This window comes from Granulicella sp. L46 (assembly GCF_009765785.1).
Taxonomy (GTDB): Bacteria; Acidobacteriota; Terriglobia; order Terriglobales; family Acidobacteriaceae; genus Granulicella.
Genome location: NZ_LMUT01000016.1, coordinates 284,357 through 340,014 on the forward strand (window position 1 = coordinate 284,357; position 55,658 = coordinate 340,014).

The following is a 55,658-nucleotide window of genomic DNA, read 5'->3' on the forward strand; positions in this document are numbered from 1 at the left end:
CTGCGGCGCGAGGCTCTTCGAGACCATGTCGAAGATGCCGGAGTTGGCGAGGTCGGAGTAGAGGACGGTGTCGAAGGTGTTCTTGTAGGCATCGCCGTTGGCGGACGAGGCTTTGAAGTTGGCTGCGGCGAGGCGGATGCTGGTGGCGCCGGAACTGGTCTCGAGGTGGAAGGTGTCTTGTGCGTTGAGGGCAGAGGCGGAGAGCAAGATGGGGAGAGTGGCGAGCAGTGATAGGGCGGCTCGTGCTGACCAGCGTCGTACGGAAAGATTCACTAGCGTTTCTCCAATAGGTGTGATGCCGGAAGTGAGGGTGCACGCATAGAAATCTGCGTGGAAAAATATTCGGGCGTAGGAGAAAAGTACTGCAAATTCAAGCAGGTGCGAAGGGGTGAGGTACCGTTACTGATGCTTGTAATCAAACTTGTCCTCGATGGTGATGTGATCGCCTTCGGGAAGTGGCCCGAAGGAGTCGATACGTTGCAGCGCGCGCATGGCCGCGGTGTCGAGCGTGGGTGAGCCGCTGCGGTTCTCGATGCGGACGTTGGCGATGGAACCGTCGCGCTCGATGTCGAAGGCGATGATGACACTTTTACCTTCGGAGCTGCGCGGGTCGACTTCCTGGGTGAAGTAGTTTTGCGCGATGACGCGACCGACGGCCTCCACGTAATAAGCATAGCGTGCGCCGAAGGTGCGGCTCTGCACTGTGAGCGTGGCGGAGCCGTTTTTCAGTTGCGTCATGGATTGCGGGAGCTGGGTTGCGCTCTCGCCGGTCTGGGCTTTGGCGCTGGGAGGCGTGGGTTGCGGATGCTTGGGCGGAGCGGGCGTGGGGACAGGGCCTAGCTTCTTGGGCTGGTCCTTGGCCTTGACCAGGATGTCAGTTTCGCGGGGCGGAGGTGCAGCGGCTTCCTTGGGTGGAGGAAGGGGCGCGGGGCTGACGGTTTCGGGCGTGAGAACGGATTTGTCTACGGGCTTGGCTTTCTCGGGTAGAGGGATGGCCGAGACCATGGAGGCCTGGATGGAGCCGGCCTCGGAGGCGTTTTCGCCCCAGTGGTTGCTGGTGTGGTTGAGATAGATGCCGACGCCGATGAAGACTAAGACGATGAGGATGTGGAGCGCGATCGCGCCGATGACGCCGCGGCGGAATTGATCGTCCGGAGAGAGTGGCGAGATGGCTTGGGTGGTCATGTTCGTTCAGTACAGAAAGAGCAAAAGCCTTGACGCAAAGGGCGCGAAGTTGGCCACGTTTCGCGAAGTAGAACAAGCAACAGAAGAAGCAGATTCCCAAAGGGAATGACAGAAAGAAAAACAAGTGCAACAGCAGATCCCTGCGGGATGACAGCCGGAAAAACAAAGGCAACGACAACAACTGAGAACGAAGAACTGATAACCGACAACTATCTTTGCAGCGGTTGGGTGACGATGCTGATGTTGCTGATGCCGGCTCGTTTGACGGCATCCATTACGGAAGCGAAGGCGCCGAAGGGGACTGCTTCGTCGGCGCGGACGTAGATTACTTTCTTTTCGTTTGCGGGATTCTGGGCTAGGACCGCGGAGAGGTTGTGGATGTTGACGGGCTTGTCCTGCAGGAAGACGTTCTGGTCCTTGTCGATGGTGACGACGAGGTGGACTTCGCTGAGTTGCGAGACGAGGCGGGTGTGGGGGACGGCGACCTGGATGCCGCTCTGCAGAACAGGGGCGGTGAGCATGAAGATGAGGAGCAGAACCAAGACCACGTCGACCAGCGGCGTGATGTTGATGTCGGACATGGCGGTGGTGGTTTTGCCGTTGGTGCTGAAGGCCATGGTTAGGAACTCCGGCGATCGTTGGGGAATGGCGGCAGCTGGGTGCCGGGCTGCGGGGGCCGGCGACGATCTTCACCGTAGGGCGGCGGGTTGCCGGGCTGTTGGGGCTGGAAGAGTGCGGCGTTCTGGATGGCGTTGAGGAGCTCGCGGCCGAAGTCGTCCATGCGCGCGGCGAACTCGCGGAGGCGGGCGGTGAGCTGGTTGTAGCCCATGACGGCGGGGACGGCGACGACGAGGCCGGCGGCTGTGGTGATGAGGGCTTCCGAGATACCGGGGGCGACGGCGCGGAGGGTGGCGGCGCCTTCGGCACCGAGGCCGTGGAAGGCGTCGATGATGCCCATGACGGTGCCGAAGAGGCCGACGAACGGGCCGACCTGGGCGATGGTGGCGAGCCAGGTCATGCGGCGTTCCATCGAGCTGAGGGCTTCGCTGGCGGCAGTCTGGGCGGCGCGCTCGAGGCCCTGGGGGTTGGGGGGTATGCCGCGGCCGCCGCTTTGGCGCTGGTACTCGTCGTTGATTTCGTTGAAGACAGCGACGAGCGGGCTGGGCTTGAACTGGTCGGCGATGGCGGCGATTTCCGAGAGGCGGCCGGACTTGCGGAAGGCTCGGATGAAGCGGCGGTTCTGGGTGTCGGCTGCCTTGAAGGAGCGCCACTTGGAGATCATGACGGACCAGGAGAGGACGCTCATGATGACGAGGAGGCCGAGCACGGCGAGCGCGGTGGGGCCGCTGTTGTGCAGCATCTCCACGAGAGCGCTGGAGGATTGTCCGGCAGGAGGGGGGCCGAGCGAGACGTCGGTTGGGGCTTGCGTGGCGGCGTCTTGCAGGAAAAGAGCGAAAGCTAACAGGGTCATAGGCGTCGGATTAAGTGTAACTGGGTATGAGGGTGGGAGTGAGAACCCAGGTAGATGCTCGGCGTGATGGTTTTTGGACAAAGTGCAGGAGTTTTGGGCTGTCGATGCGTTGAGATGCAAAAGTTGCGGGCAGGAGAGGCTGTGGATCGTGTGGCCTGCTATGCTCTTGCGTGAAAGAGACCAAGAGATGCTGCTGGAGCTGCGCGCAGAGAACTATGCCGTGATTGACCACGCGGTCGCCGAGTTTGGGCCGGGGTTGAACTTGTTGACCGGGGAGACGGGTGCGGGCAAGTCGATCTTGATTGACGCGCTGGCGCTGCTGCTGGGTGGGAAAGCGTCGAGTGACGTGGTGCGGTTTGGGGCGGAGAAGGCCGTGCTGGGGTGCGTGTTTGAGACCACGCCGGGGGCTGAAGAGATTCTGGAGGAGAATGGGATCGATCCGGAAGGGGATGAGATCCTGCTGCGGCGCGAGATTGCGGGGTCGGGTAAGGGACGGGTGTTCGTGAACAATCAGCCCGCTACCGTTGGGGTGCTTCGGCTGCTGGCGCCGGAGTTGGCGCTGGTGCATGCGCAGTCGGAGACGCTGGTGGCGTTTGACGCAGCGCAGCAGAGGATGCTGCTCGATCGGTTTGGCGATGTCAGCAGCGAAGAGGTTGGCGCGGCGTTTGGGCGGTGGAAGGAGCTCGAGGCGAAGATCCGGGAGCTGCAGAGCGTGGAGCAGGATCGGCTGCGGTTGATGGACTTGTGGAGCTTTCAGGCCAAAGAGATTGAATCGGCGGGGATTACTGACGCGGAAGAGGATGTGCGGCTGGAGACGGAGAAACGGGTCCTGGCGAACTCTGAGCGGCTGTTTGCCGGAGCTACCGCGGCGCAGGAGTTGCTGTATGAGGCGGAAGTTTCGGCGGAGACGCTGCTGGGTGGGGCGCTTCGGCACGTCGAGGATTTGGCGAAGTTTGATGAGCAGTTCAAGGAGACTGCAGGGCAACTGGCGGCGGCGAAGGCTAGCGTCGAGGATGCGGCTGCTACGTTGAGGGATTTTGCGGGAAAGGTGACGGCGTCGCCTGAGAGGTTGGGGGAGATTGAGGACCGGTTGGCCGCGCTGGATCGGCTGAAGCGGAAGTATGGGAGCAGCCTGGGTGAGGTGATTGCGTTTGGGGCGGACGTGGCCTCGAAGCTGGCGGATTTGGAGAATCGGGATGCTCGGCTGGCGGAGTTGGAGAAGGACCTGACGATTGCCGCGGCGAAGTACATGGTGGTTGCGAGGAAGCTGTCGGCGGAGAGAATCGCGGCGGCGAAGAAGCTAGCCAAGACGGCGGAGCGGCAGATTAATGAGCTGGCGATGAACGCCAAGTTTGAGGTGGGGGTGACGCCGCGCGAGGATGTCGAGGCGTGGACGGCGCACGGATGGGATCGGGTGGAGTGCCGGATCGCGACTAATCCGGGAGAACCGCTGAAGTCGCTGACGGAGATCGCGTCGGGGGGTGAGATGAGCCGGGTGATGTTGGCGCTGAAGGTGAGTGTGGAAGAGGGTGCGAATGCTGCGGCGAAGCGGCGGAAGATGGCGTTGCCGCGGACGCTGGTTTTCGATGAGATCGATATTGGCATTGGGGGACGGGCGGCGGAGGCTGTGGGGCAGAAGCTGAAGACGCTGTCTGAGGCGCAACAGGTGATCTGCATTACGCATCTGCCGCAGATTGCGGCGTTTGCGGATCAGCATTTCCTGATTGAGAAGGGTGAGAGCGGGGGACGGACGCATACGGGGGTGCGTCGGATGAAGCGGGAGGAGCGCGTGGAGGAGATTGCGCGGATGCTGTCGGGCGCGAATTTGACGGAGAGCAGCCGGAGGCATGCTGAGCAGATGCTGTCGTCCGCAGGTCGTCCTGCGCGGACGGCGGGAGTTTAGAGCGGCGGGTCCTGCGCGGACGGCGAGCGAGGGAGCGGTGATGAGTCAGAGCGTGGGACAACCTGATTGGGTTGGGAGGCTTCTCAAGAGGCAACGCCCAAGGAGGGTTTAATTATGGCTGAACCGAAGAAATGCGCGCACACGGCTTGTACCTGTGTCTGTTCGGATGGCAAAAAGTATTGTTCGCAGATTTGCGAGGACAGCAAGAGCATGATGTCGATCAAGTGCGACTGCAAGCATGAGGGGTGTTCGGGCAGATGATTTGCCAAGAGCGGGTCTAGAGCGTGGGCCACTCGTGGGGGAAGAGTTTGCCGGCTGCCGTGGGGTCGAGCGTTCCGCCTGCCAGCTGAACTGCGCGGGCGAGGGCTGGATCTTTGCCGTCTGCCAAGTCCTGAGCTGTTGGAATCACCTGCTCGTCGGGGGTTACACCTGTGTTTTCGAGACTCTTGCCGTCTTTCATGATGAGATTGGCGGAGGTGATGGAGAAGCCGTAGTAGATTCTTGAGTCCGTGCCCAGAAACTCATCGGAGTCATGAGCTTCCATGACCGCGCCGGCAGACTGATCGCCGATGACCTGACCTCGCTTCTCAAGTTGGATGACGCGTGCGAAGAGCTCGGCGGCCGATGCTGACTGGCTGTTTACGAGGACGATCAGCTTACCCGCAAATGCGGCGTGGCCCCAGGTCTTCGAAACGATTGGTTTGGTGTCCTTTCGCGAAACGCGGTCTGCAATTGTCACATCGTGGTCGAAGACCTGGCCCACCATGTACTTGAGCGAGTCCTCGAAACCACCGGGATTGTCGCGGAGGTCGAGCACCAAGGTTTGGTGCTTTCGGACCTTCGAAGACATTTTTTCCAAGTCGGTGACATCGACCTCGAAGCTGGGCATCTTCCAAACGATCAGGTCGCCGCTTTCGTAATAGCGTTCGCGGTTGAGATGGTCCATCTCCTCATCGGCTCGCACTAGCTGCCAGAAATTTGCCGAGCCTTCTTCCGTTAAGTCGACGATCTTCGCGCCACGTTGAATGAGAGCCTGGATGGTCACCTGACGCCGTTCCCCGGTGGGACTTAGAAGATTCAGGTTTTCGTAGGGAGCGGGGGAGAGGGTTTGAAAGAAATAGCGCATGTTGATGAAGTCCGCGCGCTTCACGGCAAATCCGTTGAGGGCCAGGACCTGATCACCGACGTGCAGCTTGGTGGCCGCGTCGGTGCCCGGGCGAACGTGCGTGATAAAACATTTGTCGCCCACCATTTCCATCTCGTAGCCAAACGTGGAATGGTTGGTCCGGACGGGCGGCTGGAAAAAGGTGTGGGAGTCGTGGAGTTGGAGGAGGAAGGCGGCGATCACGCGGAAGGTGTCATTGATCGTCTGGGCGGAGTCCATGCGCGTGTCGAGCGATTTGTAGGAGGCATCGAGATCCACGCCATGGTAGGTGGGATCGTAATAATTCTTCTTCACCTCGGTGTAGGCCTGGCGGAGGATGGCGTGGGCGCGGCCAAGTTCGTTGCTGTCCATCGGGCGGGGAGGCGTGGTCTGCTGGGAGCGGAGAATTGTCGCGGAAAACAGAAGGGGGCAGAGGGTGAGGGGCAGAATGAGGCGAAGCTGCACTAAGTTTCTCTCCGAAGCAGATTTAGGGTTGCCGAAGTATAGCGGAATGGTTGCCAGCAGGGTGATTTTGAGGGGGGCGCGGTCCAGGAAGATTTGCACCGTTTGTGGTTCACACCAGGGGGTGTACTCCGGTGCTATCAAGGGCCGGAGAGGGTATACTTAACCTGTGAGTAACCTTACCGCCTCTCCCGCAAACGCCCATAAGAACCCCGGCGAAACCACCACCAAAAAAGTTCTCCTGCTAAAGCCGAGAGGCTTCTGTGCGGGGGTGGTGCGCGCGATCGATATCGTGCAGATTGCCCTGGACACGTTTGGGGCGCCGATTTACGTGCGTAAAGAGATTGTGCACAACAGCTACGTGGTGAATGATCTGGCGCAAAAGGGCGCGATCTTTGTCAACGAGCTGGACGAGGTGCCGGCGGGCGCGCGGGTGATTTACTCGGCCCATGGAGTGAGCCCGGCGGTGCGGCAGGGGGCGAAAGAGCGCGGCCTGAAGGTGATTGACGCGACATGCCCGCTGGTTACCAAAGTACATATTGAGGCTATCAAGTTTGCCAAGCAGGGATATTCGCTGGTGCTAGTGGGGCATCGGGACCATGAAGAGGTCCAGGGAACGCAGGGTGAGGCGCCGGATGTGACGCAGGTGGTGTCGACAGTGGAAGAGGTTGAGGCGCTGGTGGTGCCGGATCCCAATAAGGTGGCGTATCTGACGCAGACTACGCTCTCGCTGGATGAGGCGCGGTACATGATTGAGGCCTTGCGCAAGAAGTTTCCGAACATCGCCGGGCCGCATGCGCAGGATATTTGTTATGCGACGGAGAATCGCCAGACGGCGGTCAAGAATGTTGCGCACGGTGCCGATTTGGTGCTGGTAGTCGGGTCGCGCAATAGCTCGAATTCGAATCGGCTGGTCGAGGTGTCGCACAATATCGGGACACATTCGTATTTGATTGACAAGGCAGAAGATATCAAGCCGGAGTGGCTTGAGGGCGTGGCTACGGTGGCGATCACCGCGGGCGCGTCGGCACCGGAGATCCTGGTTCAGGAGGTAGTGGCATACCTGCAGGGCAAGGGATATGGATCGGTTGAAGAGGTTGAAGTGATGCCGGAGAATGTGCGTTTTGGATTGCCGCCGGAGATCGTTTCGGCGATCGCGGCAGCGCCAGCGCGGCCGGCAAGCTATTAGTTTCGAGAGCGGTTGGTGATTCATTGGGAAGCGGCTTTTGAAAGCGGCTGTTGATGGATAGAACCACTGGGACTTGAGGCCTGGCAGTGATGTGTTGCATCTGAAATTTATGAGTATAGAGACAGTTAACCCGCAGAGAAAAACGAAACAGACGACGCAGCCTCGGTTCGGGCGGCTCGACCTTGCGATGGAGCGGGTGAGCGAGGGTATCGGCAAAGCGGCGGCGTGGCTGATGGGTCAGCAGCATGAGGACGGGTATTGGTGTGGGGAGCTCGAGGCTGATTCGATGCTCGAGGCTGATTACATCTACATGCACACGCTGCTCGGAACGGGCGATAAGGGCAGGATGGAGCGCGCGGTTAACGAGATTCTGCGCCACCAGAATGATGATGGTGGATGGAGTCTTTATCCGGGTGGCCCGAGCAATGTGAACTACGGGGTGAAGTGCTACCTGGCGCTGAAGCTGATGGGCTGGACTGCGGAACATCCGGTGATGGTGAAGGCTCGGAACAAGGTGCTGGAGTTGGGTGGCGTGACCGAATGCAACACGTTCACGAAGATGTATCTGTGCTCACTGGGGCAGTACGACTACGATGCGGTGCCGGCAGTTCCGCCGGAGATGCTGCTGTTTCCGAACTGGTTCTACTTCAATATTTACGCGATCAGCGCGTGGTCGCGGGCGATCCTTGTGCCGCTGTCAATTATTTATGCGAAGAAGCCGTTCAAGAAGCTGGCTCCGGAGCAGACGATTGATGAGCTGTTCGTGGGTGGCCGCGAGAACGCGAATTTGTATTTGAGGCTGGACCGCAAGCACATCATCTCGTGGCGCAACTTCTTTTTGTTTACGGATCGGCTGGCGCACTGGTCGGAGCGGGTGCATATTCGGCCGCTGCGCACGATGGCACTGAAAAAGGCAGAGCAGTGGATGCTGGATCACTTTGAGCGTTCGGATGGTTTGGGCGCGATCTATCCGGCTATGCTGAATGCGATTGTGGCGCTGGTGTACCTGGGGTACTCGAAGGATGACCCGCAGGTGATTCGCGCGATGGACGAGTTTGAGAAACTGGGGATTGATTGCCCGGAGGGGACGCTGGAGTATCCGACGCCGACGTTCCGGATGCAGCCGTGCTTTTCGCCGGTGTGGGATACGGCGCAGGTGTTGTCTACCTTGGGGGAGACGGGGCTGGCTACGAACGATGCGCGGCTGGTAAAGGCGGCGGACTGGCTGCTGTCCAAGGAGATTCGATACAAGGGCGACTGGTCGCACAACGTGAAGAATGTTGAGGCGAGCTGCTGGTGCTTCTTCTTCAACAACGACCATCAGCCGGATGTGGATGATACGGGCGAGGTGCTGCTGGCGCTGAAGGCCGTGGATAATCCGCGCGAACGGTATCAGTATGAGGTGACGCAGAGGGCCGTGGAGTGGGTCTTCGCGATGCAGTGCAAGAACGGTGGATGGGCTTCGTTCGATAAAGACAACACGAAGAAGATGTTTGAGTCGATTCCGTTCGCTGACCATAACGCGATGATTGATCCGCCTTCGGTAGACATTACGGGACGCATCCTGGAGATGCTGGCGAGCTACGGCTACACGCGGCGGGATAAGCGCGTGGAAAAGGCTGTGCAGTTTATTCTGCGCGAGCAGCAGTCGGACGGTGCCTGGTTTGGGCGCTGGGGTGTGAATTATTTGTATGGGACATTCCTGGTGCTGCGTGGTCTGCAGGCGATGGAGTACTCGTACCTGGAGCCTGCGGTGCAGCAGGCGGCCGAGTGGATTCGCATGGTGCAGAATGCCGATGGCGGTTGGGGCGAGACGTGCGGAACATACGATGATCCGAACCAGCGCGGGGTTGGGCCGTCGACGCCTAGCCAGACGGCGTGGGCGTTGCTTGGGTTGTTGGCGGCGAATGATACGCGGTCGGACTCTGTAGCGAAGGGCATTCGGTGGCTGATCGAGAGACAGCACGAGGATGGTTCCTGGGCTGAGCTTATGCCAGGAAGAAACGGTGAAAGCTACTACACTGGAACAGGATTTCCGCGGGTGTTTTACCTGGGGTATCACCTGTATAAGCAGTACTTCCCGCTGCTGGCGCTGACGACGTATCGCAAGGCCATGGAGCGCGAGGAGCAGGACGCGTAAGGCGAAGCGTACGGGCTGGTTGGGACATCGAATCGTTAGATTGAATTGCTAGATCGCAGCGCGTAGGGCAAAGGTTTTTGGCAGCGCGTAGGGCAAAGGTTTTTGAAGGATAAGGAGTCGTTCAGCATGGGAATTCCCATCTCGCAGATGTTCACGGTGACCACGTACGTTCTGAAGCAGAAGCTTTCAGGGCGGAAGCGGTATCCACTGGTGCTGATGCTCGAGCCGCTGTTTCGTTGTAATTTGGCGTGCGCCGGGTGTGGCAAAATTCAGTACCCCGCACATATTTTGAAGGCGCAGTTGACGCCGGAACAGTGCTTCAAGGCAGTGGAAGAGTGCGGGACGCCGATGGTGTCGATCCCGGGCGGCGAGCCGTTGCTGCATCCGGATATGCCGGAGATTGTGGCGGGGTTGGTGGCGCGCAAGAAGTACGTGTACATGTGTACCAATGCGCTGCTGCTGAAGGAGAAGCTGCACCTGTTCACACCGTCGAAGTACTTGAGCTTCTCGGTGCATGTGGATGGGCAGAAGGAGCATCACGATATGTCGGTGTGCCGCGAGGGCGGGCATGACATCGCGATGGAGGGTGTTCGCGCGGCGGTGGCTGCGGGGTTCCGCGTGACGACGAATACTACGCTGTTCGATGGAGCGGATCCTAATTCTGTTCGCGCACACTTTGATGAGCTGATGGCTACGGGCGTTGAGAGCATGATGGTGTCGCCGGGGTATACGTACGATAAGGCTCCGGACCAGAATCATTTTCTTGGGAAGGCGCGGTCGCGGAAGATGTTTCGGGCAATCCTGTCGAATCGGAAGAAGAGCTGGCAGTTCAATACGCATCCGCTGTTTGCGGAATACCTGATGGGCAAGCAGGATTTTGAGTGCACGCCTTGGGGCATGCCGACGTACTCGATCTTTGGGTGGCAGAAGCCTTGCTACCTGCTGCAGGATGGATACGCGGACACGTTTCAGGAGTTGCTGGATACGGTGGATTGGGCGAACTACGGAGCCAAGAGCGGGAATCCGCAGTGCGCGAACTGCATGGTGCACTCGGGGCATGAGGCTTCGGCGGTGGACTACAACTTTGGCTCGCTGAAGGGATTTGTTGCTACGGCGAAGCGGTATATGTTCCCGTCGCTGTATGAGGATGCAGGCGCGCAAAAGCTGCTGAATGAGTGGCCGGTTGCGGGGCATGGGCCTCTGGTACAGATCGGTGATCAGCCTACCGCGGTTGTTGTTACGACTTCGGTGAACGAGACATCCAGCGTGGCGGGAGACTAAAGATGGCGACAGCACAGCAGGAGCATTTGAAGATCGAGCAGCTGCGGAATACGTCTGCCGATGATGTGGAAGTGATTGCGGGGCGCGAGCGGGAGAATCTGGAGGGATGGATTCCTGAGCTGGCGACTGAGGCCGAGGTGCGTGAGGCGCTGGAAAAGGCGTTTGATTTTCGCGGCGATGTGACGGTGACGCGCAAGGACGGGACGACTGTTGAAGGCTATCTTTATGACCGGCGCAGTGAGCCCACGCTCGAGGCTTCGCTGGTACGGATTATTCCTACGCCGAAGGCTGGCGTGCCGGTGGAACGCGTGATGATCAGTTATGCGGATATCGCGGCGCTGCAGTTTACGGGGCGCGATACGGCGGCGGGCAAAACCTTCGAGGCCTGGATCAAGAAGTACTGGGAGAAGAAGGCGGCGGGCGAGACGAACATTCAGATTGAGCCCGAGAAGCTCGACTAAGCGATGACGACCCGTGAGATTGTGATCCAGAGTTGCGGATGCATTGCGATTCCTGAGGACATTGCGGGCGCGTTGGGCATGACTCCGGGTGTGGCGTTGACGATGGTTGCGGATGAGTCGGCACGGAGTTTGACTCTGACTTCGACGGGCGGAGCGGTTGCTGGAGAGATTGGGGCGCGTGCGGCTTGCCCGATCAAAGCATGAAGCTTTTTATTACTGGAGCTACCGGATTTGTTGGGGCGCATGTTGCGCAGCTTGCGGAGGCGCAGGGGGCGGAGCTGCGACTGTTGGCTCGGGCTAGCTCGGACACTTCGCGGCTGCCGAAGGATGCGGATGTGGTGGTGGGGGATCTGCGTTCGCCGGAGGGGTTTGCTGCGGCGTTGGTGGGTTGTGATGCGCTGATTCATGTCGCGGCGGATTATCGGCTGTGGGTGCCTGATCCGGCGGAGATGTACAAGGCGAATGTTGAGGGGACGCGGTCGTTGTTGCGGCTGGCTCGCGAGGCGGGCGTGCGGCGGGTGGTGTATACGAGCAGCGTGGCGACGATGGGTTTCAAGATGGATGGGACGGTCGTCGACGAAGAGACCGCGGTGAGTGAGGCCGATATGATTGGCCACTACAAGCGGTCGAAGTGGATGGCGGAGCAGGTGGCGCTGGAGGCTGGGCGCGCAGGGCAGGAGGTGATCGTGCTGAATCCGACGACGCCGATTGGGGCACTGGATACGAAGCCGACGCCTACGGGGCGGATCGTGGTGGACTTTCTGAATCGGAATTTTCCGGCGTACGTGGATACAGGACTGAACCTGGTGGATGTGGATGAGATTGCGCGGATGCATCTGGTGGCGCTGGAACGTGGGCGGGTCGGGGAGCGGTACATTTTGGGCGGAGAGAATCTGACGTTGAAGCAGATTCTGGATCGGCTGGGAAAGATTTCGGGGCTGCCTTCGCCGACGATGAAGGTGCCACATGCGGTTGCGATGGCGTTTGCGTATTGCGATGAAACGGTGACGGGGAAGTGGCGAGGCAAGGAGCCGCGGGCTACGGTGGAGGCCGTGCAGATGGGGCGGAAGATGATGTTTGCGAGTTCGGCGAAAGCGGAGCGGGAGTTGGGGCTGAAGGTGGGGAGCGTGGAGGGCGCGCTGCGGGCGGCGTGCGCCTGGTTTTATAAGAATGGGTACGTGGATAAGACTGGGATTAGTTGCACGGGGTGCTGAGTGGAGCGCTATAGCAATTTCGAAATCGTGCACTGACCTGGCTGGGAAAGCTGCGGCCTAAGTTGTTTTCCGCAGCATCCCGACAGCCTCAGTCCAGGGCACGGGCGCCTGGTGCATCGCGTAGACCGTGTCCACCACAAGATGCTCCCGCTCTACCGCTTCCACCACTTCGTGGAACAGCTCTGGGTCATACAGTGTGTGGTCATCGTTCACCACGAGTGTGTCGCTGGCGTAGAGCAATCGGCGTTCCGGAAAATAAACCATGTACTGCCGCTCGGTCGATGCGCCGCGCAGGGGATAGAGCACCATGCGATTCGGTCCCGCGCCGATCTCTGTTCTACCCGCGACGATCTTCCAATGAGGCGGCTTGTTTGCGGTCTGCAATGCATCGGGATCGATGGTGTGGGGCGCGGATATCATGCGCTGCAATAACGGCTCGTTCAAATCCAGGATGTATACCGGCAGACCCTGAGCGACATCGAACCGTATTCCGCCTACATGCGGCCAGGAGTCTGATGTGGACAAGACCTTAATTGGCGCATCCGGATAGCGCTTCTTCGCTTCGGCAAGAATTCCCTGTGTGAACGAGCTGGAGATCGGCGTCTCGAGAATTACTACCCCATCTGTCTGCTTCACGATCGTCGTATTCCAGGATCCCAGGAATAGATCGACTCCTTCTGCCAGCACCTTGTTTTGTGCGGCGTGAAAGGTGGCGCCTTTCCAGCCCTTCTGCTGGGTGCTGACGGCAGCCGCTTTTGCATCGACCGCGAAATCTTTGTCATTGATTGGCTTGTTGAAGGCGATATCTAGTGCCTGGGTCGAACTCCACACCGCGCCGTTTCTTTCGGTCACCTGGTTGCTGGGATACTCCACGCCACCGATCCAGCGCCAGTTATCGAAATACACTCGCTGCTCGACATCGCCCCAGTAATACCAGAAGTCGTTGAATTCCTGCTTCGTCTCGACGGCGTCGGGCAGGTGGTTGAAGCGATTCAGCAGCACACGTACGGGAATCCCGTTCCAAGTAAAAGCAAGGACGGTGTGCGGCGTCTGACGGAGAGTCTCGGCAGGCGCATAGTGTAGGTCCGGTGCGGCCGCAGCGGTTAGCAGGATCTTTTCAGGTCCGAGAACCATCGCCTGACGCGCGGAACTGAGACTGGCCGCATCACTGGGGGAGTCCTGGCTGCTGCCGCGAAACACAGCGCCTGCCGGGGTTACAACTAATGTTGAATCCGAGTCGGCTTGTTTCAGATCCGACTCCGGCCACACGGCGTGCGTCTTCTGGACCATTCGCTGGCCGGTGAAGTCCACCGTAATTTGATCGCGTGTATAGGAAGTGATGAACGGCGCCTGTCGGTAGGACTGCTCCATTAACTCGGTGTGTCCTATTAGGTCCAGCTGCTCCGTCGTGATTGCAGCTAGCTTCTCGCGGCCGCCCATTGCCTCGATCGCGCGAAGTAAACACTCCCGCGCATTCAGCCCTTCGCATCCCGGCGTTTGTTCTTTGGTGGCCGCTTTGCTTGCCGCCTTCCCTTGGGCGACACACGATGCCGCCGTTAGGAGCACGCCGGTCAGAACGGCGGTGGTGATTGAACGCCGCTTCTTCATCTGCCATAAACACCGCTGCATTGTGGCGAGCATCTAGAGGCTCCTCTTCACATCTGTTTGCGTTGATTCTTAGACGTAACGCAACAGTCGAAGGTATCTTCTTCGTCCAGGCTGGATGTGCCGGCCAAAAGCCGTTGGGATTCAGGTGGTGTGGAAGCCGGCGCGGCGCATGGCCAGGGGGACTTCGGGGTTGCGGGCGAAGGTGTCCCAGACGAAGCTGGTGCGGAGGTTTTCGGCCATGACCAGGCTGATGCCTAGATCGATGCCGAGGACGTCGGGGTCGTAGTAGTTGGCTTGCGGGTGGAAGACGTCACAGAAGCCATAGCGGCCCCAAGCCTTGTCGCCGTAGTTGGCTTTGAGTGCGCGCTGGACGCGGAGGCAGGCTTCGGGGAGGAAGGGTAGCGAGCCGGCGGTGGCGTTGGGGACTACGGAACCGTCGATGGGGCCGAAGCCTTTGCCTTCGGCGTTGGGGCCACCCCAGGCGGTGTAGCCGTCGATGTAGTCGGAGGCGCTGATGCCCCAGTAGTCGGGCGAGTAGGGCTTGCCGAGAGAGAGGCAGAAGGCTTGGTGGGCTCGGGTCGCCGTTATGGAATTCGCAAAGTAGTCGGCGTAGCGATCGCGCTTGTTGCGGAAGTCGTAGAAGGCATGGCTGAATTGGTGGGTGAAGAGAGGATCGTTGCCGCTGATGTAGGTAAGGCCGTCGTAGGTGATGGTCTCGCGCTCCCAGGCGTTCCAGCTGGAGGCGGAGACGGGGTGGGTGGGTGAGCCGATGGCGAGGAGATAGATCATCATGAGCTCGCAATAGTGGCTCCAACGCGCGTCGAGGAAGCCCGACTCGGGATGCCAGCCCATGGAGAAGGTGTCGCCGCCGTTGAGCATCCAGGGCCAGTCGACGCGGTTGTAGATGAAGGAGGCTAGCTGGTTGATGTCGGGGTCGTCGTGGAAGTGGGCACGGGCGGTGAGGACGCCGCAAAGGAGCAGCGAGGTATCGATGGAGGAGACTTCGTTGCGGTCGATGCGCTCGCCGGTTTCTACGTCGTTGAAGTGGTAGAAGAAGCCGTGGTTGTTGTAGAGCTTGTGGGCGTGGAAGCGGAGGGTGCGGAGTACCTGGTCGCGGAGCTGGGCGTGGGGGAAATACTTGCGCTTGTCGGCGATGCAAAGGGCAGCGAGGCCATAGCCGGTGGCGGCGATGCTGGCCATACGGCGGTTCGGATCAAGTTTGCCGTCTGTGTTGTTGGCGGTGGCGCGGTCGAGGACCTGGCCGGTGGTGGGGCTGGCTTGCTCGACGAAGAAGTGGCAGGCGCGGCGTTGCATGTCGTCGAGGAAGGCTTCGTCGTCGTGGGTGAGAACGTAGTGCGGGGCGGGCTCGGGTGTGAGATGAAGATCGACTGGAGCCTGCGAGGGAGTTTGGGAGAAGGCGTGGAGGCGCGGGGCGAGCGCAGCGCCGGCGAGGAGCTTGAGACAATCGCGCCGTTGCATGATTTTATTTTCCGATCAGCACAACGGCCAGGCCGTGTGCGGGTACTGTTAGTTCGAGTTTACCGTCGTGCAAGCGGAAGTGCTCGGCAGGTGCCATGGCGCCGGCGGCTCGGAGCTGTTCGACTTGCGCGGGCATGAGATCGCCGGGTGGACGTCCCATGGCGTCAAAGGCTTTGAGGACGTTGCCGTGGTCGGGATCGACGCGCAGGACTTCAACTGATGCATTCGAGGCGACGTGTTTGAGGTTGAGGGTGAAGGTTTTGGGTGGGCCTGCCGGGCCTTTCGGCCACGTGTAGGTGGGACCGATGCCGGTGGGAGGAGCGTAGTTCCAGAGGGCGAGGACTAGCTTGCCGTCTGTGGTTTTGGTGGCGAGGGCAGAGTCGGAGTCGAGGGCGATGCGCTGGTCGCCGAGTTGGTGGAGGGAGCGGAAGACGTTGAGCGCGGGCTTGGGAATGCCCTCCGCTGCGATCAGGCCAAAGCCGCCGTAGAACGGGGTACGGACTACGCCTTGCTCATCGAAGACGTCGGAGAAGGACCAGTAGTCCATGCTGTCGGTGAGGCCGTCGCAGAGCCGGATGGTGTTGGCGAGCCAGGGACCGATGAAGGTGGAGTCGGTGACGTTGGGCTCGTTGGAATAGCTGGCGTTGTATTCGGAGAAGATGAGTGGAAGTTGCGGATAGGGCGATGCTAGGACCTGGTCATGCACCATCTTGACCGCGCGGTAGACCATGGTCTGGCGTGGAACGTCTTCGTCGGTGTGAAGCACGTTGGGTGCGGTGTCGTTGGCATAGACGTGGGTGGAGACGAAGTCGATGGGGGCGTTGACGGCGTGGACGTGGGCCAAGAACGGCGTGACCCAGGCGGCCTGCGCGGTGGCGGGGCCTCCAACCTGGAGACGGGGAGAGACGGACTTGAGGTCGCGTGCGGTGTGGTCGTAGAGCTTGAAGTAGGTCTCCTGCTTGGGCTCACCACCCCAGAAGTCGAGGTTGGGTTCGTTCCAGACTTCAAACTTCCAGGTGGAGACTTCGTCGATGCCGTAGCGATCGATGAGGTGGGTGGCGAGGGCCTTCATCATCGCGTCCCAAGCGGCGTAGTCCTTGGGGGGCGAGTTGTTGGGGTTGCCGGTGAAAGTGTGTAGGGAATTGGGTTTGGAGGCAAGCTTTTCGGGCATGAAGCTTAGCTCGACGTAGGGCTTGACGTGCTCGGCGAGGAGGCCGTCGTAGATCTCGTCGAGGTAGAAAAAGTTGTAGATGGAGGCATCGTTCGCGGCCTGCGCTTCGAGGCCGGGGTTCTTGGTCTGGCGGGCGGGATCGTAGACGCCGACTTCATCGTCGAGGATGCCGTGGAAGCGGATGGACTGGAAGTCGGTGGCCAGCTTGACGGTGTGGAGGTCCTGGCGATAGTCGGCGCGGAGGGCGAGGATGGCGCGGCCGGAGCCGAAGGTCTTCTCCCAGAAGTGGGGGAAGGGAGTGGTCGCACTGTGCGCGTCGATGACGAGGTCGGTAGATGTGACTGCGGGGTTCTGAGCTACGGCGGAGAGGGAAAGGGAGCCGGCGAGGAAAGTTCCAGCGAGGGCAGAGGCAAGCGAGCGAAGGGTTCCAGGGTGCATTGTGTTCCTCGAGGGTTTCATGGCCGGACCTTGATGAGTAGAAGTGCGTTGGGGCTCAACTCCAGGGTGAGCTTTCCGTCGTGCAACTGGGTTTGGACTGGAGGTCCCAGAGCTGTTTCCTGGTTGAGCTGAATGACTTGCGCGGGAGTGGGGTCGACGGGGCTGCCCATGGCGACGTATTTGGGTAAGACGTTGCCGTGGTCGTTATCGACGCGCTGGATGGAGACGCTGGCGTTGGCGGAAACACCTCGGAGCGCGAGGTCGAGGGCTTGCGGCCCGCCTTGGTCGCCGGGATCGACGAGGTTCCAGGCGGCGATGATGAGGGTGCCGTCTGAGGCCTTGGTGACGAGGAGATTTTTAGCGTCGTTGGCGATGCGACGGTCGCCGAGCTGGTGGAGGAGACCGAACTGATAGTAGCTGGGCTTGTAGATGCCGCCCTTGGCGATGAGGCCAAAGGCGCCGACGAAGGGCTGCGGGATGGGACCGCCTTCTTCGAAGACGTCATCGAAGGTCCAGAAAGACATCTCGGTTACGTTGCCATCGCAGGCGCGGATGGTGTCGGCGAGGGCGGGGCCGACATAGGTGGTGTCGCGGGCGTTGTTTGCGCCGATGACGTTCCACTCGGTCCAGAAAAGAGGGAGGTGGGGGGTGGGGGATGCGTCAATCTGCTGGCGAACTTTGGCTACGGCTCGGCAGACGCGGTCATCTTGCGGAACGTTTTCGGTGGTACCGAAGAGGTCCTGGACGGAGTCGTCCGCGTAGCCGTGGGTGGAGACGAAGTCTACGGGAACGTGGTTGGCAGAGGTGTGGGCGAGGAACTCGGGGATCCACGCGGCGGCGGCGGTTGCGGGGCCACCTACACGGATGCGGGGATTGATCTTCTTGAGGTCGCGGGCGGTGTGATCGTAAAGCTCGTAGTAGGAGAGGTCGCGGGGGATACCGCCCCAGAAATCGATGTTGGGTTCATTCCAGACTTCGAAGTACCAGGTGGAGACTTCGTCGATGCCGTAGCGGTCGACGAGGTGCTGGGCGAAGGCTGTCATGAGGTCGTCCCAGCGCTGCATGCTTTTGGGGGGCGAGACGTTCTGCTTGTACCAGAAGGGGTGGAGCGCGTCGGGATTGAAGGCGAGCTTCTTGGGCATGAAGCTGATCTCTACGAACGGGCGAACGCCGTTGGCGAGTAGGCCGTCGTAGATCTGGTCGACGTAGGCGAAGTTGTAGACGGGATTGCCGTGCTCGTCCTCGTTGTAGACGCCGACCTCGTCGTGGAGGATGGCGTGGAAGCGGACGTAGCGTAAGTCGGCGACCTTGTGGACGGAGCGGATGTCGTCGCGGTAGGACTCGCGGAGGGATAGGATGGCACGGCCGGAGCCGAAGATCTGTTCCCAGAAGTGGGGGAAGGGAGTGGTGTTGGCGTGGGCGTCGATCGTGACGCGTTCCGGGGTCTGGGCGTGGATGGTCGGGGAAAGTGGCCACGCACAGAGCAGAGCCGGAAGAGCGAGTCGAAGCCAAGGGTGCATACCGTACAGACTCCTGGAAATGTTGGGGAAAACCGGCAAGATCGCGTCCGGGAACAATCGTTTGAGTAGCAATGCGCAAACGATTGTGCAACGCCTAATATCCACTTCTGTAACGCGACTGTCAACCTGCGGAAATCGGGCTGGAGAGTGACTCGTATGATGGATCGATGCCGGTGACCGCGAAGATTGCCATTATTGCTGCGTTGCCGAGGGAGATTGCAAGGCTGGTGGGGGGAACCACGGCGGATGCGGCATTGGTGAAGGATGGGGTGTGGCTGTATCGGGTGGAGAGCGCGGTTGTGGTGGCGGCGGGGATGGGGGCGGAGCGGGCGGCGGTGGCGGTGGAGGCTGCGCTTTCGATAGGGGGTGTGGGGATGCTGATTTCGACGGGGCTGGCTGGAGGGTGTGTGGCGGGCGTGGAGGCTGGGTCGGTGAGGGAGGCTGGCGTGGTCGTGGATGCGGGAACGGGTGAAAGATTTGTTGCTAGCGTGGAGTCGGGGGTGACGCTGGTGACTGCAGGCGAGATTGCGAGTGTTGCGGAGAAGGCTCGGCTGGCGGAGAACTTTGGGGCGGCGATGGTGGATATGGAGGCGGCTACCGTGGCGCGGTTGGCGCGGACAAGGGGGGTGGGGTTTCGCGCGATCAAGGGAGTGTCGGATGGATATGGGTTTGAGTTGAGCTCGCTGGGGCAGTTTGAGGGAGAGCGGGGTAGCTTTCGGACGGGGGCGTTTGCGGTTTATACGGCGATGCGGCCTTGGACTTGGGGGAAGGCGATCGAGTTGGGGCGTGGGAGTGCGAAGGCGCTGGCTCAGTTGGAGACGGTGTTGAAAGGCGTGTTGGCCGAAGGTTAGATTCCCTCAGCTGTTAAAGCCGGCTTGTCAGGGTAGCTATTTATGGCACGGCTGAAGCCGTGCCCGTTCGAAGGATTCACTGATGGCTAGGCGAGTGAACAGCAGATTCCCAAAGGGAATGACAGAAAAAAAGCAAAAGCTCGAAGAGGGCGACTATGGGTTTGCTCTAGGTGAGGACTTCGGCTAGGAGGTGGTCGGCTACGCGGATAGCGTTGGCGATGATGGTGAGGGAGGGGTTGACGGCGCTGGCTGAGGCGAAGAAGCTGGCGTCGACTACGTAGAGGTTATCGAGCTGGTGGGCTTTGCAGTGGATGTCCAGGACGGAAGTAGCGGGGTCGTGGCCGAAGCGGAGGGTGCCGTTCTGGTGGCCTACGCCTTCGAGGGGAATGCGCTTTTTGAAGTAGGCGTGGAAGGGGATGGAGGTGTCGGCGTGGCCGGCTTGTTTGAGGATCCCGACCCAGCGATCTTTCAAACGCTCGAAGCTCTTCGTGTTATTGGGGGTGTAGGAGAGCTTGATGTGGCCAGGCTGCGCGAGGGTGACGGCGGCGGATTGGTTGGAGGGGCTGACGCCCGAATCAGGGTGGGGGCCGGCGGGGCCGGGCTGGGTGGCCGCGAGACTGCTGGGTGTGGCGTTGCGGAGGGTGACGCGGTTGTTGGGGTCGGGAAGGTCTTCGGTGGTGAGCCACCAGGGGACGGCGTGGCGCTTCATGCCTTCGAGGATGAAGCCGGGGGTGAGGGGTGGGGCATCGCCCTTCATCATCTCGTGATGGAAGCTGCCGACGGGCTGGACCTGGCCGAGGGGGAATGGGTACGAGGGATCGGTGTCGCGGAAGTAGAAGTCGTTGGTGCCCCAGGTCTTGGTGTAGCTGTCGTGGTTGTCGATGGTGGAGAGGGCGAGGAGCGCGTCGGCCTGGTGGTACATGAAGTTGCGGCCAACCTGGTCGGAGCCGTTGGCCAGGCCGGTGGGGTGCTTGTCGTTCGCCGATTGGAGGAGGACGACGGAGGAGTTGACGGCGCCGGCGCAGAGCGCGACGATGTGGGCTTCGTAGGTGGTGGGCGCGGAGGAGTCGGTGTGCTGCACTTCTACGGCGGTGATGGCGGTGCCGGCCGCGTTGGTGAGCAGGCGGAGGACGCGCGAGTTGGTGAGGAGCGTCACGTTGGGGAGATTCATGATCTCGCGAATGCAGTTGATGTCGGCGTCGGATTTGGCGTGGACGAGGCAGGGGTAGCCGTCGCAGGTGTCGCAGCGAACGCACTTGCTGGCCGCGGGGTTGGCTTCGTTGAGCTTGAGGCCTAGCGGGATCGGGAAGGTGTTGATGCCGAGCTTGCGGATGTCGGCTTCGATCGCGGCCATGCGGGGTTCGTTGGAGAAGGCGGGGTAGGGGTAGGGCTTGGAGTGGAAGGGCTCGGTGGGATCGTAGGAGCTTGCAAAGCCTCCGGGGACTGAGGGCGCGGTGCCGAGGTCGCCGTGAACGTGGAAGAGTTCTTCGGCGCGGGTGTAATAAGGCTCCATGTCGGCGTAGGTGATGGGCCAGGCGGGAGAGATGCCGCCTTGATGCTGGATTACACCAAAGTCTTCAGCGCGCATGCGGAAGAGGGCGGCGCCGTAGACTTTGGTCTGGCCGCCGACGTAATAAGCCTGCTGGGGGTGGAGGGGCTTGTCGTCCTGGTCGTGCCAGGTTTCGGTGGTGTGGTAGCGGTTCTCGAGGAAGACGGCGGAGGTGTCCCAGTTGAGCTTTTCCTGGGGAAGGAAGGGGCCGCGTTCGAGGATGAGGATGCGCTTGCCAGCGCGCGCTAGATGGAGGGCTAGAGTTCCGCCGCCTGCGCCGGAGCCAATGATGATTGCGTCGTATGGATTCGCCATGGTGTCTAGGATGCACGCTGGCGGTGGGGATTGGAACTGGGTGAAGATGAAAGTTCTGGCGGAAAAGGCCTGGGGTCGAATCGCGCGGTCGTGAGGGGATATTCTTAAGGTGATATGTCTTCTAACCTGCCTCGCACTATGCAAGCTGCTGTTTATCGTGCCGTTGATGATGTTCAAACTGAAGAGATTGCTGTGCCGAAGATTGGTGCAGGCGAAGTACTGGTGCGGATCGATACATGTGGGATCTGCGGGACGGATCTGAAGAAGATTCATACGGGATCGCACTCGGCGCCGCGGGTGTTTGGGCATGAGATGGCGGGGACGATTGCGCAGGTGGGCGAGGGTGTGCGGGGGTTTGCGGTGGGGGATCGGGTGATGGCCTTCCACCATATTCCTTGCGGGCATTGTTTCTATTGCCGGAAGAAGACGTTCGCGCAGTGCGAGACGTACAAGAAGGTTGGCACGACGGCGGGGTTGGGTGAGGCTGCGGGCGGTGGGTTTGCGCAGTACATTCGCGTGATGGATTGGATTGTTGGCGATGGGGTTACGCCGGCTGGGTTGATTCGCGTGCCGGACGATATCCCGTTTGAGCAGGCGGCGTTTATCGAGCCGGTGAATACTTGCTTCAAGGCGATTCGGCTGCTGGAGTTGGAGCCGGACGATACGGTGCTGGTGATTGGGCAGGGAAGTATTGGGGTTCTGCTGGCGGCGCTGGCGAGGCAGGCGGGGGCTACGGTGTTGACTTCGGATATGTATCCCGAGCGGCATGCGATTGCTGCGCAGTATGGGTTGGATCATCCGCTGGATGCACGCGGGGATGTGGTGGCAGCGTGCAAGGCTGTGACCGAGGGGCGCGGTGCGGATGTGGCGCTGGTGGCGGTGGGCGCGGATGCGTTGATTGCGACGGCGATGGCGGCGATTCGTCCAGGTGGACGCGTGATGTTGTTTGCGAGCACGCAGCATGGGACGGCGGCGTTCGATCCGGCGGCGGTGTGTATGGATGAGAAGACGCTGATGGGTTCGTACTCGGCGTCGGTGGCGATTCAGCAGGAGGGGATTGACCTGGTGTTTGAGGGGTACCGGTCGGGCAAGCTGGATCTGACGAAGCTGATCTCGCATCGGTTTTCGCTGGGAGATGCGGCTGAGGCGATTGATTTGGCGTCGCATCCGAAGGCGGACTCGATGAAGATTGTGCTGAAGCCTTAGGTGGTGTGCGCTGAGGTTGATGCGCGGTATACTCCGCTGCATGGGAACACAGGGGAGCGCGACGACTTCGGCGGTCAACGGGAGGCTGTGGGGATCGGCTGCTGCGGACTGGGCGGAGATTCAGGAGAAGACGTGTTTGCCGGTGTATCGGGCGACGTTTGATCGCGTTGGATTGATGGCTGGTGCGAAGTACCTGGATGTGGGATGTGGCGCGGGGTTGGCTGCGCATACGGCCGCGGAGCGTGGGGCGGTGGTGTCAGGGCTGGATGCGGCGGAGAAGCTGCTGGAGATTGCGCGGGCGCGGCTTCCGGAGGGGGATTTCCGCGTGGGCGAGTTGGAGAAACTGCCGTTTGAGGACGATACGTTTGAGGTTGTTACGGGGTTTAATTCATTTCAATATGCGGCGCATCCTGGGGCTGCTCTGATGGAAGCTAAGCGCGTTGCGAAGCCGGGTGGGCGAGTGGTGGTGATGACGTGGGGAGAGCCTGAGGGGATGGAGGCCGCGTCGCTTTTGGCGGCGCTTAGGCCGCTGTTGCCGCAGCCGCCGCCGGGAGCTCCAGGGCCGTTTGCGTTGTCGAATGAGGCGGCGCTGCGCTCGTTTGCCGAAGCGGCTGGATTGGAACCGCTGGAGATGTTCGATGTGGACTCGCCTTGGGTGTATGAGGGTTTTGCGACGGCAATGCGCGGGCTACGGTCGTCGGGGGTTGCGGCGCGGGCAATTGAGCACTCGAGTGTGGAGGCGGTGGATGCTGCGCAGGAAAAGGCGTTAGCGCCGTTTCGGCGCGAGGATGGCCGCTATGTTGTGGGGGCGTGGTTTCGGTGCCTGGTTACAAGAGCTTAGGGGCCGGAGTAAGGGATCCTTCGCGGAACGGTTCGAACCTTGTTACAGTAAGTGCAGTTTATTTCCCAATCAACCTTGTGATGAAACCTGCGGGCAGTTTGCCGAAGGCGGGCCCCATCTCTTTCTGAGGAGTGCTGATGCGGTTTTCGAAATCGTTGTGGTGTGGATTTCTTTTTGCTTGTGTGAGTGTGGCGTTTACGGGAGCAAGGGCGCAGGTGCCGACGCCGGTGTCGGTGCTGGGACATACGCCAGGCGATGATTTTTATCTCGCGGACTATGAAGATGCGGTTCGGTACTTTCATGCGGCGGCGGCGGCGACGGACCGGATGAAGATGTTTTCGATCGGGAAGACCACGGAAGGGCGCGAGATAGAAATTGGGGTGATCTCGTCGCCAGCGAATTTGGCGCGGCTGGATGAGTATAAGAAGAATGCGCGGCGGCTAGCTGTTGCCGACAACTTGACGGATGAGCAGGCGCGGCAGTTGGCGCATGATTCCAAGGTGATTGTGCACATTGATGGAGGCCTACATTCGGATGAAGTTGCGGGCGGCCAGCACTCGATCATGCTGGCTTACAAGCTGCTTTCGGCGAAGAACGATCCCGAGGTGGATGCGATTCTCGACAACGTGATTTTGGTGTTGTGGCCTACGTTGAATCCTGATGGGCAGGACATGGTGACGCACTGGTATCGGCAGAATGTGGGGACGAAATATGAGGTCGCACCGATGCCCTGGCTGTACCAGGATTATGTGGGGCACGATAACAATCGCGACGGCTACATGCTGAATATGAAGGAGTCGCAGGTGCTGGTGAAGGCCGAGCTGGATTGGAGCCCGGAGATTTTTTACTGCCAACACCAGACGGCACCGTTTCCTGCGCGGATATGGATTCCTCCGTTTGCGGATCCGATTTCCAGCAACATCAGTCCGTATGTGAGGAGCTGGCTGAATGTGGTGGGGACGAATATGACGGCGTACCTGGATGCTCACCAGATGCCGGGTGCGATCTCGGAGACGCGGTTTGATAACTGGTATGCGGGGTTCAATGACTGGGTGCATGTGTTTCGTAACGAGATTTCTTTCTTTACGGAGACGGGGTTGTACCGCTATGCGACCCCGCGGTTTTATACCGTGAATGAATTTCCGAAGGAGACGCAGGATCTGCGGGCGCTGTCGATGTACTCGGAGCCGTGGGAAGGCGGATGGTGGCGGATCGGGGACGCGGTGAACTACATGATCGGCGGATCGATGTCGGTGCTGGATTTGGCGGCGAAGAATCATGAAACGCTGCTGTTCAATCGCTACCAGGCGGCGCGGGACAACATTGCGCACTACAAGAAGGAAGGGCCGTTTGCTTATGTGATCAGCGACAAGCAGGCGGATACTCCTGAGGCTGGGCTGCTTGCGCAGAAGATGATTGAGAACGGGCTCAAGGTGTATGCGACGAAGACGGGATTTGCCGCCAATGGCGTGACGTATCCGGTGGGGTCGTGGGTGATTCCGATGGACCAGCCGTTTTCGGGATTGGTGAAGGAGTTGTTTGAGCGGCAGAGGTATCCGGATGAGATTGAGCTGGGGACGTCGAAGGCGGTTGACCTGCCGTATGACGTAACGGGATGGACGCTGCCGCTGCAGATGGGTGTGGCAGTGGATACGGTAAGTGATCCGCTGACGACTCAGCAGCTTGGGCTGATGGAGCCGGTTGAGGACGCCAAGGTTCCCGCGGCGGAGATTGCGGGCGGCGGGGATGTGTTTGTGATCAGCCGGCGGCCGAACGCGTCGTATGCGGTGGTGAATGAGGTGCTGAAGCAGGGCGGCTCGGTGGCGATGTCGAAGGATGCGATTGCTACGCCGGAGGGTAAGGAACGTGGCGCGTTTGTGATTCGCGGGCTGGGGCGCGGCGCGATGGACGGCGTGGCGAAGAAGTATGGCGTGAGCGTGGCGGCGTTGACAGCGGAACCGGGAAACGTGATCGCGATCAAGAAGGCGCGGGTAGGACTGTATCGGCCCTGGGCGCCTTCGATCGATGAGGGATGGACGCGTTGGATTTTGGAGAACTATGGGTTTGAGCCGAAGAGTATTTACAACGCGGACATGCGCTCGTCGGAATTGCATGCCCGGTATGACGTGATTGTGTTGCCGGATATGTCTCGGGACCAGTTGATGGAGGGGTTCCATGTGGGGATGGTGCCGGGTCAATATGCCGGCGGCATTGGTCCGGATGGGGTGGATAACCTGCGGGCGTTTGTGCGCGAGGGAGGGATGCTGGTAGCGTCGAACCGGACGGCGGCGAACTTGATCCCGCTGATGTCGTTGCCGCTGAAGGATGTGCTGGAGGGCGTGAAGAGTGACAAGTTCTTCTGCTCGGGAGCGCTGCTGAGGGTGGAGCAACAGAGCGCGGAGTTGCCGGTGAACTTTGGTGTGCCGGAGGCGCCGGTGGTGATGTTCCAACGGGGGCCGGCGTTTGTGCCGGAGGCGGGATTCCAGGGCGCGATACTGGCGAAGTATGCGAAGGGAACGAATCCGCTGGAGAGTGGGTTGCTGCTGCATCCTGAGGCGATTGAGGATAAAGCGGCGGCGGTTGAGTTGCAGTATGGGAAGGGGCGGATCGTGCTGTATGGATTCAAGCCAGAGTTTCGTGGGCAGGCTCATGGAACGTATCGGTATCTGTTCAATGCGTTGTATTTGTTTGATCAGCCGGAGTTGCCGGTGGTGAAGGTACCAGCTGCGCCGGCGCCGGAGCACGTGGCGGCGACGGCGAAGGCGACGGTGGAGGAACCTGACGAGTATTAGGGCCCTAACTCTAAAGTTCGTTGCCGTATAGGCCGGGCTTTCAGCCCTCTTACATTGGATTCACTTGATCCTGGGGCTGCGCCCCAGGCTGTGATGGAGCGGGCCTGTGGCCCTTAGCGATTGCGATGAACTTTAGACTTTCCACACTAGCTGACTGCTTATTGGTGGGGGATGAATGTGGGAGCGTGATGGCTAACGCTGACGGCGGAGGAGCAGCGTTCCGGCGATGAAGAGGGTCGCACCGGCGCTGGCGAGCAGGATGATGGCGTGCCGGTAGGCAGCTTGTACGGTGGGAGGAGTCGCGCGCGTGCTGTCGAGGCATTGAGCGCAGCCTTGCAGGATGGTCATTGCCCAAACTCTAGCAGGAGGAAGAGGAAGATCCAGAGGGCTCCCATGACATGCCAGTACCAGACGGTGGTGTCGACCCAGACCTGGCGGGTGGCGAGGGATCTGGAGAACTTTAGCGCGGCCAGAGCTACGATAAGGCCGACGATGCCGAGGAAAAGATGCACGGCATGGGTGATGGTGATGAGGTAGAAGAAGTGGCTGCTGGGATTGGAGCGAAAGAAGACGTGCTGGGCGGCGAGCTGATCCCATGCCACCCATTGGCCGGCGAGGAATAGCAGGCCGAGCGCGAGGGTGGCTGAGAGCCAGATGGCGGCGCGGTAGGAGACGGGGCGGCCGAGACCGAACCACTCGTCCATGGCGTCGACTTCACGGAACATGGCGCGGCGTGCGATCTCAGCGGTGACGGAGCTTAGCAGGAGGGCGATGGTGTTGAGCCAGAGGATGGAAGGGATGGCGGTAGGAAGCCAGGAGTTGATGAAGTGGTCGTAGGCGTCGAAGTGGCCGCTGGCCTTGGTGACGAAGAAGACGCTGATGAGGGCGACGAAGAACATGAGGTCGCCGCCGAGGGCGAAGAAGAGGCCGATGCGGGCCTGGGAGATGCGTTCGTGGGGGCCGCGATGGCCGCGCGGGCGGTTGTTCCAGTTGTCGCCATCGCCCTCACCGTTGCCGCCGGTGCGCTTGTCGGTAGGCGGGCGGTGTCCATTGTTGCCGTCGCTGATGCGATGGCGATCGATCTCCGGCGGTGTGATGGTGGACGGCATGGCCTGGATGCCCCTGTCGGACGACGTTGTCAGAATACTTTACTCTGCTTCGGTGTTAAATGTGTTGACGGGGCTCCATTGAGGTGAAAACTCCTTGCCGGAGTCGGTGTAGTGGCTGGGGCCGCGGTAGACGATGGACGGCTCGTCATTTGGATGCGGATTGAGGGCGTTGGGTGCCCACTCCATGGTGGTCGCGTGCCAGGGATTGGCGTCGGCGGGATCGTTGGCAGGTCGTCGCCATGCAAGGAGAAGATTTAGAAAGAAGGGTAACTGCGCGCAGAGTAAGAAGATGGCAGAGGCCGTGATGTGTCGCTGCAGAGGGAGCGTGGATTGAAGGAGGGTTGCGCTGGGGCCGGCGATGCCAGTGAGCTGAGAGTAATGGCGGGGTTCGGCGGCGAGGCCAGTGAAGTGCATCGGGAGGAAGGTGGAGTAGGCGCCGAGGAGGGTCGTCCAGAAGTGGAGTTTGCCTAGAGGTTCGGAGAGGGTGCGGTGGAAGAGTAGCGGCGCCCAGTAGTAGGTGGCGCAGAAGAGGCCGAAGACGCCGGCCATGGCCATGATGAGGTGGAAGTGGGCGACGACGAAGAAGGTGTTGTGGAGGTACTCGTCGAGGATGGGCTGAGCGAGGATGGGGCCGGTGAGGCCGCCGGTGATGAAGAGGGAAACGAAGCCGAGCGCGAAGAGCATGGGGGTGGTGAGGCGGGGGCGCGATCCCCAGGTGGTGGCCAGCCAGCTGAAGACTTTTGCGGCGGCGGGGATGGCGATCGCGATGGTGGAGATGCTAAAAGCAGTGCCGGCGAAGGGATTGAGGCCGGCTACGAACATGTGGTGTCCCCAGACGATGATTCCGAGGAAGCCGATGAGGAGGGTGGTCGCGATCATGAGGCGGTAGGCGAAGACTCGGCGGCGGCTGAAGTTGGCGATGACCATCGAGGTGAGGCCCATGCCGGGGAGGATGGCGATGTAGACCTCGGGATGGCCGAAGAACCAGAAGAGATGGAGCCAGAGGAGGGGACTGCCGTCGCCGCGATGCTGCAGGAGGACGCCGCTGATGAGGTCTTGTGCGGGGAGGAAGAAGCCGCTGTGGAGGTGTCGATCGCAGAAGAGGAGAAGGATGGCGGCGAGCAGGACGGAGAAGGCGATGATGCTGAGGATGGCGGCGGTGAACCATCCCCAGACGGTGAGCGGGAGGCGTTCCCAGGTGAGGCCTTCGCAACGGAGCTTGGTGATGGTGGTGAGCATGTTGATGGAGCTGAGGGTGGTGGCGACGGCGAAGAGAGCGATGCTGGCTAGCCAGAGATCCATGCCTAGGCCTTCGCCGGGGCCGGCGAGTGGCGTGGAGGAGAGGGGCGGGTAGGCTGTCCAGCCGCCGATGGGGGCGCCTCCAGGAACGAAAAAGGCGGCGACGAGGATGATGAGGGCGAGTGCGGTTAGGTAGAGGCCGAGGGCGTTGAGGCGCGGGAAGGCCATGTGGCGGGTGCCGAGCTGCGCGGGGAGGATAAGGTTGCCGAAACCGGATTGCGGCGCAACGGTCAGGACGAAGAAGAGCATCAGGGTGCCGTGCATGGTGACGAGGGCTAGGTACTCTTCGGGGAGGATGGGGCCGTGGAGAGGCAGCTGCCAGCTGGGCCAGGCCAGGTGCATGCGCATGACGAGTGAGAGTAGGGAGCCGAGGATGACGGCGATGAGGGAGATGACGAGGTAGCCGAAGCCGATGATGCGGTGGTCGGTGGAGAAGATCGCGCGAGGGGCTCGTCTGGCCCACCTTAGCGCGATAAAGCCGCGCGAAGATGGGGCACCCTGATTCGGGGGAGTTCCCGGAGTGGTGGGGATACTCATGGCTGGGCCTTATCTTTAGCCTGGAGGGCCTCTTGGGTGTGCAGCCAAGTGTTGAAGACGGCGGGCGGGAGGACGCGGAGGGTGGCGAGCATGCGGTAGTGGCCCATGCCGCAGACCTGGGTGCATAAGATGGCGTAGTCGCCGGGGATTTCGGGTGTGAAGTGGATGTGGGTGGTCTGGCCGGGGATGGCGTTCTGCTTAATGCGCATCTCAGGGATGGCGAAGCCGTGGATGACATCCTGGGCGCGGAGGGTTAGGTCTACTTCGCGGTTGGCGGGGAGGACGAGTTGGCTGGTGACGATGTCGTCCCGGCCGTAGGTGTCGGTGGGGTCGATGCCGAGGGGATTGACTTCGGCTGGAGCGACGAGGGAGAGATTGGTGCGTCCGAAGGCGGCGTCCGGGCCAGGATAGCGGAAGTACCAGACGAACTGTTGGCCGGTGACTTCGACCTGCATGGCGGAGAGGTCGGCGCCGGTGTAGCGCTGGGCGGCCCAGAGTTGCTGGGCGCGGAGGGCGAGGAAGGCGAAGAGAAGCGTGAGGGCGGCTAGTGGGAGGTACTCGATGAAGAGCTGGTGGTAGGGGCGGGGCGTGCGCTTGCGGATCGCTATGCCGAGGAGAAGGATTAGGTGCGCGAGGGCCAGGAGGGCAAGCGCGATCCAGAGATTGAGGAGGAGATGGGTGTCGAGCGCGTGGCCGTGGGCGGCGGCGTCGACGGGCAGGTTCCAGAAGCCGTGGGTTGGCGGTGCCTCCATGGATTTGATTGTAGAGTGCGGCGTGCGGAGATTGTGGCGCACCGGGCAAACAGCGGATCCTCTGCCTGCGGCGAAGGATGACAATTCAAAAAAAGTAGATGATGAACGCACGAAACCGCTATTTCATTTCTTCGCGGACGAGGTCCAGGAAGAGCTGGTGGACGCGGGTGTCTTCGGTGAGTTCGGGGTGGAAGGTTGCGGCGAGCAGGCGGCCCTGGCGTATGAGGGTAGGAGAGCCGTCGCGCGTGGCGAGGCTCCGGACATTGGGGCCGGTGCGGGTGATGCGGGGGGCGCGGATGAAGACCATCTCGAGGGGGCCGCCGGCGAGGGTGGTTTCGGAGGTGAGGATGGCAGAGTCGTTCTGGCGGCCGTAGGCGTTGCGCTCGACTGCGATGTCGAGTACGCCGAAGGAGGGTTGATGCGGGTTGGACACTTCTTTGGCGAGGAGGATGCAGCCGGCGCAGGTGCCGAAGACGGGTTTGATGTGAACGAAGGCGTTGAGGGTGTCGTAGAAGCCGGCGCGCTCGAGATGTTTGAGGAAGGTGGTGGACTCGCCGCCGGGGATGACGAGGGCGTCGAGGGTGTCGAGCTGGCCTGGCTTGCGAACGAGGGTGGTGATAGCTCCGAGGGCTGCGAGACGGCGGGCGTGGACGTCGAATGCGCCCTGTAGAGCGAGGACGCCGATGGCTGGGGTTTTGGGATCCACAGTTTGATTTTAGTTCATTGCGCGGGGTGGGACGGGAGACGTGAATGCAGAGCGTAAGCGATAATGCTGCGATGAGTGCAATGAGCAAAGCAGCTGTGTATCCGAGCCTGGAAGGTCGAGTGGTGGTGGTGACAGGCGGAGCGAGTGGGATCGGAGCGGCGATCGTGGAGGCGTTTGCGCGGCAGCAGGCGCAGGTGGCGTTTTTTGATATTCAGGAGGAAGAGGCGAAGAGGCTGGTGGGGCGGCTGATCGATGCCGGGTTGCGCGCGCCGGTATATTTTCGTTGCGATGTGACGGACTTTGTTGCTTTGGAACGGACGGTGGATGAGGTGGTGGAGCGGTTGGGGCGGGTGGATGTATTGGTGAACAATGCGGGCAATGATGCTCGGCATCCGGTGGATTCGGTGACGCCGGAGTCGTGGGATGAGGGGATGGCGATTAATTTGAAGCAGCAGTTTTTTATGGCGCAGGCGGTGGCGCCATCGATGCGACAGGCGAGACGCGGATCGATCATCAACATGGGATCGATTGCGTGGGTGATCCCTTCCAAGAATGTTCCGGTTTATGTAACGGCGAAGTCGGCGATTGTGGGGATGACACGGGCGCTGGCGCACGAGTTTGGCGAGGACGAGGTGCGGGTGAATTGCGTGATGCCGGGGGCGATACTTACCGAGCGCCAGAAGCAATTGTGGCTGACCGAGGATTATGTGCGACAGGTGCTGGCGCACCAATCGTTGAAGCGGATGATTCTGCCGGAGGAAGTTGCGCGGCTGGTGTTGTTTCTTGCGGCCGATGATAGTTCCGCAATTACGAATCAAAGTTACGTGGTGGATGGTGGATGGGTCTGAGGCAAGGACGAGGCGTGAAAATGCCCGGCCATCTGAGGGTGGCCGGGCCTTCGTCTTGCAGATTCGATGGAGAGATTACTTGGTATTGCGTGCGTGTGCGTGGAAGAGCTGGTTGACGGTGCGAACGAAGTGTACGGCGCCCGGAGGTGTGGGAACGCCACCGGAGAGGATTTTCTCGTAGGAGATATCCCGGCCGTAATAGGTTTGGGTGTCGTTGAGGTTTTGGTTGACCACGTCGCCATTGAGGTCGACGCCGGCGAAGAGGCCCTTGTTACGGGAGTAGGTGAGGAAGCCCGCGTTGGCTAGTTCAGTGGTGGAGGCCTGAGAGTCCCGACCGACGGGGCCGGCGGCTACGGAGACATCTGCGCCCAGTTTGATCTTGTCATGCAGGAGACGCTGTGCACCCGCGTGGGTAACGGCCACGAGAACGAGGTCGGTAGCCTGGCCGCCGGCCTGGAAGCCGAAGCTGGCGCCGGTGAGTTGGACGAAGGCAGGAGCGCTCCAGCCGTGGCCAGTGCGGCAGGTGACGACACCCTGGCCGTATTCAGCGCCGACGACGAAGGCACCCTTCTTGAAGCTGGGAACGACTACGACGCAGGTAGCATGCGAGGCCACGCTATCGGGAAGGCCGTGATCGGGGGTGTCCATAAGTTCGTGCAGAACTGCATGGGCTGCGTCGATGCGCGCATCGAGTTTGGCTTGGTCAGCGGCATAGGCGTTGGAGCTGATGAAGGCGGAAAGCAGGACTAAAGGCAGCAGTTTTCTCATGTCGATCCTTTTGAGACAGAGTGTAGCGCATATAGCAACACATACTGCGATGCCTCTCAAGGGAGGTGAGTTGTTCCGCTATTCAGTTGCCTCGCTCAATTTGAAGAAGTTACCAGCCGCGGGTCTGCATGAGGTCCTTCTCTTCGATGGCAGCGGCGGCGAGGCCCTTCATGCTGCCGATAATGGCCTCGGAGGCTTCGGAGACGATCTTCGGGTCGTCATAGTGCAGGGTTGCGAGGACGATCGCGCGGGCTCGTGAGATGGCCTCGGCGCGCTCGTTGGCGTTGTCTTCGATGTCGAGCGGGATGGCGCCTTCCTTCATGAAGATGCCAGAGCCGACGAAGATGGTTTCGGCGCCGAGCTGCATCATGAGAGAGGCGTCGGCCGGCGTGGCAATGCCGCCGGCGGAGAAATTGGGGACGGGAAGCTTGCCGGCCTTGGCTACCATGCGGATGAGCTCGTAGGGCGCGCCGTGAATCTTGGCGGCGTTGTAGAGCTCTTCGTCACCGAGAACGGTGAGGGCCTTGATCTCGCGGGTAATCTGGCGCATGTGCTGAACGGCGTGGACTACGTCGCCGGTGCCGGGCTCGCCCTTGGTGCGAATCATGGCAGCGCCTTCAGCGATGCGGCGAAGAGCTTCGCCGAGGTTGCGCGCGCCGCAGACGAAGGGGGTGGTGAAGGCGTGCTTGTCGATGTGGTAGACCTCATCGGCGGGGGTTAGGACTTCGGACTCATCGATGAAGTCGACGCCGAGGGATTGGAGGACCTGGGCTTCGGCGAAGTGGCCGATGCGGGCCTTGGCCATGACCGGGATGGTCGCGACGGCCATGATTTCCTTGATGAGCTTGGGGGAGGCCATGCGGGCGACGCCGCCCTGGGCACGGATCATGGCGGGAACGCGCTCGAGGGCCATGACAGCGACGGCACCGGCTTCTTCGGCGATGCGAGCCTGCGCGACGCTCATGACGTCCATGATGACGCCACCTTTGAGCATCTCGGCAAGACCGGTCTTGAGACGGAGTCCTGCGCCGTTGCCGTTGTGTGTGCCGTTTCCCTGGTTTGCCATGATGTACTCCTTTGGCGTGGGAGTTTGGCCACGCCGCTACTGTTCAAGTTTAGCAGTTCGAGGAGCCGGCCACGTGGTTTGATCCCGGGTCAGAGGCCGGATTGTTCCTTGGACAGGACGCTTTCTGCTTCTTCCGCCGGGGTACTTTCGACGACCGCAGTTTTGTCGCGGGTGAGCCGCTTTTCGGGGGAGCGCGAAAGCTCCATGAGATATTGCTGGGCACTGAGGGCCGGGACGGACTTGGGCGCTCGTTCGTATGAGCCGTCGGGGGTCATGAGGCGGGCCTTGAGGTTGTCGCGGAGATAACAGTCGAGGATCTCTTCGCGCAGGCGACGTTTCAGGGCTGGATCAACCATTGGGAAGACGACCTCACAGCGCTCGTAGAGATTGCGCGTCATCCAGTCGGCGCTGCCGCAGAACATTTCGGATTGGCCGCCATCGTCGGGGCCGCCGTTGGCGAAGAAGAAGATGCGGCTGTGCTCGAGGAAACGACCGATGATGGAGCGCACGCGGATGTGGTCGCTGAGGCCAGGAATGCCAGGGCGGAGGGCGCACATGCCGCGGACGATGAGGTCGATTTCTACGCCGGCTTGGGAGGCGGAGTAAAGGGCGTCAATTGTAGGAACGTCGAGTAGCCCATTCATCTTGGCGATGATGCGCGCAGGTTTTCCGGTCAAGGCGTGTTCGGCCTCGCGAGCGATGAGGGCGAGCAGGTCGCTGTGGAGCGTGACGGGCGCGACAAGCAGAGGGCGGTAGGCATTGGGGCCTGCTTCCCAATCGGCGGTGAGATAGCGGAAGACGCGGAGGACGGCGTCGGTGAGTTCGGGGCGCGCGGTAAGAAGGCTGATGTCGGTGTAGAAGCGCGACGTGACCGGGTTGTAATTCCCGGTGCCGAGATGCGCGTAGCTGCGGACGATGCCGTCGGAGTCGCGGCGCACGATGAGCGCGAGCTTGCAGTGGGTCTTGAAGCCGAAGATGCCGTGGAAGACCTGCACTCCGGCGTCTTCGAGTTCGCGTGCCCAGCGGATGTTGGAGGCTTCGTCGAAGCGCGCCATGAGCTCGACTACGACGGTGACGTCCTTCGTTTCGGCGGCGGCTTTGAGGGCGCTGAAGATGGTGGAGTCGGCGCTGGTGCGGTAGAGGGTTTGCTTGATGGAGATGACATTGTCGTCCGCAGCGGCGGAGGCGATGAAGTCTTCAACCGTGCTGTAGCTGTCGAAGGGATGATGGAGGAGGATGTCTTCATTGCGGAGTGCAGCGAAGATGTTCGTTGGCGGCTTGGTGGATTGATCGAGGTGGAGGCGGCGGCCATGAAACTCGGTAAACTTGAGCGCGGGCAGCTTGGCTGCGCTATAGAGGCTCATGAGGCGGGAAAGGTTGATGGGCGCGGAGGTACGGAAGACCTGCCAGGGCTCGAGCTCGAAGTTGATGCGGAGGCGTTCGGCGATCTCTTCAGAGGCAAAGGCGTCGATTTCCATGCGGACGGCGTCGCCTTTGCGGCGATTGTGCAACTCCTCGGCAACGGTTTCGAGCAGGGAGCGCGCCTCTTCTTCCTGCATGTAGAGATTGCTGTTGCGAGTGACGCGGAAGGCTGTGCGGTTGAGGATGCTGTAGCCGCGGAACATGGTATCGATGTGGGCTTCGATGAGTTCTTCGAGGAGAAGGAAGTTTCGCTGACCTTTGTGCTCGGGAAGGGCGATGAGGGAAGGTAACGAGCGCGGGATCGTGATGACGCCGAGGATCTTTGGGCTAGTGCCGGACTTGAGTTTGCGTTTGTGGCGTAGCAGGACCGCGAGGCAGAGAGCCTTGTTCAGGACGCGGGGAAAGGGGTGAGAGGGGTCGAGGGTAACGGGGGTGAGGAGCGGGTCGACCTGCTCCTGGAAGAATTTGATGACAAACTCGCGATCGGGTTTGCGGAGCTGCTTCCAGGCGAGGACGGAGATGCCGGCGCGCTTGAGCTCGGGAACGAGGCGATCGTTCCAGCAGGAAGCCTGATCGTTGTTGAACTGGTGGAGGCGATCGCGGACGCGCTGCATGCGCTCATTCTGGGTCAGTCCGCCAGCATCAACGTGATGGGGAAGGTTGAGGCCTTCTTCCAGCCGCTGCAGGACACCGGCTACGCGGATCTCGACGAACTCATCGAGGTTGCTGGCAGTGATGGCGAGAAACTTGACGCGCTCGAGCAGTGGGTTGGAGGCGTCGTCTGCTTCCTCCAGGACGCGGCTGTTGAACTGGAGCCAGCTCTCGTCGCGATCGATGAGTCTGCCTCCGGGCGGTGCCGGGGGAGCTTTGACGGAGCGGCGGGGCGCGGTACGGGAAGGAGCCTTAGTCGGTGCGGTTTGTTTCCGGACGGCCATGCGTCTTACGAGACTAAATCAGGGCTGCTCGGGATAATGTAAATTTCCCGCACAGCCCTGATTTTGTAACGTTAGAAGCAGTGTTATGCGTGCTGATGCATCTTCCAGCCCAGGTAGTTGGAGGCAGCCTCGTAGACGGGACTGGCGACGGTTGCAAAGTTGGCGGCCACGTGGTGCTCGAAGCCGTTCTCGCAGATGTAGCGGAGGAGCTTTTGCATGTTGGGGATTTCGACGACGCCGGCACCGCCGAAGGTGTTGAGGGGGTCGTCGGTGAAGGCGCCTTGGCCGACGTAGCCGGTGATCTTGCCGGTGAAGTCGTCGGTGGAGAAGCGTGCGAAGCTCATCGCGCCGGCTTTTACAGTGCCGTCGAGGGTGCCGTGCGTGTTTTCCTTCCCGACGGTGCCAGCGATGATGAGTTGGTAGTCCATCTTCACGCCTTCGCGGAAGAAGTGCTTGGGCAGGTTTGAACAGTGGAAGCAGACGGCCTTGTCAGGGTTGTCGCCGTAGTTGTTGTTCCAGTCGAGGAGCGCGGAAGGTGTCTCGCTGGCGAGCGTGAGGGCGTACATGGATAGGGTTCCGAGTACGTCGACTTCGCAGGCCGAGGGGATGAGCTGCTCGCTCATCATCGACATGACGGTGCAGGGAACGATGCCGAGATACTCTTCGATTGAGGTCCAACACTGGACGGCGGAGACGGTGAGCTCAGAGGCTGCCATCCAGCCGTCGATCACGGCGCCTAGCTTGGCCATCTTCATGAGGGCAGCTTCTGGGGTGTCGCCGATGGGAATGTACTTCTTGATGGCGGCGAGCTTGGCCTGGACAGCGTCGTCGTTGTCTTTGGATTTTTCGATGCGGCCCATGACTTCGGAGAGGTCGAGGGTCTCGACGGTGATGCCGGAACGCTCGAGGAGCTTCTCAGAGTAGCGGACGGTGTTGAAGGCTGTGGGGCGCGCGCCGATGGCGCCGAAGCGAACGTTGCGCAGGCCGCGCACGATCCGGCAGACGGCCGCGAACCACTGGAGGTCTGCTTTGAATTCGTTGGAGTCGGGAGCTTCGGTATGCAGGGTGGTGAGGGAGTAGGGGATGCCGTACTGCTTGAGGTTGTTGCAGATGGACATCTTGCCGCAGAAGGAATCACGACGGAAAGCGATGCCCATTTTGCCGGGTGTGTCGGGGGTGGCCTGGATGAGGACGGGGACGTTGAGGTTGGCGAGTCGGAGAGCGTCGGCTAGGCCGCGTTCTTCGCCGAAGTTGGGGAGGGTGATGATGATGCCATCAATTTCCTTCGCGTGCCGCTTGAAGAGTTCGGCGCACTTCTTGGCATCTTCATAAGTTTCGACAGCCCCGTGCGCGGTCTGTTCCGGGGTGAGCACGATGGGTTTGATCCCCACTGCTTCAAGCGCTGCAATCATCTCCAAACGTCCGCTGGTGGCAAGGTGGCTGGGAAAAAATCCACGATTGCCTACGACGACGCCCATAGTCATTTGACGGCCCATCTCGTTCTCCTCTGTATGGCTGAGCTTTGCTCACGTTTTATGGCTTAAGCTTTGTTGATGTCATCCGGCCGCGACCGGTAACGGGTGGTGGTGGAATGTTGGCGATAGTACGAAAGCGAAACCTAAGCTGGAGCTACTTCAATATGGGAGCGCATTTCGTTCGGGGTTATTTTGTAGCCCTTCCATCCGTAATAGGCGATGAAGAAGTAGCACAAGAGCGGCATCAGGAGCGAATGGTGAATTCCGTAATGATCAGCGAGGTAGCCCATCAACATGGGAAACACAGCGCCGCCAACGATCGCCTGCACAAGCAAACCTGAGCCACGTCCTGTGAGCGGGCCCAACTCTGCGACAGCCAGCGTAAAGATTGTCGGGAACATGATGGAGTTGAAAAGTCCGACCGACAGAATGGTGATTGCGGCAAAGTGGCCGTGGCCAAATAACGACCCACCAACCAGGATGGCTGCACCGAAGCCAGCCCACATCAATATCTTGTTCGCAGCGATCCGGCGCATAGCTGCCGAGCCGATGAAGCGGCCAACCATCATCCCACCCCAGTAGAGGGTAACGAGCTTTGCACCGTTCTCCAACGAAATGCCAAGGATATTGGGGTCCGCGAAGTATTTTACGAGGAAGCTACCGATCGATACTTCGGCTCCGACGTAGATGAAGATCGCAATCGCGCCGAGGTAGAGATGACGGTGGTTCCAAATGCTGTCCTTCTCGAGGTCCAAGCCGCCCGGCCGGAAATCCTGTGTTACTTCAAGACGGGGAAACTTGTAGAACGCGATGGCTAGCGCCAGGATTAGCGTGGCGCTTGCAATTGCGATGAAGGGAAGCTTGATGCTGGATGCCTGGTGCGTGCGGTAGGCCTGCAGGGCTGCTCCCTGCAGTTTGCCCGCCTGAGGCAGGGTTGCGATCTTACCGAGGATGAGGGCACCGCCGACGTAGGGTGCTACCGTGTCTCCGAGCGTATTGAAGGCCTGGGTGAGGTTCAGGCGACTCGACGCTGTTTCGGGAGGACCGAGAATGGTGACGTAAGGATTTGCCGCGACCTGCAGGAGCGTGACGCCCGCTGCCAAAACCACTTCAGCTACGAGGAAGAAAGAATAGGTTGCGGCTGTGGCTGCCGGAACGAACAGAAGCGCACCGAGGCACATCAACCCGAGACCGATCACCATCGTCGCTTTGTATCCGACCTTCTCTACCAACTTGCCAGCAGGAAGCGCAAAGACAAAGTAAGAGCTGAAGAAGGCTAGCTGAATCAGCGAGGCCTGCAGATAGCTCAATTGGAAAATGGATTGCAGGTGAGGAATGACCGCATCGTTCAGCACAGTGCAGAAGCCCCAGGTGAAAAACAGAGTGGTGACCATTGCCATGGCGCTGTAGTTGGTGGAACCCGGAAGCGGCGTCGAGGGCCGTACGGTTGTAGTTGCCGGACTTATCGCCATTGCTCTTTCTTTTCTCCTGTTACAGCTGCCACGCGCCAGGGATTTGGGTCGCAGACGGTATTTCCCGATTGTTGCGAGCCAGAAATCGTTTACTGTAAGTCGGGGATCATCATACAGTAACGCCATAAGAATCTACCATCCGGCAATGACGATTGGGAAGAGCTTGAATTAAAGCGTATTAATAAGCTTTTGCGAGGCTTGGCTCTGTGGTGGCAGGGTTGTCTCCCGCGGGATTTACCCTCAGCCGGGGTAGAACGCATCCTATGCATAGATCGTCGCAACATATGGAGAAGTCGATGAAAAAGCTGATCGTTTCAGGAATGGCACTTGCGGGACTGCTCTCGCTCGGGGCTGCGCAGGCGCAAACCGTTGGTCAGGATATGAAGGATGCGGGTCACGACACGGCCCACGCCAGCAAGACAGTGGCTCATAAGACGGTTCATGGGACCAAGGTCGCAGCGCACGACACGGCCCACGGCACCAAGGTCGCGGCTCACGATACGGAACATGGGACCAAGGTGGCCGCGCACGATACGGCGCACGGTACCAAGGTGGCGGCGCACAAGACGGCCGACGTGAGCAAAGAGGGATATCACAAGACGGCCAATGGGACCAAGAAGGTCGTGCACAAGGTGGATGGAAACCCGGCTACGTAGTAGCGGGAGGCACCGTCTGTGCGGGTGCGAGGACGGTTGCGCATGCGACTACGAGAGCGATCCAGTACAGGTCTGCGCCCAGAAGGTGAAGCACCTGCAGCCAAGTGGGCGCGAGCAGAAGCACGTCGGCCGCGCCCAACAGGAGTTGCATGCCGACGAGGCCTACGACCAGCTGGCCGAGTTTGCTGCGAAGTTGCAGGGCGATCCAAATGGCGCAGCTTAGAGCAATGACCGCGCTTGCGGGGTGCAGCCAGCGCATGCGAACCATTAGAGGTGAGTGTGCGGCGAAGTCCTGCAGGAAGGCGGCTTGCAGGGAGGTGGGTGGAAAGAGTGTGTCGGCGAGCGCAGCTACGGAGCCGGTGGCGCCGACGAAGAGAGTCGCCATGACTGAGATCCAGGCGACCATGCGGGCGTGGGAGCCTAGGTTCGCGGATGGCTGGGGACGGTCCCGAAGCCACCACCAGGTGAGCGTGATGACGGCCAACAGGAGCATCGTGTTGGTGAAGTGGATGCATTGCATGACAACGCGCATGTTGGAGGCGTTGCTCTCGACATAGCCGCCTTTGACGAGGAGGGCTCCGAGGAGCGCTTCGGTGATCAGCAGGATGCCGGACCAGATGACGGCGCGGCGTGCGCGGTCGCCGCTGGGGCGTGCGAGAAAAGTCCAGCCGATGAGGATAGCTACGAGCGTTGTGCAGAGGCCGGTCATGGAGCGGTGGGTGTACTCGATAACCGTGGCGAGGCGGGGATGGTGGGGGAAGAAGTCGCCGTTGCAAAGGGGCCAGTGGTTTCCACAGCCGGCTCCTGATCCGGTGGCTCGTACCAGTGCACCCTCAAGGATGACAAGCACCATGAACCCGACGACCACTGCTGCATACTGCGGGAGCGCGCGGGAACGGCTGTTTTGGGTGCGGGTCGAGATCGGAACCACCGTGCTGCTCATGGGATCGATTGTACGAGTGAACGGGCACAGGCGTGTGCGGTATACGGGTGTGGCGACTAGCTTCTGGCGAGCTCTCTCGCGCGCGCTGTTGCTCGCTTAACGGCCTTGATGAGCGTGACGCGCAGGCCACCTTCTTCGAGTTCCAGAATGCCTTCGACGGTGCAGCCGGCAGGGGTGGTGACTTCGTCCTTGAGCAGCGCGGGGTGCGAGCCGGTTTCGAGCACCATCTTGGCGGCGCCGTAGGTGGTTTGGGCAGCGAGCAGGGTGGCGATGTCGCGGGGCAGACCCACGTTGACGCCGGCTTCGGCGAGGGCCTCGATGATGATGTAGAGGAATGCCGGGCCAGAGCCGGAGAGGCCGGTGACGGCGTCCATGTGTTTCTCATCGACGATAACGGTGCGGCCGACGGTGGCGAAGATCTGTTCGGCGAGTGCGAGCTGCTGATCGGTGACGAAGTTGCCGCGAGCGATTGCTGTGATGCCGGCGCCAACCATCGCGGGCGTATTCGGCATGGCGCGAATGACTGAGATCTTGCATTTGGCGGCTTCTTCGATAGCGCTGGTCTTGACCGAGGCGGCGAAGGAGATTAGCAGCTTGCCGGGGCGAAGTGCGGGAGCGATTCCGCTGACGACGTCCTCCATCTGCTGTGGCTTGACGCCGAGCAGGATGATATCCGCTTCTTTGGCGGCCTTGAGATTGTCGGTGGTGACCGTGATACCAAACTGTTTGCTGAGTGTAGTGGCGCGGGACTCGTGAGCGACGGTGGCGGCTACGTGCTCGCGGGGAAAGAGGCCAGAGCGCAGAAATGCCTGAACCAGGATGCCGCCCATCTTGCCGGCTCCGAGGACTGCGATGTGGAGGCGGGAAGCGGACTCCGATGATTGCTTGGAGGTCATGCAGCAAGGCTATCAAAGCCGGGATGCGGGCGGCTTGCCAAATGTGAGAGGACATCTGGTGGGACAACAGCGATTTGCGAGAGGTCAGCCCGCCATTTGCAGACTGGACGGGTCGACAGATTGGGAGCTGGAGGGCGGAGAGGAGTGTTGGGCAGGAATGTCGAGCATGCGGTAGAGGGTCGAGCGACTGATGCCGAGCACTTCAGCGGTGCGCAGCTTGTTTCCGTGACAGGCAAAAAGTACGGAGCGAATGTGCTCCTGGACGATGTCATCGAGGCGAATCATTCGGGTTTCGTGGTGATTAGGTGAAGCTGGCTGGGCGATTGAGCCAAGGACGGCGTCTAAATCCGGAGCATGCAGGATGTGCTGGTTCGCGCGCTCCAGCAGTCCCTTGGATGCTGAGTACAACTGGGGTAGGTTGCCGGGCCAGGGAAGCATGCGCGCTGCATCCATCAGGTCCGGGGCGAGTTGAGGGGACGATGCGCCCGACCTGGTGGCGATACGTTGCACAAAGCTGGAAAGAAGTTGAGGAATATCTTCGCGGCGGTCGCGCAAGCGGGGCATCACGATTCGCAGAGACCCAAGGAGGTCTGCGAGCTCTGCGGAGAAGCCGTTCGAGCTCACCAGCGGTCGCAGGCCGCGCTGTGCGAATGCGACGATGCGTGGAGCCAGTGGTCCGTATCGACGTGCGAGGCCCAGAAGTGCGGTCTGGGCGATGGGAGAAAGCTGGTCAGGGCGGGAGATATAGAACATACCGACGGACGCGAGGGCATCCTCTGAACGAGCGCCTCCGAAGAGCGAAAGGGTCTCGGCCGATTTAAGGTTGATGAACGGGCGCTGGCTGAGCGGTGACTGCTGGTGCAGGATCTGGGCGGCCGCTTCTTCGCCGCAGCCCGGTTCTCCAACGAACATGGCTGAGCGAAAATAGGGTGCTACCCGTTGAATCTGACCTCGCAGCTGGGTGATTGCCACACTGGAGCCAGCCAACCAGAGAGCGGGAGGGGGAACATTGGAAATCGTCTCGGGCGCTGGCGCAAAATCTGCCGAGGATTGGTTCCTAACCCGATTCAGTTCTGACATGGCTAAAGTATCGGCAGCCAGAGGTGATTTCTTTAGGGTAATCGCGGAGGCGAATTGCTGACTGTGAAGTGCGTTGCAAAGAAGAGAGGATGGCAAGTGCCATCCTCTCTGAAGTTCCCTTGGGAAATGAAGTCGGGTTGCGGAACTTTACGCTACCGACTTGGCACAGTAGGTGTCGAAGGCGCGTGTAAGTTCCTGGGCGATGGCGGGGGCCGTGGAGTTCTCGATCGCTGAGCGCTGCAGGAGATAGATCAGCTGACCGTCGCGAAGGATGGCGACGGCGGGGGAGGTGGGTGGATGGCCCTGGAAGTAGCTGCGGGCACGATCGGTGGCCTCGCGGTCCTGACCGGCGAAGACCGTAACGGTCTGGTCCGGCTTGGTGGTGTGCTGGAGGGCTAGACGGACGCCGGGGCGCATCTTGCCCGCAGCGCAACCGCAGACCGAGTTCACGATCAGCATGGTGGTTCCGGGCGTTGCCAGTGCGGCATCCACCTCAGCACTGGTGCGGGCCTCGAGAACACCGGCCTTGGTCAACTCTTCGCGCATCGGAATGAGCATCAACTCTGGGTACATCGTGTTGCCTCCTGATCGTGGTGAAACGAACTTTCGTTATTTGATTGTACGTGGCCGGGTTCGGTCGCGCCAAAAGGTGATTTTTGTTGTGGGCAGGCTGATGTAGTCTCGAAGCGTGCCGTCTGGCTTGCAGATTCGGAAAGAGATAGCGCTGGCGCCGTTTACGACGTTCGCAATTGGGGGAGCTGCGCGGTATTTTGCCGTGGCTACTACCGAGGAGGAGGTTGTGGAGGGGGTTTTCTGGGCAAGGGAGCATGGTGTACGGCTGTTTGTGCTGGGCGGGGGGAGCAACCTGCTGGTGCGGGATTCGGGGTTCGCGGGGTTGGTGTTGAAGATTGCCGTCATGGGTATGGAGGCGCGTGGTGGGAACCTGTTTGATGTGGGGGCGGGCGAGGTGTGGGATCGGTTTGTGGAGAGGATGACGTCGCTCGGGATGGCGGGGGTGGAGTGTTTAGCGGGCATTCCGGGTTCTGTGGGGGGAACGCCGGTGCAGAATGTGGGGGCCTATGGGCAGGAGGTCGCGGAGACTATCGAGTCGGTGCGGGCATTCGATCGCGAAAAGTTTGAGTGGGTTGAGCTGGAGAAGGCTGCCTGCAGATTTCGGTATCGGGAGAGCTTGTTCAATACGGATGAGCCGGGACGGTACATCGTGACACGGGTGAGGTTTCGGCTGCGGCCGCAGGGTGAGCCTAATCTGCGCTATGCGGACTTGCAGCGGCGGTTTGCGGGTAAGGAAGGCGTGACCCTTATGGAGGTGGCGACGGCGGTGCGGGAGATTCGGCGGCAGAAGGGAATGCTGCTGGTGGAAGGGGATCCGGACTGCCGCAGCGCGGGATCGTTCTTCAAGAATCCGATTGTGGCCGGTGAGAGGTTGGCGGAGATTGCGGCCGCCGCTGGTGTGGAGGAAAGCAAGGTGCCGCACTGGCCGGCGGGTGAGGGCAAGATCAAGGTTCCGGCGGCGTGGCTGTTGGAGCAGGCTGGATTTGTGAAGGGGTATGGGGTGGGGCCGGCGGGGATTTCGACGCGGCATACACTGGCGTTGACGAATCGGGGTGGGGCGACTTTTGCTGATGTTGAAAGATTGCAGGACGAGATTGTGCGCGGGGTGCTCGCGCGGTTTGGAATTGCGCTGGAGCGCGAGCCGGTACTGGTGGGTTAGCGCCGTAGTCTTAGCGTTGCAGGATTTGCAGCATGCGGGCCCGCTCGTCGGCGAGGACCTGCGATGCGGGCCCCTGGTCGACGATGACTCCCTGTTCGATGCGAATAACTTCGGCGTTGAGGATGAGGGCTTCTTCGATGTCGTGGGTGACGGAAAGGACGGGGATGCCTTGCTGCGCGGCGTGCTGTTGCATGCGGGGTAGAAGGATGTCGCGGAGGGAGCGATCGACGCCGGTAAAGGGCTCGTCGAGAAGGATGAGATGAGGGGTCTGGACGGCGAAGGCTCGGGCCAGATTGACGCGCTGGCGCTCTCCGCCGGAGAGATCGCGGGGAACGCGGTGGGCGAGTGGGGTGAGCTGGAAGAGATCGAGCGCTACGTCGGTGGCGGCAGAATGCGGTTGGTGACGGACGTCAGTTGCGAAGGAGACGTTCTGGGAGACGGTGAGGTGCGGGAAGAGGACGGCGCCCTGTGGAGCGTATGCGAGGTTGCGGCGGTGGGTCGGAATGCGGTCCAGCGATTGTTGATGGGGGAGGGCCTGGGTAAAGTGAACGTCTGCGGAAGGGATGAGACCGCAGGCGGCTCGCAGAATGGAGCTCTTGCCGCTGCCCGAGGGTCCAAACAGGATGGTCCACGGTGCGGACAAAGTCATGTTTGCGGAGACATGCAACGGTCCAAGGTTCGCGTTGACGCGCAGAAGATGGTGGGGGTCAGGCAAGCTCAGACCTCCGGTTGCCGCGGGCGTAGACCACCAGCAGGGCGAGAAATGATAGCGCGACGAGGGTGACGGCGGTGAGATTCGCGTCGGTGTAGCGGAGTTCCTGCACGTCGTCGAAGATGGAGATGGAGAGGGTGCGGGTGATGCCGGGGATATCGCCACCGACCATGAGCACGATGCCGAACTCGCCCACGGTGTGAGCGAAGGTGAGGACTGCTGCTGTGAGGAAGGACATGCGGGAGAGTGGGAGCGTGATGCGGCGGAAGACGGTCCAGGGCGAGGCGCCGAGGACGCTGGCGACTTCGAGGGTTGGGCGATCGACAGACGCAAAGGCTACGACCAGCGGTTGCACGGCAAATGGCAGACTGTAAATCATGGAGCCGATGAGGAGACCTGAGAAGGTGAAGGCGAGGGGATGTCCGATGAGGGTGATGAGGGTGCGGCCGAGCGCAGTGGTGGGTCCGAGACCAACGAGGAGATAGAAGCCGAGCACGGTAGGAGGGAGCACCAGTGGAAGTGCGACGGCTGCTTGCACGACGCGTCGGGCGATGCTGCTACCGCCCGCGATCCATGCCGCCAGAGGTGTCGCCACCAGGAGTAGGCAGAGGGTCGTCAAGCTGGCGAGGCGAAGCGTCAGGCCGAGAGCGGCGAAGTCCATGGTGGCCAGTCTAGCTTGTGCGTCGCGGCGCGGTGTAGCGGGAGTCGTTAGTTGGCGGGATCGAGGCCGAACTTTGTCAGGCTTTCCTGAACGGATTTGCTGGTGAGCCAGTCGAGGAACTTCTGGGCTTCCTCCTGGTTCTTTGAGGACTTCAGGACGACGGCGCACTGACGGATTTCGGGGTAGCTCTGGGGCTGGAAGCGGACGAAGGTGCCGAGGTCGCGGTAGTGTGGCGAGCTTGCGATGGTGAGGGAGATGATGCCGACCTGAGCATTGCCAGACTCGGCAAACTGTGCGGTCTGGCCGATGTTTTCGGCGACGACGAGTTTGCTGGCCACCTTGTCGGTGAGGCCGAGGCTAGCGAGGGCCTTGTCCGCTGCAAGACCATAAGGCGCGTGCAGGCCGTTGGCGATGGCGATCTTCTGAACCTTGGGGCTGGTGAGAGCGTCGAGACTGAGGGGCTGGGCGGGCGAATCCTTGCGCGCCCAGAGGACGAGGACTCCGCGAGCGTAGGGAACTGGTGCGTGGCTGGCGGTCAGGTTTGCGGCAACCAGTTGCTCGGGATGCACGTAGTCGGCGGAGAGAAAGAGGTCCTGCGGATCGCCGTTGGTGATCTGTTGCGTAAGAGTCGCCGATGAGCCAAAGGAGGGGATGATCTTGACGCCTGTGGCTTGCTCGTACTGTGCGGCAAGCGTGGGAAGGACTGGTTGAAGATCGGCGGCAGCGGCAATGTGGAGCTCTTTGGGGGATTGCGCATGCGCGGCTAGCGACCCTGCGAATATCACGATAAGAAATAAGGAGGAGAGGGCGGACACAGCGCAGGCCGAGAGCGCTTTACGGTACCCTAGAGAAAACCATGAATTCTTCATCACATGTCCTTCGATGCACTGGATGCGGCGAAAGGATCGCCGCACAGGATGCACAGAGCAATTTTAGATGCCGCTCGTGTGGCGATCTGTTTGAGGTCGAGTACCCGTGGAGTGAGAGTGCGCCGGAGTGTGGGGGTCCGGAAGCGATCTACTCGGCTAGCCGGCCGGTGCCTAAGAATCGTCCGAATCCCAGTGCGCTGCGGTATCTCTGGCAGGAGCGTCGGACCTCGACGATAGGGATTGACCAGAGCGGTGTGTGGAGATTCCGGGATCTGCTGCCGATTGTTCCGCACGACCGTGTCGTGACTCTTCGCGAGGGGAATACCCCGCTGTACGAGATGCCGAAGTCGGCTGCCGCGCTGGGGCTGAACTGGCTGCTGGCCAAGCACCAGGGAATGAATCCTACGGGGTCGTTCAAGGACACAGGGATGACGGCGGCGCTGTCGGTCGCGGTGGCGAGCGGGTTTGAATGGGTGGCATGTGCTTCGACAGGGAACACGTCAGCGGCGATGGCAGCCTATGCCGCGAGGGCTGGTCTGCGCAGCATGGTGCTGATCCCGGAGGGAAAGATTGCGTGGGGCAAGCTGTCGCAGGCGATGGATTATGGGTCGACGACGATTCAGCTGCGGACGGACTTCGATGGCTGCGTGCGGGTGCTGAGCGAGATTGTGCAGCGGGCTCCGGTTTACTTGTTGAACTCGGTGAATCCGTATCGGCTGGAAGGGCAGAAGACCCCGGCGTTCGAGATTCTGGAGCAGTGCGAGTGGCAGGTGCCGCACCACGTGATTGTGCCGGGTGGAAACCTAGCGAATTGTTCGGCGCTGGGTAAGGGCTTTGCGGAGATGATGCATCTCGGGTTTATTCACCGGGTGCCGAAGATCAGTGTGATCCAGGCAGAGGGCGCGAATCCTCTGTACCAGAGCATGCAGGCCAACGGCGGGGCATCGCTCGAGCCGGTTACGGCGAACACGCGGGCTTCGGCGATTCAGATCGGCAATCCGGCGTCGTGGAAGAAAGCCGTGAAGATCCTGGTTTCGACCGGCGGATGGTGCGAGCAGGTGAGTGAGCGAGAAATTGCGCTGGCCAAGGCCGAGATCGGTGCGGAGGGCATTGGATGCGAGCCGGCGTCGGCGGTGACGCTGGCGGGGCTGAAGAAGTTGGTCGCCGATGGGCGGGTTGGGAAGGAAGAGACGGCCGTCCTGCTGCTCACGGGCCACACACTGAAGGATTCCGAGTACACGATCAAATATCATCTGGGCGAGTTGCTGACGGAGGCCGAGATGGGAAGCGCGGAAGACCGTGCACAGCTCAACGGCTTACGTCATGCGCCGATCGTTCTTGATGCCGACGCCGATGCAGTGTTGCGAGCGATTGATTCGCAGGCTAGATCGGCGATGCCAGCGTGAGTGATGCAAGGGACATACGTGGGCTGCGGTTGAGCCTGCCGGCGACGTCGGCAAACCTAGGGCCGGGTTTCGACACGGTCGGCCTGGCGCTATCGATGCGATTGACGATCGATGCTCGTGCTGCGGCGGCCTTCCAGATTGAGGCTACGGGGCGGGATGCGGCGCTGTGTGGAGCGCTCGAGCACAATCTTATTCTGGATACCTACCGTGATGTCCTGCAGCGGGTGGGAGGCAGGGAACTGCCGTTGCACTTGAAGCTGCACAATGAGATTCCGCTCGGCATGGGGTGCGGATCGAGTGCGGCGGCTTTGCTGGCGGGAGTGGCATTGGCTGATCACTTTGGGGTGCTTCATCTGGGCGACGAGGAAATTGTCGCTGAGGCTAGTCGCCGGGAGGGACATCCAGACAATGTGGCGGCTTGCTGGTATGGAGGATTTACGGTTTCTGCGCAGGATGGCGAGTTGGTTAAGACTGCGAGCTTCGGGGTGGAAGTCGACAAGACTGGTGGGTGGGAGCTGCTATTGGCCATTCAGCCAACGAGTCTCGCGACGAAGCAGGCAAGGGCGTTGCTGCCGGAGAGCTATTCGAAGGCGGACGCGATCTTCAACGTGCAGCGAGCGGCATTGTTGGTGGCGGCGTTTGCGCAGGGGCGGCTGGAACTGCTAAAGACAGCCATGCAGGACAGGATGCACCAGCCTTATCGGGCAGAGGCGTGTCCGCTGCTGGAGAGGCTGCTTCCTCTGATGGAGGAGCCGGAGGTTGCGGGCGTTGCGCTGAGCGGGGCAGGACCGTCGGTTCTGGTGTTTCTGGCTGAGGGGACGACGGTGTTGGAGGCTGAAACCCGCATTCAGGGATTGGTCGGTCCCAATGTGGAACTATTGCCCTTGCGCATCGGCGTGGGCGTTGAGCGAACCCTACTGTAGGCCCTCGCATCGTTTTCCACGCTGCAGCATCTATGATGGAGTGGGTTTGACAGACGGCAAATAGTGTGGACAGCCGAAAGCGCAGGCAAACCCAAGGAGATGAGTGATATGGCAGGTCAGTTTGTGTCTGAGGTAACCGACGCAGAGTTTGAGCAGAAGGTTTTGCAGTCGGATACACCGGTTCTGGTTGATTTCTGGGCGGCGTGGTGCGGACCCTGTCGTGCGCTGGCGCCCGTGGTTGACGCGGTTGCCGAGCAGTATGACGGCAAGCTCAAGGTCATGAAGATGGACGTTGATAAGAACAATATGACACCTGGCCGTTATGGCATTCGTGGCATTCCGGCGTTGCTGGTCTTCAAGGGCGGCAAAGTCGCTGAGCAGATTGTTGGATTCGTCCCCAAGGACACGATCGACGAGACGCTAAAGCGCGTTCTTGTGTAATCGGTTTGAGAAGTTGCAGTATGTGCGGCCCGCTGAGCGAGTAGACTCCGCGGGCCGTTGCTGCGTCCGGTGTAGACTTTAGGCCAACGATGCTGGAATGGAGTCTTGTTCACGGAAGCCTGATCGCCTTCTTTATTCTGGCGAACAGCTTTTTTGTGGCTGCGGAGTTTGCGCTGGTCAGCGTGCGGGAGACGCGGATCGAGCAGCTGATTGCGCAAAACCGTCCCGGCGCGCGAACGGCGCTTCGACTCAAGCACAATCTCAATGAGTTTTTGCCGGCGGTGCAGTTTGGCGTGACGCTGGCTAGCTTGGCGCTGGGCGGACTGGGTGAACCTGCGCTGGCCGATGCGATCCTCCACGGATTGACGCATGTAGGCTTTCTGAGCACGTTGCCGGGGGTGCAGGCGCATGCTTTGTTGTATGCGCATTCGCTCGCGGTGGTGCTGGCCTTCGCGATCATTACGTACTTTGAAGTGTTGCTGGGAGAGCTGGTGCCGAAATCGCTGGCGCTGCAACGAGCGGAGCGGATTGCGCTGGCGGTTGCGGGACCGATGGATGTGTTCATACGGATGACGCGGCCGGCGGTGGAGCTGATGAATGTGTCGGCGACCGTGGTGCTGCGAATGTTTCATGCACCGTTGAGTGGAGAGAGTTCGGTGCACTCGCCTGAAGAGCTGAAGATGCTGGCAACGGCGACCCGGCGGATGGGGTTGTTGCCACCGTTTCAGGAGCAGATGATTCATCGGGCGATCGAGCTCAACCAGGTGGTGGTGAGCGAGATCATGACGCCGCGCGGGAAGATCTTCTCGTTACCGGCGGACATGACGCTGGAGCAGGCTAGCGCGCGGATTGTGGATGAGCAGCACTCGCGCATTCCGGTGTATGACCCGGAGAAGGGGCGAGATCACATTATCGGTGTGGCCTACTCGAAGGATGTTGCGCGGCTGATTCACTTTCGCAGCATTGCGCAGGGACTGGGCAATCGCGGCGCTTCGGGGATCACGCTGCTGCAGGTGATGCGGGATGTGCTGGTGGTTCCGGAGACCAAGCTGGCTGTGGAGTTGCTGCAGGAGTTCAAGGACCGGCGGCGACAGATCGCGATCGTGGTTGATGAGTTCGGATCGACGCTTGGATTGATCACGGCTGAGGATGTGCTGGAACAGGTTGTGGGTGAGTTGGAGGACGAGTTTGATACGGGCAGAAATCTGCCGCTGCCGGCGGCTGGTGGTGGGCTGCTGCTGGATGGCAGTGCTAGTTTGAGAGACTTGGTGACGCAGCTGCATTGGAAGTTTCCGCGCGAGTATGGGGTTGAAACGCTGGCGGGATTTCTGCTGGTGCAACTCGGACACATTCCGGTGGAAGGCGAATCGGTGGAGTTCAACGCGCGTCGATTTGAAGTGGTGAAGATGGACGGTCAGCGGATTGCGCAAGTGCGCGTGGATCCGATTGTTGAGACCGAGGCGATGCGCAAGGCTGCTGCGGAACTTGATCAGACGTCTGCGGAGACGCGCCTATGAGTGCTGGGCCGGGACGCGGTGCGGTGGGCCGGATTTTGCGACGGGTGGTGACCACGCTGCCCGTGTTGTGGGTCGTGGTGACGGTTGTATTTTTGATGATTCACCTGGTGCCTGGCGATCCCATTGTGCAGATGCTCGGCGACGGCGCGACAGCTGGGGATATTGCCGGACTTCGCCATGCGTATGGTCTGGATGTACCGCTGGGAACGCAGTATGTGCGCTATTGGAGCGGGTTGCTGCATGGGAATCTTGGACAGTCGCTGCGGCTTCATGATTCGGTGCTGCACCTGATTCTGCAGCGGTATCCGTATACTTTGGCGTTGACGCTTGCGGCTACGCTGATCGGTGTGGGGCTGGCGATTCCGGCGGGTGTGGCGTCGGCCCGGCGGGTGAATCGGTGGCCGGATCGGGCGATTGGGTTTGCCAGTTTGGTGGGACTTTCCTTCCCTAACTTTGCGCTTGGGCCGATTTTGATTTTGGTATTCGCGATCGATCTGGCGTTGCTGCCTGTGTCGGGTGCGGGCGTCGGCGCTGGCGATTTTGTCCGGCATTTGGTGTTGCCGGCGATCACGCTGGGGTCGGGGTTGGCGGCGATCCTTACGCGTATGGTGCGGACGTCGATGCTAGAGGAACTGGGGCAGGATTACATTCGGACGGCTCGAGCGAAGGGGCTTTCGGAGAACGTGGTGGTGTATCGGCACGCGCTGCGCAATGCGCTAAACCCGGTGCTGACGGTGATTGGGTTGCAGTTTGGATCGCTGCTGGCGGGCGCGATTGTGACGGAGACAATCTTTGGCTGGCCGGGAATTGGGCGGCTGACACTGTCGGCTATTTCGAATCGCGATTATGCGCTCGTGCAGGGCTGCATTCTGGCGATTGGGCTGTCGTATGTGCTGGTGAATCTGCTCACGGATTCGGTGTATGCGTTGGCTGATCCACGGATGCGGCGATGAAGGTAATGCGAATGGATTCGGGCGAAAAAAGAGGTCCCACATTGGGACCTCTTTTTCTGAGACCGTAGTTTACGAGCGCTTGTAGCCGACGAAGGTAGCGAGGGAGAGAAGCGCGGTCCCGAGGAGGAGCAGGGAGCTGGGTTCCGGGGTAACGGTTGACGTGGGTTCGTAGAAGTTGACTGAGCCGGTGACGGGGCTGCCGTAGGTGGCTTCAGCGATCTGGCCGACATTGATCTGGCTGCAGGAGGCGTCTCCGAGGGAGGTTCCGCCACAGGTAGGGTCGGTGAAGTTGAAAAAGAGCTCCGCATCATAGGCGCCGTTGGCGAAGATTGGGATCTCGTAGCTTGGGCCACCATTTTCCGTCAGGTCCAAGTACATCGTGGTTCCGGGAGCCGGCGGGTTAGCGTTGAAAAAGTTCTCGTTGGGGTCGCCTAGTGGACCCGCGGAGATGGATGTGAGTGGTTCTCCGTTGGGGTAGGTGGTGATGAGGTCGTAGGTTCCGTCGGTGAAGCCTGGAGTCGCGCCGGTGAAGTCTCCGGAGAGCAGGCAACTGGTCGCGGTAGCTCCCGAAGAACACTCCCCCTGGAGGTTGATATAGGTTCCGAAAGGATTGTCAGTACCCTGACCGATAAGCGTGAAGTCCTGAGCGCTTACTCCAAGATCGACGGTGATTACGGGTGTAGCGTGCGCTGTTGGAAGTGCAATCATCAGAGCGGCAATTGCGACGACGCCCGACCCGAGGGCCCTGAAACTTTTCATGCGGTAACTCCTAATGGAATGCGTACGTAGTACTGAGCGCACGTAAAGGGCCGAAGTTCCATAGCCCTAAACCCCCTCGATTCATCGTCCACGTGTGACTGGAAAGAACAATGTGCGATCTTTTGCGCAATTTAGAGGCAATTATTTTCCAAGTGACCCGGCGACGGGGGCTCTCATATTCGGAGCTGAAGATTTTCGTGAGCTGAGGAAAAGTGATGTTTCAGGGGAGTAGGGGGAGGATCTCGGCTTGTGGTTGGGCGTTTTGGATGCGGAGGAGGGCGTAGGTGATGGGCAGGTCGAAGCGGCGCGGGCCGGCGCTGCCTGGGTTGAGGTAGAGGACGCCGCGGTGATGCTTGATGGACGGTTTGTGGGAGTGGCCATAGATGACGGTGGCGATGCCGGCGGCCTGGGGGATGAGGTCGAGGTCTTCGCGGGCATGGACCATGTAGATCAGGCAGCCGGCTAGCTCGATGAGTTCGGTGGCAGGAAGGAGGGAGTTGGGGCCGTGGGTGTCGACGTTGCCGCGGATGGCGGTGACGGGGGCGATGCGGGCCAGTTCGGTGAGGATGGCAGGGTCGCCGACGTCACCCGTGTGGAGGATGTGGTCGACGCCGGCGAGGGCGGGGAGGAGTTCTGGGCGTAGGAGGCCATGGGTGTCGGATAGGACGCCGATGAGCATACTCGAGGGCTTGGGCATGCTGCTAGAGGCCTTGGCGTAGGCGGGTGCGGGGGTCCAGGTAATCGCGGAGGCCGTCGCCGATTAGGTTGAAGGAGAAGACGCAGAGAGCTAGGGCGATGGCTGGAAAGAACATGAGGTATGGGGATTCGAACATGTGGGAGCGGGCGTCGTTGAGCATGGCTCCCCAGGTGGCCGTAGGGGGTTGGACGCCGAGGCCAAGAAAGCTGAGGGTGGCTTCGGAGAGGACGGCCGCGGCCATGCCGATGGCGGCCTGAACCAGCAAGGGCTGCAGGATGTTGGGGAGGATGTGGCGGACCATCAGGTGGAGGTCGCTGGCTCCCATGGAGCGAGCAGCCTGGATGTACTCTCGCTGCTTGACGGTGAGGACCTGGGCGCGGACCAGGCGAGCGTAGTTGACCCAGCCGGCGAGGGCGAGCGCGAGAATGAGGTTCGCAAGTGAGGGGCCGAGGAAGGCTACGATGGCTACGGCTAGAAGGATTCCGGGGAGAGAGAGGAAGGCATTGGTGAGGTAGATGTTGACGACCGTGTCGGTGAAGCCGCCGTAGAAGCCGGCTAGCATGCCGAGGATGGAGCCGAGGGTAAGCGAGATGCTGACGACAGCGACAGCGACTAGTAGCGAGATGCGGGCGCCATAGAGGGTGCGGGAGAGGACATCGCGGCCGAGCTCGTCGGTGCCAAACCAGTGAGCGGCGGAGGGAGGGAGGAGGCGGGCAGAGAGGTTAAGCTGTGCTGGGTCGTGGGGTGAGAGCCAGGGAGCGAATATCGCGCAAATGAGGAAAAGGGTGAGGACGAGGCAGCCGGCGACGGCGAGTCGTTGATGGGCTGCCTGACGCAGCAGGGAGGTGAGATTTGATGGAGGATTGCTAGGTTCTTCCATGCCGGTGAAGTGATGATAGCTCGGAAGAGAGGGCTGAGGCGGCTCTGTGGGAGCCAGTGTTGAGTCGCAGGCAACCTTGACATACCTGTGCCCTCACATAAACTTGACGCAGAGACCTTACAACGCAAGCAGCGTTAAATGGTTCCAAGAGATGAAACAAACGAGCGGTGCACCCAGGGCAACCGCCATGATTGTTAGCCAAGATTAGATCGGAGCTGTTTTGATGAACCTCAAAGGGGAAACCGCGGTCGTTTGCGGGGCGGGGGGCTTTATTGGCGGACATCTTGTCAAAGGCCTGATAGCGAATGGGATTAATGTAGTTCGGGCTGTGGATGTGAAGCCGCTGGATGAGTGGTACCAGGTGACGGAGGGCGTCGAAAGCCTGTCGCTGGATTTGAAGGACAAAGAGAACTGCATGATTGCCGCAGATGGCGTCTCGCTGGTGTACCAGCTGGCGGCCGATATGGGCGGCATGGGGTTCATCGAGAACAACAAGGCGCTTTGCATGCTGAGCGTGCTGACCAATACGCACATGCTGGTGGCGGCACAGGCGAAGGGTGTGAAACGCTTCTTTTATTCGTCGTCGGCGTGTGTTTATAACGGAGAGAAGCAGACCAGCCCGGACGTGGTCGCGTTGAAGGAATCCGATGCGTATCCAGCGCTGCCGGAAGATGGCTATGGCTGGGAGAAGTTGTTTTCGGAGCGGATGTGCCGGCACTTCGAGGAAGATTACGGGCTGGTGTGCCGTGTGGCTCGATACCACAATGTCTATGGGCCGGACGGGACGTGGAATGGTGGACGCGAGAAGGCTCCGGCGGCGATCTGCCGTAAGGTGATTGAGGCGAAGAACTCGGGCGTGCATGAGATCAATATCTGGGGCGATGGCAAGCAGACGCGCAGCTTTATGTATATCGACGACTGCGTTAAGGGCACAGAGATGATCATGGAGAGCGAGATTGATGAGCCAATCAATCTAGGCTCGAGTGAGTTGGTGACGATCAATCAGTTAGTGGATCTCGTTGAAGACATTGCCGGGATCAAGCTGAAGCGGACGTATGATTTGAACGCGCCAAAGGGTGTGAATGGCCGCAATAGCGACAACACGCTGATTCAGGAGAAGCTGGGCTGGGAGCCGTCGATCCGGTTGCGTGACGGGCTGGAGCGGACGTATCGCTGGATTGAACAGGAGATTGCAACCGGGGCGAAAGGGAAATAATCGATGCCGTCCGCTGAGGGCGAGGAACGAACGATTCTCGGCGTCCATTTCTTCATCGGAACGGCAGCGCAGGCTGTGGAACGGATGAAGGGTGGGGGATTGCTGGTGGTTCCGGCTGCGCCTGCGCTGAAGGATCTCGAGACGAAGGCGTCGTATCGCGAGGCGCTGCTGAACGCCGATATGGCGATCGCGGATTCTGCCTACATGGTGATGGTGTGGAATTGGCTGGAACACGACTCGATCCGGCGACTGTCGGGGCTGGAGTATCTGCGTGAGCTTTTGAAGCAGCCGGACGTTCGGCAATCGGGCAATGTACTTTGGATTATGGCGAGTCCGCTGAGCGCTGAGCGTAATCTTGCGTGGCTCGCTGAGCAGGGTATTTCGGTGCCTGAGGAGTATGTGTACCTGGCTCCCTTGTATTCCGAGCAGGAAATCTACGACACTGAACTGCTGGACCGAATCGAGCGGACCCGGCCGCAGCACATTCTATTGACGTTGGGTGGCGGAACGCAGGAGCGGGTGGGGCTATACCTCAAGCGTAACTTGAGCTATCTACCTTCAATACATTGTATTGGGGCGGCTATCGCGTTCCTGAGTGGAGACCAGGTGCGGATACCCATCTGGGCGGATCGGAACTATCTGGGGTGGCTTTATCGGTCAATCTCCGAGCCGCGGCGCTATATGCCGCGCTACTGGAACGCTCGGAAA

The 55,658-nt window shown here is 60.6% G+C and carries 50 protein-coding genes and 1 pseudogene (1 of these 51 cut by a window edge); 21 read left to right on the forward strand and 30 right to left on the reverse strand.

Annotated features, from left to right (window positions below; translation table 11 throughout):
• From GSQ80_RS23505 to GSQ80_RS18185, 4 genes and pseudogenes are all read right to left on the reverse strand, one after another.
• A pseudogene (locus GSQ80_RS23505) lies at nucleotides 1-273 on the reverse strand (translocation protein TolB); the annotation flags it as partial.
• A gap of 126 nt (nucleotides 274-399) precedes the next feature.
• Nucleotides 400-1,185 (reverse strand): energy transducer TonB, encoded by a 786-nt coding sequence (locus GSQ80_RS18175; protein ID WP_158789073.1) that lies wholly within the window; start codon nucleotides 1,183-1,185, stop codon nucleotides 400-402.
• A gap of 209 nt (nucleotides 1,186-1,394) precedes the next feature.
• Entirely contained in the window at nucleotides 1,395-1,802 is a 408-nt protein-coding gene (locus tag GSQ80_RS18180) for a biopolymer transporter ExbD (protein WP_158789074.1), read from the reverse strand.
• A gap of 2 nt (nucleotides 1,803-1,804) precedes the next feature.
• Nucleotides 1,805-2,656, reverse strand: coding sequence for a MotA/TolQ/ExbB proton channel family protein (locus GSQ80_RS18185; protein ID WP_158789075.1), 852 nt, complete (start codon nucleotides 2,654-2,656; stop codon nucleotides 1,805-1,807).
• A gap of 187 nt (nucleotides 2,657-2,843) precedes the next feature.
• Between GSQ80_RS18185 and recN the strand changes: the two genes are divergently transcribed.
• Nucleotides 2,844-4,559, forward strand: coding sequence for a DNA repair protein RecN (gene recN / locus GSQ80_RS18190; protein WP_158789076.1), 1,716 nt, complete (start codon nucleotides 2,844-2,846; stop codon nucleotides 4,557-4,559).
• Between the two features lie 277 nt (nucleotides 4,560-4,836).
• Here the strand turns inward: recN and GSQ80_RS18195 are convergent, their stop codons facing one another.
• Nucleotides 4,837-6,267 carry a S41 family peptidase gene (locus tag GSQ80_RS18195; protein ID WP_158789077.1) on the reverse strand — a complete coding sequence of 477 codons (1,431 nt, stop codon included), beginning with the start codon at nucleotides 6,265-6,267 and terminating at the stop codon, nucleotides 4,837-4,839.
• 67 nt (nucleotides 6,268-6,334) lie between these two features.
• On the opposite strand from GSQ80_RS18195, the gene GSQ80_RS18200 reads away from it, so the two are divergent.
• The 6 genes from GSQ80_RS18200 to hpnA all read left to right on the forward strand — a co-directional run bounded on the left by GSQ80_RS18200 (nucleotide 6,335) and on the right by hpnA (nucleotide 12,450).
• Nucleotides 6,335-7,354 (forward strand): 4-hydroxy-3-methylbut-2-enyl diphosphate reductase, encoded by a 1,020-nt coding sequence (locus GSQ80_RS18200; RefSeq protein WP_158789078.1) that lies wholly within the window; start codon nucleotides 6,335-6,337, stop codon nucleotides 7,352-7,354.
• A gap of 109 nt (nucleotides 7,355-7,463) precedes the next feature.
• Entirely contained in the window at nucleotides 7,464-9,494 is a 2,031-nt protein-coding gene (gene shc, locus GSQ80_RS18205) for a squalene--hopene cyclase (RefSeq protein ID WP_158789079.1), read from the forward strand.
• Between the two features lie 126 nt (nucleotides 9,495-9,620).
• The gene (gene hpnH, locus GSQ80_RS18210) at nucleotides 9,621-10,775 is read left to right on the forward strand and encodes an adenosyl-hopene transferase HpnH (RefSeq protein WP_158789080.1); all 1,155 of its coding nucleotides are present in this window, start codon (nucleotides 9,621-9,623) and stop codon (nucleotides 10,773-10,775) included.
• A gap of 2 nt (nucleotides 10,776-10,777) precedes the next feature.
• Nucleotides 10,778-11,236, forward strand: a complete 459-nt coding sequence (locus GSQ80_RS18215) for a hypothetical protein (RefSeq protein ID WP_158789081.1) — start codon at nucleotides 10,778-10,780, stop codon at nucleotides 11,234-11,236.
• A gap of 3 nt (nucleotides 11,237-11,239) precedes the next feature.
• A complete protein-coding gene (locus GSQ80_RS18220; protein ID WP_158789082.1) occupies nucleotides 11,240-11,440 on the forward strand; it encodes a hypothetical protein in 201 nt (66 codons plus the stop codon).
• Nucleotides 11,437-12,450 carry a hopanoid-associated sugar epimerase gene (hpnA, locus tag GSQ80_RS18225; RefSeq protein WP_158789083.1) on the forward strand — a complete coding sequence of 338 codons (1,014 nt, stop codon included), beginning with the start codon at nucleotides 11,437-11,439 and terminating at the stop codon, nucleotides 12,448-12,450. Before GSQ80_RS18220 ends, hpnA begins: the two co-directional genes overlap by 4 nt.
• Before the next feature lie 57 nt (nucleotides 12,451-12,507).
• Here the strand turns inward: hpnA and GSQ80_RS18230 are convergent, their stop codons facing one another.
• From GSQ80_RS18230 to GSQ80_RS18245, 4 genes are all read right to left on the reverse strand, one after another.
• Nucleotides 12,508-14,091, reverse strand: a complete 1,584-nt coding sequence (locus GSQ80_RS18230) for an MBL fold metallo-hydrolase (RefSeq protein WP_158789084.1) — start codon at nucleotides 14,089-14,091, stop codon at nucleotides 12,508-12,510.
• Between the two features lie 108 nt (nucleotides 14,092-14,199).
• Nucleotides 14,200-15,537, reverse strand: a complete 1,338-nt coding sequence (locus tag GSQ80_RS18235) for a glucoamylase family protein (RefSeq protein WP_158789085.1) — start codon at nucleotides 15,535-15,537, stop codon at nucleotides 14,200-14,202.
• Nucleotides 15,538-15,541: 4 nt separating this feature from the next.
• Complete coding sequence (locus GSQ80_RS18240; RefSeq protein ID WP_158789086.1) at nucleotides 15,542-17,146, reverse strand: glycosyl hydrolase family 39; 1,605 nt, start codon at nucleotides 17,144-17,146, stop codon at nucleotides 15,542-15,544.
• 17 nt (nucleotides 17,147-17,163) lie between these two features.
• On the reverse strand, nucleotides 17,164-18,666 hold the full coding sequence (locus tag GSQ80_RS18245) for a glycosyl hydrolase family 39 (protein WP_158789087.1): 1,503 nt from the start codon (nucleotides 18,664-18,666) through the stop codon (nucleotides 17,164-17,166).
• A gap of 167 nt (nucleotides 18,667-18,833) precedes the next feature.
• Here GSQ80_RS18245 and GSQ80_RS18250 point away from each other — a divergent pair, with 167 nt between their 5' ends.
• Nucleotides 18,834-19,517 (forward strand): phosphorylase, encoded by a 684-nt coding sequence (locus tag GSQ80_RS18250; protein WP_158789088.1) that lies wholly within the window; start codon nucleotides 18,834-18,836, stop codon nucleotides 19,515-19,517.
• Between the two features lie 166 nt (nucleotides 19,518-19,683).
• On the opposite strand, the gene GSQ80_RS18255 is transcribed toward GSQ80_RS18250, so the two are convergent.
• A complete protein-coding gene (locus GSQ80_RS18255; protein ID WP_158789089.1) occupies nucleotides 19,684-21,381 on the reverse strand; it encodes a GMC oxidoreductase in 1,698 nt (565 codons plus the stop codon).
• 114 nt (nucleotides 21,382-21,495) lie between these two features.
• Between GSQ80_RS18255 and GSQ80_RS18260 the strand changes: the two genes are divergently transcribed.
• The 3 genes from GSQ80_RS18260 to GSQ80_RS18270 all read left to right on the forward strand — a co-directional run bounded on the left by GSQ80_RS18260 (nucleotide 21,496) and on the right by GSQ80_RS18270 (nucleotide 26,220).
• Complete coding sequence (locus GSQ80_RS18260) at nucleotides 21,496-22,587, forward strand: alcohol dehydrogenase catalytic domain-containing protein (RefSeq protein WP_158789090.1); 1,092 nt, start codon at nucleotides 21,496-21,498, stop codon at nucleotides 22,585-22,587.
• 19 nt (nucleotides 22,588-22,606) lie between these two features.
• Nucleotides 22,607-23,428, forward strand: coding sequence for a class I SAM-dependent methyltransferase (locus GSQ80_RS18265; protein ID WP_158789091.1), 822 nt, complete (start codon nucleotides 22,607-22,609; stop codon nucleotides 23,426-23,428).
• Nucleotides 23,429-23,565: 137 nt separating this feature from the next.
• Nucleotides 23,566-26,220, forward strand: a complete 2,655-nt coding sequence (locus GSQ80_RS18270) for a M14 metallopeptidase family protein (protein WP_158789092.1) — start codon at nucleotides 23,566-23,568, stop codon at nucleotides 26,218-26,220.
• Between the two features lie 192 nt (nucleotides 26,221-26,412).
• Here GSQ80_RS18270 and GSQ80_RS18275 read toward each other — a convergent pair whose 3' ends face one another.
• The 5 genes from GSQ80_RS18275 to pdxT form a co-directional block, all read right to left on the reverse strand.
• The gene (locus GSQ80_RS18275; protein WP_158789093.1) at nucleotides 26,413-26,568 is read right to left on the reverse strand and encodes a copper resistance protein CopC; all 156 of its coding nucleotides are present in this window, start codon (nucleotides 26,566-26,568) and stop codon (nucleotides 26,413-26,415) included.
• On the reverse strand, nucleotides 26,565-27,329 hold the full coding sequence (locus tag GSQ80_RS18280) for a cytochrome c oxidase subunit 3 (protein WP_158789094.1): 765 nt from the start codon (nucleotides 27,327-27,329) through the stop codon (nucleotides 26,565-26,567). Before GSQ80_RS18280 ends, GSQ80_RS18275 begins: the two co-directional genes overlap by 4 nt.
• 39 nt (nucleotides 27,330-27,368) lie before the next feature.
• Complete coding sequence (locus GSQ80_RS18285) at nucleotides 27,369-29,165, reverse strand: cbb3-type cytochrome c oxidase subunit I (protein ID WP_158789095.1); 1,797 nt, start codon at nucleotides 29,163-29,165, stop codon at nucleotides 27,369-27,371.
• Nucleotides 29,162-29,917: a cupredoxin domain-containing protein gene (locus tag GSQ80_RS18290; protein WP_158789096.1), complete on the reverse strand. Its 756-nt coding sequence runs from the start codon at nucleotides 29,915-29,917 to the stop codon at nucleotides 29,162-29,164. The genes GSQ80_RS18285 and GSQ80_RS18290 overlap by 4 nt, the downstream gene beginning before the upstream one ends.
• 118 nt (nucleotides 29,918-30,035) lie before the next feature.
• Nucleotides 30,036-30,623, reverse strand: a complete 588-nt coding sequence (pdxT, locus tag GSQ80_RS18295; protein WP_158789097.1) for a pyridoxal 5'-phosphate synthase glutaminase subunit PdxT — start codon at nucleotides 30,621-30,623, stop codon at nucleotides 30,036-30,038.
• Nucleotides 30,624-30,667: 44 nt separating this feature from the next.
• Here pdxT and GSQ80_RS18300 point away from each other — a divergent pair, with 44 nt between their 5' ends.
• Nucleotides 30,668-31,471, forward strand: coding sequence for an SDR family NAD(P)-dependent oxidoreductase (locus GSQ80_RS18300; protein WP_254059753.1), 804 nt, complete (start codon nucleotides 30,668-30,670; stop codon nucleotides 31,469-31,471).
• A 75-nt stretch (nucleotides 31,472-31,546) separates the two neighbouring features.
• Here GSQ80_RS18300 and GSQ80_RS18305 read toward each other — a convergent pair whose 3' ends face one another.
• From GSQ80_RS18305 to fucP, 5 genes are all read right to left on the reverse strand, one after another.
• Nucleotides 31,547-32,239, reverse strand: a complete 693-nt coding sequence (locus GSQ80_RS18305) for a lipid-binding SYLF domain-containing protein (protein WP_158789098.1) — start codon at nucleotides 32,237-32,239, stop codon at nucleotides 31,547-31,549.
• Nucleotides 32,240-32,348: 109 nt separating this feature from the next.
• Nucleotides 32,349-33,305, reverse strand: a complete 957-nt coding sequence (gene pdxS / locus GSQ80_RS18310) for a pyridoxal 5'-phosphate synthase lyase subunit PdxS (protein WP_158789099.1) — start codon at nucleotides 33,303-33,305, stop codon at nucleotides 32,349-32,351.
• 89 nt (nucleotides 33,306-33,394) lie between these two features.
• Nucleotides 33,395-35,662, reverse strand: a complete 2,268-nt coding sequence (ppk1, locus tag GSQ80_RS18315) for a polyphosphate kinase 1 (RefSeq protein WP_158789100.1) — start codon at nucleotides 35,660-35,662, stop codon at nucleotides 33,395-33,397.
• A gap of 83 nt (nucleotides 35,663-35,745) precedes the next feature.
• A complete protein-coding gene (locus GSQ80_RS18320; protein WP_158789101.1) occupies nucleotides 35,746-37,158 on the reverse strand; it encodes an L-fucose/L-arabinose isomerase family protein in 1,413 nt (470 codons plus the stop codon).
• Nucleotides 37,159-37,280: 122 nt separating this feature from the next.
• Complete coding sequence (gene fucP, locus GSQ80_RS18325; protein ID WP_158789102.1) at nucleotides 37,281-38,609, reverse strand: L-fucose:H+ symporter permease; 1,329 nt, start codon at nucleotides 38,607-38,609, stop codon at nucleotides 37,281-37,283.
• Between the two features lie 296 nt (nucleotides 38,610-38,905).
• On the opposite strand from fucP, the gene GSQ80_RS18330 reads away from it, so the two are divergent.
• On the forward strand, nucleotides 38,906-39,265 hold the full coding sequence (locus tag GSQ80_RS18330; RefSeq protein WP_216850428.1) for a hypothetical protein: 360 nt from the start codon (nucleotides 38,906-38,908) through the stop codon (nucleotides 39,263-39,265).
• Here GSQ80_RS18330 and GSQ80_RS18335 read toward each other — a convergent pair.
• From GSQ80_RS18335 to GSQ80_RS18350, 4 genes are all read right to left on the reverse strand, one after another.
• Nucleotides 39,258-40,208, reverse strand: coding sequence for a heme A synthase (locus GSQ80_RS18335; RefSeq protein WP_158789103.1), 951 nt, complete (start codon nucleotides 40,206-40,208; stop codon nucleotides 39,258-39,260). The genes GSQ80_RS18330 and GSQ80_RS18335 overlap by 8 nt on opposite strands.
• A 56-nt stretch (nucleotides 40,209-40,264) precedes the next feature.
• Entirely contained in the window at nucleotides 40,265-41,104 is an 840-nt protein-coding gene (gene proC / locus GSQ80_RS18340; protein WP_158789104.1) for a pyrroline-5-carboxylate reductase, read from the reverse strand.
• An 84-nt stretch (nucleotides 41,105-41,188) separates the two neighbouring features.
• Entirely contained in the window at nucleotides 41,189-42,184 is a 996-nt protein-coding gene (locus tag GSQ80_RS18345; RefSeq protein ID WP_158789105.1) for a helix-turn-helix domain-containing protein, read from the reverse strand.
• A gap of 147 nt (nucleotides 42,185-42,331) precedes the next feature.
• Nucleotides 42,332-42,757, reverse strand: coding sequence for a BrxA/BrxB family bacilliredoxin (locus GSQ80_RS18350; RefSeq protein WP_158789106.1), 426 nt, complete (start codon nucleotides 42,755-42,757; stop codon nucleotides 42,332-42,334).
• Between the two features lie 115 nt (nucleotides 42,758-42,872).
• Here GSQ80_RS18350 and GSQ80_RS18355 point away from each other — a divergent pair, with 115 nt between their 5' ends.
• On the forward strand, nucleotides 42,873-43,916 hold the full coding sequence (locus GSQ80_RS18355; protein WP_254059754.1) for a UDP-N-acetylmuramate dehydrogenase: 1,044 nt from the start codon (nucleotides 42,873-42,875) through the stop codon (nucleotides 43,914-43,916).
• 10 nt (nucleotides 43,917-43,926) lie between these two features.
• Here GSQ80_RS18355 and GSQ80_RS18360 read toward each other — a convergent pair whose 3' ends face one another.
• The 3 genes from GSQ80_RS18360 to modA are packed head-to-tail and all read right to left on the reverse strand — an operon-like array spanning nucleotide 43,927 to nucleotide 46,158.
• A complete protein-coding gene (locus GSQ80_RS18360; RefSeq protein ID WP_158789107.1) occupies nucleotides 43,927-44,631 on the reverse strand; it encodes an ATP-binding cassette domain-containing protein in 705 nt (234 codons plus the stop codon).
• Nucleotides 44,624-45,289: a molybdate ABC transporter permease subunit gene (modB, locus tag GSQ80_RS18365; protein WP_158789108.1), complete on the reverse strand. Its 666-nt coding sequence runs from the start codon at nucleotides 45,287-45,289 to the stop codon at nucleotides 44,624-44,626. The genes GSQ80_RS18360 and modB overlap by 8 nt, the downstream gene beginning before the upstream one ends.
• Before the next feature lie 47 nt (nucleotides 45,290-45,336).
• Entirely contained in the window at nucleotides 45,337-46,158 is an 822-nt protein-coding gene (gene modA, locus GSQ80_RS18370; protein ID WP_158789109.1) for a molybdate ABC transporter substrate-binding protein, read from the reverse strand.
• A gap of 167 nt (nucleotides 46,159-46,325) precedes the next feature.
• Here modA and thrC point away from each other — a divergent pair, with 167 nt between their 5' ends.
• The 5 genes from thrC to GSQ80_RS18395 all read left to right on the forward strand — a co-directional run bounded on the left by thrC (nucleotide 46,326) and on the right by GSQ80_RS18395 (nucleotide 51,398).
• Nucleotides 46,326-47,564 carry a threonine synthase gene (gene thrC, locus GSQ80_RS18375; RefSeq protein WP_371315741.1) on the forward strand — a complete coding sequence of 413 codons (1,239 nt, stop codon included), beginning with the start codon at nucleotides 46,326-46,328 and terminating at the stop codon, nucleotides 47,562-47,564.
• Complete coding sequence (gene thrB / locus GSQ80_RS18380) at nucleotides 47,561-48,487, forward strand: homoserine kinase (protein WP_158789111.1); 927 nt, start codon at nucleotides 47,561-47,563, stop codon at nucleotides 48,485-48,487. Before thrC ends, thrB begins: the two co-directional genes overlap by 4 nt.
• A gap of 108 nt (nucleotides 48,488-48,595) precedes the next feature.
• Nucleotides 48,596-48,928, forward strand: coding sequence for a thioredoxin (gene trxA / locus GSQ80_RS18385; protein WP_158789112.1), 333 nt, complete (start codon nucleotides 48,596-48,598; stop codon nucleotides 48,926-48,928).
• An 89-nt stretch (nucleotides 48,929-49,017) separates the two neighbouring features.
• On the forward strand, nucleotides 49,018-50,445 hold the full coding sequence (locus GSQ80_RS18390) for a hemolysin family protein (protein ID WP_158789113.1): 1,428 nt from the start codon (nucleotides 49,018-49,020) through the stop codon (nucleotides 50,443-50,445).
• The gene (locus GSQ80_RS18395; RefSeq protein ID WP_158789114.1) at nucleotides 50,442-51,398 is read left to right on the forward strand and encodes an ABC transporter permease; all 957 of its coding nucleotides are present in this window, start codon (nucleotides 50,442-50,444) and stop codon (nucleotides 51,396-51,398) included. Before GSQ80_RS18390 ends, GSQ80_RS18395 begins: the two co-directional genes overlap by 4 nt.
• A 69-nt stretch (nucleotides 51,399-51,467) precedes the next feature.
• On the opposite strand, the gene GSQ80_RS18400 is transcribed toward GSQ80_RS18395, so the two are convergent.
• The 3 genes from GSQ80_RS18400 to GSQ80_RS18410 form a co-directional block, all read right to left on the reverse strand.
• The gene (locus GSQ80_RS18400) at nucleotides 51,468-52,157 is read right to left on the reverse strand and encodes a PEP-CTERM sorting domain-containing protein (protein WP_158789115.1); all 690 of its coding nucleotides are present in this window, start codon (nucleotides 52,155-52,157) and stop codon (nucleotides 51,468-51,470) included.
• A 220-nt stretch (nucleotides 52,158-52,377) separates the two neighbouring features.
• On the reverse strand, nucleotides 52,378-52,854 hold the full coding sequence (locus GSQ80_RS18405) for a metallophosphoesterase family protein (RefSeq protein WP_254059755.1): 477 nt from the start codon (nucleotides 52,852-52,854) through the stop codon (nucleotides 52,378-52,380).
• Between the two features lie 4 nt (nucleotides 52,855-52,858).
• Nucleotides 52,859-53,734, reverse strand: a complete 876-nt coding sequence (locus tag GSQ80_RS18410; RefSeq protein WP_158789116.1) for an ABC transporter permease — start codon at nucleotides 53,732-53,734, stop codon at nucleotides 52,859-52,861.
• 223 nt (nucleotides 53,735-53,957) lie between these two features.
• Between GSQ80_RS18410 and GSQ80_RS18415 the strand changes: the two genes are divergently transcribed.
• Entirely contained in the window at nucleotides 53,958-54,950 is a 993-nt protein-coding gene (locus tag GSQ80_RS18415; RefSeq protein WP_158789117.1) for an NAD-dependent epimerase/dehydratase family protein, read from the forward strand.
• A gap of 3 nt (nucleotides 54,951-54,953) precedes the next feature.
• Nucleotides 54,954-55,658: the 5' portion of a WecB/TagA/CpsF family glycosyltransferase gene (locus GSQ80_RS18420; RefSeq protein ID WP_158789118.1), read on the forward strand. It continues 54 nt past the right edge of the window; 705 of the gene's 759 nt are visible here — the first part of the coding sequence; it begins with the start codon at nucleotides 54,954-54,956; the stop codon falls past the right edge of the window.

Coding starts and splice junctions, on each gene's coding strand:
- GSQ80_RS18180 (WP_158789074.1), bottom strand. CDS start 1,802: ATGGCCTTCAGCACCAACGGCAAAACCACCACCGCCATGTCCGACATC.
- GSQ80_RS18330 (WP_216850428.1), top strand. CDS start 38,906: ATGAAAAAGCTGATCGTTTCAGGAATGGCACTTGCGGGACTGCTCTCG.
- GSQ80_RS18395 (WP_158789114.1), top strand. CDS start 50,442: ATGAGTGCTGGGCCGGGACGCGGTGCGGTGGGCCGGATTTTGCGACGG.
- fucP (WP_158789102.1), bottom strand. CDS start 38,609: ATGGCGATAAGTCCGGCAACTACAACCGTACGGCCCTCGACGCCGCTT.
- GSQ80_RS18335 (WP_158789103.1), bottom strand. CDS start 40,208: ATGAGCAGCACGGTGGTTCCGATCTCGACCCGCACCCAAAACAGCCGT.
- GSQ80_RS18320 (WP_158789101.1), bottom strand. CDS start 37,158: ATGGGCCGTCAAATGACTATGGGCGTCGTCGTAGGCAATCGTGGATTT.
- GSQ80_RS18175 (WP_158789073.1), bottom strand. CDS start 1,185: ATGACCACCCAAGCCATCTCGCCACTCTCTCCGGACGATCAATTCCGC.
- GSQ80_RS18410 (WP_158789116.1), bottom strand. CDS start 53,734: ATGGAAGAACCTAGCAATCCTCCATCAAATCTCACCTCCCTGCTGCGT.
- proC (WP_158789104.1), bottom strand. CDS start 41,104: ATGACCTCCAAGCAATCATCGGAGTCCGCTTCCCGCCTCCACATCGCA.
- GSQ80_RS18220 (WP_158789082.1), top strand. CDS start 11,240: ATGACGACCCGTGAGATTGTGATCCAGAGTTGCGGATGCATTGCGATT.
- GSQ80_RS18255 (WP_158789089.1), bottom strand. CDS start 21,381: ATGGCGAATCCATACGACGCAATCATCATTGGCTCCGGCGCAGGCGGC.
- GSQ80_RS18245 (WP_158789087.1), bottom strand. CDS start 18,666: ATGCACCCTTGGCTTCGACTCGCTCTTCCGGCTCTGCTCTGTGCGTGG.
- GSQ80_RS18230 (WP_158789084.1), bottom strand. CDS start 14,091: ATGCTCGCCACAATGCAGCGGTGTTTATGGCAGATGAAGAAGCGGCGT.
- GSQ80_RS18290 (WP_158789096.1), bottom strand. CDS start 29,917: ATGGAGGCACCGCCAACCCACGGCTTCTGGAACCTGCCCGTCGACGCC.
- GSQ80_RS18390 (WP_158789113.1), top strand. CDS start 49,018: ATGCTGGAATGGAGTCTTGTTCACGGAAGCCTGATCGCCTTCTTTATT.
- GSQ80_RS18260 (WP_158789090.1), top strand. CDS start 21,496: ATGTCTTCTAACCTGCCTCGCACTATGCAAGCTGCTGTTTATCGTGCC.
- ppk1 (WP_158789100.1), bottom strand. CDS start 35,662: ATGGCCGTCCGGAAACAAACCGCACCGACTAAGGCTCCTTCCCGTACC.
- GSQ80_RS18400 (WP_158789115.1), bottom strand. CDS start 52,157: ATGAAAAGTTTCAGGGCCCTCGGGTCGGGCGTCGTCGCAATTGCCGCT.
- GSQ80_RS18415 (WP_158789117.1), top strand. CDS start 53,958: ATGAACCTCAAAGGGGAAACCGCGGTCGTTTGCGGGGCGGGGGGCTTT.
- GSQ80_RS18250 (WP_158789088.1), top strand. CDS start 18,834: ATGCCGGTGACCGCGAAGATTGCCATTATTGCTGCGTTGCCGAGGGAG.
- GSQ80_RS18305 (WP_158789098.1), bottom strand. CDS start 32,239: ATGAGAAAACTGCTGCCTTTAGTCCTGCTTTCCGCCTTCATCAGCTCC.
- GSQ80_RS18300 (WP_254059753.1), top strand. CDS start 30,668: ATGCAGAGCGTAAGCGATAATGCTGCGATGAGTGCAATGAGCAAAGCA.
- recN (WP_158789076.1), top strand. CDS start 2,844: ATGCTGCTGGAGCTGCGCGCAGAGAACTATGCCGTGATTGACCACGCG.
- hpnH (WP_158789080.1), top strand. CDS start 9,621: ATGGGAATTCCCATCTCGCAGATGTTCACGGTGACCACGTACGTTCTG.
- hpnA (WP_158789083.1), top strand. CDS start 11,437: ATGAAGCTTTTTATTACTGGAGCTACCGGATTTGTTGGGGCGCATGTT.
- GSQ80_RS18285 (WP_158789095.1), bottom strand. CDS start 29,165: ATGAGTATCCCCACCACTCCGGGAACTCCCCCGAATCAGGGTGCCCCA.
- GSQ80_RS18405 (WP_254059755.1), bottom strand. CDS start 52,854: ATGCCCAAGCCCTCGAGTATGCTCATCGGCGTCCTATCCGACACCCAT.
- GSQ80_RS18240 (WP_158789086.1), bottom strand. CDS start 17,146: ATGCACCCTGGAACCCTTCGCTCGCTTGCCTCTGCCCTCGCTGGAACT.
- GSQ80_RS18215 (WP_158789081.1), top strand. CDS start 10,778: ATGGCGACAGCACAGCAGGAGCATTTGAAGATCGAGCAGCTGCGGAAT.
- trxA (WP_158789112.1), top strand. CDS start 48,596: ATGGCAGGTCAGTTTGTGTCTGAGGTAACCGACGCAGAGTTTGAGCAG.
- modB (WP_158789108.1), bottom strand. CDS start 45,289: ATGGACTTCGCCGCTCTCGGCCTGACGCTTCGCCTCGCCAGCTTGACG.
- pdxS (WP_158789099.1), bottom strand. CDS start 33,305: ATGGCAAACCAGGGAAACGGCACACACAACGGCAACGGCGCAGGACTC.
- GSQ80_RS18280 (WP_158789094.1), bottom strand. CDS start 27,329: ATGCCGTCCACCATCACACCGCCGGAGATCGATCGCCATCGCATCAGC.
- shc (WP_158789079.1), top strand. CDS start 7,464: ATGAGTATAGAGACAGTTAACCCGCAGAGAAAAACGAAACAGACGACG.
- GSQ80_RS18350 (WP_158789106.1), bottom strand. CDS start 42,757: ATGTACCCAGAGTTGATGCTCATTCCGATGCGCGAAGAGTTGACCAAG.
- GSQ80_RS18345 (WP_158789105.1), bottom strand. CDS start 42,184: ATGTCAGAACTGAATCGGGTTAGGAACCAATCCTCGGCAGATTTTGCG.
- GSQ80_RS18235 (WP_158789085.1), bottom strand. CDS start 15,537: ATGCAACGGCGCGATTGTCTCAAGCTCCTCGCCGGCGCTGCGCTCGCC.
- GSQ80_RS18265 (WP_158789091.1), top strand. CDS start 22,607: ATGCGCGGTATACTCCGCTGCATGGGAACACAGGGGAGCGCGACGACT.
- GSQ80_RS18185 (WP_158789075.1), bottom strand. CDS start 2,656: ATGACCCTGTTAGCTTTCGCTCTTTTCCTGCAAGACGCCGCCACGCAA.
- modA (WP_158789109.1), bottom strand. CDS start 46,158: ATGAAGAATTCATGGTTTTCTCTAGGGTACCGTAAAGCGCTCTCGGCC.
- GSQ80_RS18275 (WP_158789093.1), bottom strand. CDS start 26,568: ATGACCATCCTGCAAGGCTGCGCTCAATGCCTCGACAGCACGCGCGCG.
- GSQ80_RS18270 (WP_158789092.1), top strand. CDS start 23,566: ATGCGGTTTTCGAAATCGTTGTGGTGTGGATTTCTTTTTGCTTGTGTG.